The 56,115-nt window shown below is 68.8% G+C and carries 52 protein-coding genes and 1 tRNA gene (1 of these 53 only partly in view); 37 read left to right on the top strand and 16 right to left on the bottom strand.

The genetic code is table 11. From position 1 onward, the window contains the following. Window positions 1–533 carry the 5' portion of a tRNA pseudouridine(38-40) synthase TruA gene (gene truA / locus NM961_RS20730; RefSeq protein ID WP_255916334.1) on the bottom strand. 250 nt of this gene lie to the left of the window's left edge, so only the first 533 of its 783 coding nucleotides appear in the window; the start codon lies at window positions 531–533; the stop codon falls past the left edge of the window. Between the two features lie 167 nt (window positions 534–700). On the opposite strand from truA, the gene NM961_RS20725 reads away from it, so the two are divergent. Beyond that, window positions 701–874 (top strand): hypothetical protein, encoded by a 174-nt coding sequence (locus NM961_RS20725; protein ID WP_255916333.1) that lies wholly within the window; start codon window positions 701–703, stop codon window positions 872–874. A 415-nt stretch (window positions 875–1,289) separates the two neighbouring features. On the opposite strand, the gene NM961_RS24065 is transcribed toward NM961_RS20725, so the two are convergent. From NM961_RS24065 to prmB, 4 genes are all read right to left on the bottom strand, one after another. Further along, window positions 1,290–3,965: a FimV/HubP family polar landmark protein gene (locus NM961_RS24065; RefSeq protein ID WP_305119285.1), complete on the bottom strand. Its 2,676-nt coding sequence runs from the start codon at window positions 3,963–3,965 to the stop codon at window positions 1,290–1,292. A 251-nt stretch (window positions 3,966–4,216) separates the two neighbouring features. Further along, complete coding sequence (locus NM961_RS20710; protein ID WP_255916332.1) at window positions 4,217–5,254, bottom strand: aspartate-semialdehyde dehydrogenase; 1,038 nt, start codon at window positions 5,252–5,254, stop codon at window positions 4,217–4,219. Between the two features lie 63 nt (window positions 5,255–5,317). Continuing rightward, entirely contained in the window at window positions 5,318–6,415 is a 1,098-nt protein-coding gene (aroC, locus tag NM961_RS20705) for a chorismate synthase (protein ID WP_255916331.1), read from the bottom strand. 15 nt (window positions 6,416–6,430) lie between these two features. Further along, on the bottom strand, window positions 6,431–7,351 hold the full coding sequence (gene prmB / locus NM961_RS20700) for a 50S ribosomal protein L3 N(5)-glutamine methyltransferase (protein WP_255916330.1): 921 nt from the start codon (window positions 7,349–7,351) through the stop codon (window positions 6,431–6,433). 72 nt (window positions 7,352–7,423) lie between these two features. Between prmB and NM961_RS20695 the strand changes: the two genes are divergently transcribed. From NM961_RS20695 to NM961_RS20685, 3 genes are all read left to right on the top strand, one after another. Continuing rightward, entirely contained in the window at window positions 7,424–8,068 is a 645-nt protein-coding gene (locus tag NM961_RS20695) for an SCO family protein (protein ID WP_255916329.1), read from the top strand. Continuing rightward, window positions 8,065–8,913: an archaetidylserine decarboxylase gene (asd, locus tag NM961_RS20690; RefSeq protein WP_255916328.1), complete on the top strand. Its 849-nt coding sequence runs from the start codon at window positions 8,065–8,067 to the stop codon at window positions 8,911–8,913. Before NM961_RS20695 ends, asd begins: the two co-directional genes overlap by 4 nt. 232 nt (window positions 8,914–9,145) lie before the next feature. Beyond that, window positions 9,146–9,583: a hypothetical protein gene (locus tag NM961_RS20685; protein WP_255916327.1), complete on the top strand. Its 438-nt coding sequence runs from the start codon at window positions 9,146–9,148 to the stop codon at window positions 9,581–9,583. A gap of 212 nt (window positions 9,584–9,795) precedes the next feature. Here the strand turns inward: NM961_RS20685 and NM961_RS20680 are convergent, their stop codons facing one another. After that, a complete protein-coding gene (locus tag NM961_RS20680; RefSeq protein ID WP_255916326.1) occupies window positions 9,796–11,316 on the bottom strand; it encodes a transglycosylase SLT domain-containing protein in 1,521 nt (506 codons plus the stop codon). A 211-nt stretch (window positions 11,317–11,527) separates the two neighbouring features. On the opposite strand from NM961_RS20680, the gene NM961_RS20675 reads away from it, so the two are divergent. Both NM961_RS20675 and NM961_RS20670 read left to right on the top strand, forming a co-directional pair. Further along, window positions 11,528–13,036: a helicase HerA-like domain-containing protein gene (locus NM961_RS20675; RefSeq protein WP_255916325.1), complete on the top strand. Its 1,509-nt coding sequence runs from the start codon at window positions 11,528–11,530 to the stop codon at window positions 13,034–13,036. Between the two features lie 115 nt (window positions 13,037–13,151). Next, window positions 13,152–14,414, top strand: coding sequence for a tetratricopeptide repeat protein (locus NM961_RS20670; protein ID WP_255916324.1), 1,263 nt, complete (start codon window positions 13,152–13,154; stop codon window positions 14,412–14,414). A 144-nt stretch (window positions 14,415–14,558) separates the two neighbouring features. Here NM961_RS20670 and NM961_RS20665 read toward each other — a convergent pair whose 3' ends face one another. Beyond that, window positions 14,559–14,885, bottom strand: a complete 327-nt coding sequence (locus NM961_RS20665; RefSeq protein WP_255916323.1) for a HesB/IscA family protein — start codon at window positions 14,883–14,885, stop codon at window positions 14,559–14,561. A gap of 169 nt (window positions 14,886–15,054) precedes the next feature. Between NM961_RS20665 and asnS the strand changes: the two genes are divergently transcribed. From asnS to NM961_RS20610, 11 genes are all read left to right on the top strand, one after another. Further along, on the top strand, window positions 15,055–16,455 hold the full coding sequence (gene asnS / locus NM961_RS20660) for an asparagine--tRNA ligase (protein ID WP_255916322.1): 1,401 nt from the start codon (window positions 15,055–15,057) through the stop codon (window positions 16,453–16,455). Window positions 16,456–16,474: 19 nt separating this feature from the next. Further along, window positions 16,475–16,633, top strand: a complete 159-nt coding sequence (locus NM961_RS20655; protein WP_255916321.1) for a hypothetical protein — start codon at window positions 16,475–16,477, stop codon at window positions 16,631–16,633. A 1-nt stretch (window position 16,634) separates the two neighbouring features. Then, window positions 16,635–16,940, top strand: coding sequence for a hypothetical protein (locus tag NM961_RS20650; RefSeq protein WP_255916320.1), 306 nt, complete (start codon window positions 16,635–16,637; stop codon window positions 16,938–16,940). Further along, entirely contained in the window at window positions 16,937–17,287 is a 351-nt protein-coding gene (locus NM961_RS20645) for a hypothetical protein (protein ID WP_255916319.1), read from the top strand. The genes NM961_RS20650 and NM961_RS20645 overlap by 4 nt, the downstream gene beginning before the upstream one ends. A 124-nt stretch (window positions 17,288–17,411) precedes the next feature. Further along, entirely contained in the window at window positions 17,412–18,200 is a 789-nt protein-coding gene (locus NM961_RS20640) for an SDR family oxidoreductase (RefSeq protein ID WP_255916318.1), read from the top strand. 1,271 nt (window positions 18,201–19,471) lie between these two features. Beyond that, window positions 19,472–20,116, top strand: a complete 645-nt coding sequence (locus NM961_RS20635; protein ID WP_255916317.1) for a hypothetical protein — start codon at window positions 19,472–19,474, stop codon at window positions 20,114–20,116. A 40-nt stretch (window positions 20,117–20,156) separates the two neighbouring features. Further along, window positions 20,157–21,611, top strand: coding sequence for an aldehyde dehydrogenase (locus NM961_RS20630; protein ID WP_255916316.1), 1,455 nt, complete (start codon window positions 20,157–20,159; stop codon window positions 21,609–21,611). Between the two features lie 75 nt (window positions 21,612–21,686). Further along, a complete protein-coding gene (gene can / locus NM961_RS20625; RefSeq protein WP_255916315.1) occupies window positions 21,687–22,340 on the top strand; it encodes a carbonate dehydratase in 654 nt (217 codons plus the stop codon). 103 nt (window positions 22,341–22,443) lie between these two features. Further along, a complete protein-coding gene (locus tag NM961_RS20620) occupies window positions 22,444–23,787 on the top strand; it encodes a hypothetical protein (protein WP_255916314.1) in 1,344 nt (447 codons plus the stop codon). Next, a complete protein-coding gene (locus NM961_RS20615) occupies window positions 23,784–24,224 on the top strand; it encodes a RidA family protein (protein ID WP_255916313.1) in 441 nt (146 codons plus the stop codon). The genes NM961_RS20620 and NM961_RS20615 overlap by 4 nt, the downstream gene beginning before the upstream one ends. A 52-nt stretch (window positions 24,225–24,276) precedes the next feature. Beyond that, a complete protein-coding gene (locus tag NM961_RS20610) occupies window positions 24,277–24,699 on the top strand; it encodes a VOC family protein (protein ID WP_255916312.1) in 423 nt (140 codons plus the stop codon). 61 nt (window positions 24,700–24,760) lie between these two features. Here NM961_RS20610 and NM961_RS20605 read toward each other — a convergent pair whose 3' ends face one another. Next, window positions 24,761–27,667 carry a WD40/YVTN/BNR-like repeat-containing protein gene (locus tag NM961_RS20605; protein WP_255916311.1) on the bottom strand — a complete coding sequence of 969 codons (2,907 nt, stop codon included), beginning with the start codon at window positions 27,665–27,667 and terminating at the stop codon, window positions 24,761–24,763. Between the two features lie 405 nt (window positions 27,668–28,072). Continuing rightward, the gene (locus NM961_RS20600; RefSeq protein ID WP_255916310.1) at window positions 28,073–28,765 is read right to left on the bottom strand and encodes a hypothetical protein; all 693 of its coding nucleotides are present in this window, start codon (window positions 28,763–28,765) and stop codon (window positions 28,073–28,075) included. Between the two features lie 168 nt (window positions 28,766–28,933). On the opposite strand from NM961_RS20600, the gene NM961_RS20595 reads away from it, so the two are divergent. The 17 genes from NM961_RS20595 (at window position 28,934) to ccmI (ending at window position 45,116) form a co-directional block, all read left to right on the top strand. After that, the gene (locus NM961_RS20595) at window positions 28,934–29,455 is read left to right on the top strand and encodes a 3-hydroxyanthranilate 3,4-dioxygenase (protein WP_255916309.1); all 522 of its coding nucleotides are present in this window, start codon (window positions 28,934–28,936) and stop codon (window positions 29,453–29,455) included. A gap of 43 nt (window positions 29,456–29,498) precedes the next feature. After that, a complete protein-coding gene (locus NM961_RS20590) occupies window positions 29,499–30,506 on the top strand; it encodes an amidohydrolase family protein (protein WP_255916308.1) in 1,008 nt (335 codons plus the stop codon). A gap of 14 nt (window positions 30,507–30,520) precedes the next feature. After that, a complete protein-coding gene (locus NM961_RS20585) occupies window positions 30,521–31,039 on the top strand; it encodes a hypothetical protein (protein ID WP_255916307.1) in 519 nt (172 codons plus the stop codon). 19 nt (window positions 31,040–31,058) lie between these two features. Continuing rightward, window positions 31,059–32,339: a kynureninase gene (gene kynU, locus NM961_RS20580; RefSeq protein WP_439334234.1), complete on the top strand. Its 1,281-nt coding sequence runs from the start codon at window positions 31,059–31,061 to the stop codon at window positions 32,337–32,339. Window positions 32,340–32,342: 3 nt separating this feature from the next. After that, complete coding sequence (locus NM961_RS20575) at window positions 32,343–33,764, top strand: FAD-dependent oxidoreductase (protein ID WP_255916305.1); 1,422 nt, start codon at window positions 32,343–32,345, stop codon at window positions 33,762–33,764. Further along, window positions 33,761–34,222: a DUF3293 domain-containing protein gene (locus tag NM961_RS20570; RefSeq protein ID WP_255916304.1), complete on the top strand. Its 462-nt coding sequence runs from the start codon at window positions 33,761–33,763 to the stop codon at window positions 34,220–34,222. The genes NM961_RS20575 and NM961_RS20570 overlap by 4 nt, the downstream gene beginning before the upstream one ends. 182 nt (window positions 34,223–34,404) lie before the next feature. Continuing rightward, complete coding sequence (locus NM961_RS20565; protein WP_255916303.1) at window positions 34,405–34,971, top strand: ECF-type sigma factor; 567 nt, start codon at window positions 34,405–34,407, stop codon at window positions 34,969–34,971. Beyond that, window positions 34,968–37,874: a serine/threonine-protein kinase gene (locus NM961_RS20560; RefSeq protein WP_255916302.1), complete on the top strand. Its 2,907-nt coding sequence runs from the start codon at window positions 34,968–34,970 to the stop codon at window positions 37,872–37,874. Before NM961_RS20565 ends, NM961_RS20560 begins: the two co-directional genes overlap by 4 nt. Window positions 37,875–37,952: 78 nt before the next feature. Continuing rightward, entirely contained in the window at window positions 37,953–38,612 is a 660-nt protein-coding gene (gene ccmA / locus NM961_RS20555; RefSeq protein WP_255916301.1) for a cytochrome c biogenesis heme-transporting ATPase CcmA, read from the top strand. Then, on the top strand, window positions 38,609–39,292 hold the full coding sequence (gene ccmB / locus NM961_RS20550) for a heme exporter protein CcmB (protein ID WP_255916300.1): 684 nt from the start codon (window positions 38,609–38,611) through the stop codon (window positions 39,290–39,292). The genes ccmA and ccmB overlap by 4 nt, the downstream gene beginning before the upstream one ends. Window positions 39,293–39,338: 46 nt before the next feature. Continuing rightward, entirely contained in the window at window positions 39,339–40,097 is a 759-nt protein-coding gene (gene ccmC / locus NM961_RS20545) for a heme ABC transporter permease CcmC (RefSeq protein WP_255916299.1), read from the top strand. Next, window positions 40,094–40,270 (top strand): heme exporter protein CcmD, encoded by a 177-nt coding sequence (gene ccmD / locus NM961_RS20540; protein ID WP_255916298.1) that lies wholly within the window; start codon window positions 40,094–40,096, stop codon window positions 40,268–40,270. The genes ccmC and ccmD overlap by 4 nt, the downstream gene beginning before the upstream one ends. Next, entirely contained in the window at window positions 40,267–40,740 is a 474-nt protein-coding gene (gene ccmE / locus NM961_RS20535; RefSeq protein ID WP_255916297.1) for a cytochrome c maturation protein CcmE, read from the top strand. Before ccmD ends, ccmE begins: the two co-directional genes overlap by 4 nt. 77 nt (window positions 40,741–40,817) lie before the next feature. Next, entirely contained in the window at window positions 40,818–42,818 is a 2,001-nt protein-coding gene (locus tag NM961_RS20530) for a heme lyase CcmF/NrfE family subunit (protein WP_255916296.1), read from the top strand. Further along, a complete protein-coding gene (locus NM961_RS20525) occupies window positions 42,818–43,372 on the top strand; it encodes a DsbE family thiol:disulfide interchange protein (protein ID WP_255916295.1) in 555 nt (184 codons plus the stop codon). Before NM961_RS20530 ends, NM961_RS20525 begins: the two co-directional genes overlap by 1 nt. After that, a complete protein-coding gene (locus NM961_RS20520) occupies window positions 43,369–43,818 on the top strand; it encodes a cytochrome c-type biogenesis protein (protein WP_255916294.1) in 450 nt (149 codons plus the stop codon). The genes NM961_RS20525 and NM961_RS20520 overlap by 4 nt, the downstream gene beginning before the upstream one ends. Next, window positions 43,815–45,116, top strand: coding sequence for a c-type cytochrome biogenesis protein CcmI (gene ccmI / locus NM961_RS20515; protein ID WP_255916293.1), 1,302 nt, complete (start codon window positions 43,815–43,817; stop codon window positions 45,114–45,116). Before NM961_RS20520 ends, ccmI begins: the two co-directional genes overlap by 4 nt. A 628-nt stretch (window positions 45,117–45,744) precedes the next feature. Here ccmI and NM961_RS20510 read toward each other — a convergent pair. The 6 genes from NM961_RS20510 to trmB all read right to left on the bottom strand — a co-directional run bounded on the left by NM961_RS20510 (window position 45,745) and on the right by trmB (window position 53,222). Beyond that, a complete protein-coding gene (locus NM961_RS20510; RefSeq protein ID WP_255916292.1) occupies window positions 45,745–46,386 on the bottom strand; it encodes a response regulator in 642 nt (213 codons plus the stop codon). After that, on the bottom strand, window positions 46,383–47,156 hold the full coding sequence (locus NM961_RS20505; RefSeq protein ID WP_255916291.1) for a sensor histidine kinase: 774 nt from the start codon (window positions 47,154–47,156) through the stop codon (window positions 46,383–46,385). Before NM961_RS20505 ends, NM961_RS20510 begins: the two co-directional genes overlap by 4 nt. Further along, window positions 47,140–50,493 (bottom strand): serine/threonine-protein kinase, encoded by a 3,354-nt coding sequence (locus tag NM961_RS20500; protein ID WP_255916290.1) that lies wholly within the window; start codon window positions 50,491–50,493, stop codon window positions 47,140–47,142. The genes NM961_RS20505 and NM961_RS20500 overlap by 17 nt, the downstream gene beginning before the upstream one ends. Before the next feature lie 49 nt (window positions 50,494–50,542). Then, window positions 50,543–51,433 (bottom strand): GAF domain-containing protein, encoded by an 891-nt coding sequence (locus tag NM961_RS20495; RefSeq protein ID WP_255916289.1) that lies wholly within the window; start codon window positions 51,431–51,433, stop codon window positions 50,543–50,545. Window positions 51,434–51,446: 13 nt separating this feature from the next. After that, a complete protein-coding gene (locus NM961_RS20490; RefSeq protein ID WP_255916288.1) occupies window positions 51,447–52,367 on the bottom strand; it encodes a DUF6689 family protein in 921 nt (306 codons plus the stop codon). A gap of 171 nt (window positions 52,368–52,538) precedes the next feature. Continuing rightward, entirely contained in the window at window positions 52,539–53,222 is a 684-nt protein-coding gene (gene trmB, locus NM961_RS20485; RefSeq protein ID WP_255916287.1) for a tRNA (guanine(46)-N(7))-methyltransferase TrmB, read from the bottom strand. A gap of 91 nt (window positions 53,223–53,313) precedes the next feature. Between trmB and metX the strand changes: the two genes are divergently transcribed. The 3 genes from metX to NM961_RS20470 all read left to right on the top strand — a co-directional run bounded on the left by metX (window position 53,314) and on the right by NM961_RS20470 (window position 55,358). Then, window positions 53,314–54,414, top strand: a complete 1,101-nt coding sequence (gene metX, locus NM961_RS20480; RefSeq protein ID WP_255916286.1) for a homoserine O-acetyltransferase MetX — start codon at window positions 53,314–53,316, stop codon at window positions 54,412–54,414. Window positions 54,415–54,444: 30 nt separating this feature from the next. Then, the gene (locus NM961_RS20475; protein ID WP_255916285.1) at window positions 54,445–55,026 is read left to right on the top strand and encodes a cysteine dioxygenase family protein; all 582 of its coding nucleotides are present in this window, start codon (window positions 54,445–54,447) and stop codon (window positions 55,024–55,026) included. A gap of 247 nt (window positions 55,027–55,273) precedes the next feature. Beyond that, a tRNA-Leu gene (locus NM961_RS20470) sits at window positions 55,274–55,358 on the top strand. A gap of 609 nt (window positions 55,359–55,967) precedes the next feature. Here the strand turns inward: NM961_RS20470 and NM961_RS20465 are convergent. Then, entirely contained in the window at window positions 55,968–56,105 is a 138-nt protein-coding gene (locus tag NM961_RS20465; protein WP_255916366.1) for an integrase core domain-containing protein, read from the bottom strand. Window positions 56,106–56,115: the final 10 nt, after the last annotated feature.

Below are 56,115 nucleotides of genomic sequence, written 5' to 3'. Positions count from 1 at the left end.
CCCTCGCGCTGCACGCTCAGGGCATGCACCGTGCGCACCGGGTTCGGCGCCTGGCAGGCGACGGTGCGGAAGGCGCTGAAATCATGCTCGCCGAGCAGATGCCGCGCTGCCGCCTGCATGCGCTGCGCATCCAGCGGCTCGCGCAGCCAGGCGACATAACGCGCATCCAGCGCCGGCCGCACCGGACGGTTGAGCAAGGTATAGCGGTAGCGCCGCGCCCGCGCCGAGAAACGCGCGTGGAAATCCCCCGGCAGCCGCTGGATCCAGCGCACGCAGACATCGTCCGGCAGGCGCGAATTCGTCCCCAGCAGCCAGCTGCGGTCGGCCCGCTCCACCGGCGGCTCGAAATGCACCACGTTGCAGCGACCGTGCACCCCCGCATCCGTACGCCCCGCACACGTCACCGCCACCGGCTGCGCCGCAACGAACGACAGCGCCTGCTCCAGCACACCCTGCACCGTACGCCCCCGGTCCAGCCGCTGCCAGCCCAGAAAATCGGTACCGTCGTATTCGACGCCCAGGACGATGCGCAAGACCGCTCCAGCGGGGGAAAGGGGCGGGATTGTAGCTTGAAGCGGGGATTGGGGATTGGGGATTCGCGGGCTGGGCTGGGCGAAAACCGGAGGCTGTCCCGACGGGAGCGCTGCCCCCTCACCCAACCCTCTCCCCCAAACGAGTTTGGGGGAGAGGGATCGCATGAATGACTGGCGGCGCCAGCTGCGGAAATAACAGTGCCATCACTGTTGCTTTGGCTTTGGCTTTGGCTTTGGCTTTGGCTTTGGCTTTGGCTTTGGCTTTGGCTTTGGCTTTGGCTTTGGCTTTGGCCGTTGCTTCTGCGCACAAGGATGTGCGCCGCCTTACCGGGGCCCCATAAGCCGCGGCGAGGCGGCGTAGGAAAAGCCCGCGCACCGCGCGGGTCGCGCCCAGGGATGGGCGCGAGTCCGCTGCAGGGCCAGGATGGCCCTGCAGCGGACCCCGGAGCCGCCTCGCGCAGCCGGAGGGCAGGATGCCCGCAGGCCGCGGCTTCTGGGGTGTGTTTTCTTTGCCTACTTTCTTTTGCACAAGCAAAAGAAAGTAGGTCGGCCGCCGCAAGGCGGACGAAACCGCCTTAAATCAAACAACTACAAACCACCAGGCGCAGAAACCCGTCTTCCCGGAAAACTAATCACGCACCAACACGCAGCCGCCAACGCACCCGCCCCCAACGCAAAAACTCTCTGCGAAGCCCCAAAAGCAAGAGGCCGGCAATCGCCGGCCCCAAGCAACCCAATCAAGCAACGCGCAATAACTCAGCGAATCTCCGCCAGCAACTTCCGCGCTTCCGACTTCTGCCCCTCGGACCCTTCGATCAGAACCTCTTCCAGCATGGAGCGCGCTCCATCCGGATCGCCCATGTCGAGGTAGGCCTTGGCCAGATCCAGCTTGGTACCGATTGCGTCATCGGCCGCGATCAGATCGTCGTCCACACGCGCTGCCGGCGGCGGTGCCAGGTCCGGGATCGGCGGCAGCGGCTGCACCTGGGTCTGGTAGTTGCTGCTCGGCGGCGGCGGGGTCAGGTCGAACGAGAAATCATCGCGCGCGGCGGACGGCGGCGGCGCGGGCGGCGCGCTGCGGTCGGTCAGGTCGAAGTCGAAGGCTTCCTCTTCGGCCGGCTTGGCCGCAGGCGGCGGCGGCGTGCCGAAACCGTCGTCGAAGCCGTCGAAACGCATGGGCTCGGGCGAGGCCGGACCGCTGCCGAAGCCGCCGAAAGCCGGCGCCACGGCGGTGGCCGCGGGTTCGGCGAACAGCGGATTGCTCGGCACCAGCTCGCGGCCCATGGCCTGCACCTGCTGCCATTCCGGCATGTTGGTGTCGTAGATGTGGGCGTACATGGCCTGGGCCGCGGCTTCGAACTTGTCCGCATCGCCCTGGGAGTAGTACAGGCTGGTCAGTTCCAGATGGGCCGAGGTGTCGTCCGGGTACTGGGCCAGGCGGTCCAGCAGGGCGTCTTCCTCGTCCTGCAGCGGCGAGGTGGCTTCGGCATAACCGCTGTCGACGGCAGCCGGCGCCGCCTTCTTCTTGCCCAGCACGCGGCTCAGCAGGAAGCCCAGCGCACCCAGCACGGCCAGGCCGCCCGCACCGTATATCCAGGTGTTGGGGTTGCTGTACCAGGGCTTCTCGACTTCCAGCGGCTGCACCTTGGCCGGGGTGGCCGGCTTGGCCGGAGCCGTGGTGCTGGTCGCCGGCTTGGCCGGCGTGGTCGTGGCCGGCGGCGTGGCGGCGGCCGGCGCCGGCGTGGCGGGCGCGGTGCTGCTGGCGGCCGGGGTCGTGCTGGCCGGGCTGTCGGTGGTAGCCGGAGCGGCCGGCGTGGTCGTGCCCGTAGTCGCGCTGGAGCCCGGCGTCGCGCTGCTCGCCGCCGCCGGCGTGGTGCCGGCCGGCGTCGTGCTGCTGGCAGCCGGCGTGTTCGCAGTCGACGAAGGCGCAGTGGCGGCGGTCGACGGCGCGGTCGACGCGCTGCTGCCCGGCGCGGCCGTAGTGGACGGCGTGCTGGCGGCAGTGGACGGCGTGCTGGCCGTGCTGCCCGGCGAAGCGCTCTTGTCGCCGGCAGCGGCACCCCAGATTTCTTCCTTGGTCAGCTCGCTGCCCGGCTTGGGCGCGGTCACCGTAGTCGTGGTCGAAGCCGGCGGCGTGGCCGCCGGTGCGCTGGCGGCCGGAGCCGTGCTGGCCGTGGCCGGCGCGCTGCTGGCAGGCGCCGCGGCGGCGGGCGCGGCGCCCGGCTTGGCGGCCTTGTCCTGCAGTTCCTTCAGCTTGGCCTGCAAGGCGGCCAGCTCGGAATCCTTCAGCGACAGCAGCTTGTCGTTCTTGGTCTTGAGATCTTCCAGCTCGCGCACGCGCGATTTCAGCTCGCCGGCTTCCTGATCGCGGCTGGCCAGGGCCTCCTTGGTGCGCGCCAGTTCGGCACGGACGCTGGAATCACCGCTGCCGCCGCTGCCCGGCCGTTCGGCGCTGGCGCTGGATTCCTTGGCCACCTTCGGCGGCACCAGTTCCAGGCGGTCGCTTTCGGTGCGGCTGGGCTTGGACGCGGCGGCGCTGGCCGGCGCGCTGGCGGCGGGCTTGCTGCCGGTGTCGGCAACCAGGGTGGGCGCAGCGCCGCCGCCGCGGGCGGCGTCGTTCTGGCTGCGCACTTCGGCCGCGGCCGCGGCGGCGGTGCCGGCGGCGCGGATCTCATCCGCGCTGGGCACGCGCAGGATGGCGCCGCGCTTGAGCGAATTGATGTTGTCCTTGAAGAAGGCGTTCGGGTTGCTGCGCAGCAGCGCGATCATGACCTGGTTCAGCGAGACGCTGTCGTCCGGCCGGGTGGCGGCGGCGACTTCCCACAAGGTCTCGCCCTGGGCAACCGGACCGTATTCGCCGGCGGCGGCGCTGCGCGGCGCGGCGGGCGCGGAAGGCTCGGCGGCCGGTGCGGCGGCGGTTTCGCGGGCCGGCTTGGGTGCCTTGCCCGGCTTGCTCGCCGGCAGCTGGGTCGAACTGGCCGGGGCGGAGCTGTCCTTGACCGGCGTGGTACTCGCGCGCGATCCCTTGATCGCCGGCGCCATGGTGGGCGGATCCAGCAGCACGGTGTATTCGCGCAGCAGCTTGCCCTTGGCCCAGTTCACTTCGATGAGGAAATCCAGGAACGGATCGCGCACCGGTTCCTTGGTTGTCACCTTGATCACCGCGTTGCCCTTGGCCCCGGTGGCGACGGTGAATTCCAGCGGTACCACGATGCGGGAGCGGGACAGTCCCACGCGCTCGAAATCGGCGGCCGCCGCGAGCGCGACATTGAGGCCGGCGGTTTCGTCCAGGCTGCCGTTGACCGGAATCTCGGCGACCAGGGGTTCGTTCAAGCCCGATTTGACCTGGATCATGCCCAGGCCCAACGCCAACGCATTGGTACTGCCCAGTGCGAGGGCAACGGCCAGCGTTAGTTTCAGCGATCCATTCATGAGGTCAGCCCCCTGGGTGGCAGTGGCCTACGGCCTGGTACTTCGTGTCTAAACAGCCCCGCGAACCACCGGCAGATGCGCGGACATCGGCCGATCCCCTTTCGCAGCATTTGTCCTGCGCGTTTCCTTTGCCGATCAGCGACTTGCCAGCCGATCGACGCGGCCGCGCCTCCTTGCGCAGCCGTATCCGGCCCCCAAAAAACCTGCCGGACAATCTCGAAAATGCCTTATAACACAATCGTAACTATAGATCACAGATACGATTTCACCAATAGCTCGGCGACCTGGACCGCATTGAGGGCCGCGCCCTTGCGGATGTTGTCGGAAACGACCCAGAGGTTGAGCCCGCGCGGATGCGAGATGTCCTCGCGGATGCGGCCGACAAACACCCCGTCCTGCCCCGCCGCATGCGAAACCGGGGTGGGATAGCCCCCGGGCGCGCGTTCATCCACGACTACGACGCCGGGCGCGCTTTCTAGCAGTTCGCGCGCCTGCTGCGCTGTGATCTTGTCGCGAGTTTCGATATGCACGGCCTCGGAATGGCCGTAGAACACCGGCACGCGCACCGCGGTCGGGTTCACTTCGATGCTGGCGTCGGCGAGGATCTTGCGCGTCTCCCAGACCATCTTCATTTCTTCCTTGGTATAGCCGTTGGGCTGGAAGTCGTCGATCTGGGGGATCAGGTTGAAGGCGATCTGGGCCTGGAACTTCTGCGGCCTGGCTTCCTGGAAGTTGAGGATGGCCGCGGTCTGGCGGCCCAGTTCCTCCAGGCCCGAACGGCCGGCGCCGGACACCGACTGATAGGTCGCCACATTGATGCGGGTGATGCCCACGGCGCGATGGATCGGCGCCAGCGCGACCAGCATCTGCATGGTCGAACAATTCGGATTGGCGATGATGCCGCGCGTGGTATAGCCGGCGATGGCATCCGGGTTCACTTCGGAGACGACCAGCGGAATGTCGTCCTGGTAGCGGAACTCCGAGGTGTTGTCGATGACCACGGCGCCGGCCGCGGCCGCGCGCGGCGCATGTACCCGGCTGACGCTGCCGCCGGCGGAGAAGAACGCAATGTCGACGCCGTCGAAATCGTACGCGGCCAGATCCTGCACCGTGACCTTCTGGTTGCCGAAGGCGACCTGACCGCCGGCGGAGCGCTCGCTGGCCAGCGGCACGAACTCACCGATCGGGAATTTGCGCTCTTTCAGAATGCCGATCAGGGTTTCGCCGACCGCGCCGGTCGCGCCAACCATGGCCACCTTGAACTTGCGTTCCGCAGAGCTTGCAGACATTTGTATTTCTCCAGTTTGATACTTCGAGGATGCGGACGGCCGGCCGCGCGCCCGCGCGGACGATCAGGGTTTGGCCGGAATTCGCGGAGTGACGGCAGCCACGTCGCCGCACTGGGCGCGGTGGCGCAGGGCCTGGTCCATCAGCACCAGGGCGACCATGGCTTCGGCGATGGGCGTGGCGCGGATGCCGACACAGGGGTCGTGGCGGCCCTTGGTGACGACGTCGACGGGCTCGCCGCGCACATTCACGCTGCGGCCCGGAATGAGAATGCTGGAGGTGGGCTTGAGCGCGATCGAGGCGAGCACGTCCTGGCCGGTGGAAATGCCGCCGAGCACGCCGCCGGCATGGTTGGACAGGAAGCCCTGCGGCGTGATCTCGTCGCGGTGTTCGCTGCCGCGCTGGCTCACCGCGGCGAAGCCGTCGCCGATCTCCACGCCCTTGACCGCATTGATGCTCATGAGGGCCGCGGCCAGTTCGCCGTCGAGCTTGCCGTAGATGGGTTCGCCCCAGCCCGGCGGCACATTCTCGGCCAGCACATTCACCCGCGCGCCGACCGAATCGCCGGACTTGCGCAGCTTGTCCATCCAGCTTTCCAGCTCCGCCACCATCGCGGCGTCGGGCCAGAAGAACGGGTTCTGCTCCACTGCATCCCAGTCGAACGCGGCCGGGGTCAGCGGTCCCAGCTGGGCCAGCCAGCCGCGTACACGCACGCCGTGACGCTGCTGCAGCCAGCGCTTGGCGATCACGCCGGCGGCCACGCGCATCGTGGTCTCGCGCGCCGAGGAACGCCCGCCGCCGCGCGGATCGCGCAGGCCGTACTTGTGCCAGTAGCTGTAGTCCGCATGGCCGGGGCGGAAGCGCTCGGCGATGTCGGCATAGTCTTTGGAACGCTGATCGGTATTGCGGATCAGCAGCGCGATCGGCGTGCCGGTGGTGAGGCCTTCGTACACGCCGGAAAGGATTTCCACCTCATCGGTTTCGCGCCGCTGCGAGGTGTGCCGGCTGCGCCCGGTGGCGCGCCGCTCCAGGTCGTTGCGGAAATCCTCCGGCGCCAGCGCCAGCCCGGGCGGGCAGCCGTCGACGACACAGCCTATGGCCGGGCCATGGCTTTCGCCGAAGGTGGTGACGCTCAACAGCTTGCCGAAGGAATTGCTGGACACGCGAGGGGTTTCCGCTCAGCTTCTCGATTGCAGCGCAGCGCGGATCTCGTCCGCATGTGCGACCAGATCGCGCCGGTCCAGCGCGAAAATGCCCATCTGGCCGACATTGAATTCGATCCAGGTGAACGGCACGCGCGGCAGCAGCTCGACCAGGGCGCGTTCGCTCTCGCCGACCTCGACGATGAGCAGCCCCTGCTCCGACAGATGCACCGGCGCCTCGGCCAGGATGCGCAGGGCGAAATCCAGACCGTCGTGACCGGCCTTCAAACCTAGTGCCGGTTCATGGCTGTATTCGGGCGGAAGATCGGCAAATTCCTGTTCCGTGACGTACGGCGGGTTGGACACGATCAGGTCGTAGACTTCGCCTTGCAGCGCGGCGAACAGGTCGGACTTGATCACGCGCACGCGGTCCTGCACGTCCTGGAAGCGCACGTTGACGTTGGCCAGCGCCAAAGCATCGTCGCTGATGTCGACCACGTCGACCTGCCAGTTGGGATTGTGCGAGGCCATGGCGATGCCGATGCAGCCCGAACCGGTGCACAGGTCCAGCGCGCGTTCGACCTCGATGTCTTCCAGCCACGGCGAGAAGCCGCTCTGGATCAGTTCCGCGATCGGCGAGCGCGGCACCAGCACGCGCTCGTCGACCTTGAACAGCAGGCCGGCGAACCAGGCCTCGCCGGTGAGATAGGCGACCGGCTTGCGTTCGCGCACGCGGCGCTCGAACAGGGCCAGCACGCGCTGCTTTTCCTCTTCCACCAGCTTGGCCTGGCCATAGTTGGGCGACAGGTCGTGCGGCAGGTGCAGGGCGTGCAGCACCAGGTGGGTCGCCTCGTCCAGCGCGTTGTCGTAGCTGTGGCCGAAGGTCAGCCCGGCGCCGGCGAAGCGGCTGGCGCCGTAGCGGATGAAGTCGACGATGGTGGAAAGTTCGGCGGTCATGAGGCATGCAGCGACAAAGGGCCGCAGAGTATAGGCCGCTGGAGCCGCCCCGTCCGCGTCTATACTGGCGCAATGACTACACTTCATAACCCCGGCCGCACCCTGCCGACCTATCTGATCCTGATTGCCGCGTTCGCCGCGGGACTGGGCCTGTGGCTGGGCAGCCGCTATTTCGGCGTCGACACCGCCCAGCCGCTGCAGGCCATCACCCGCTTCCCGGCACCGCGCGCGGTGGTCGATTTCCAGCTCACCCGCAGCGACGGCAAACCGCTGACGCGCAACGACTTCAAGGGCCGCTGGAACCTGGTGTTCTTCGGCTTCACCAACTGCCCGGACATCTGCCCCAACACCCTGGGCGTGCTCAAGCAGGTGCGCGCGGAACTGGCCAAGGCCGGCGCCGCCGACCAGGTACAGGTGCTTTTCATCTCGGTGGACCCGCAGCGCGACCAGCCCGAAACCCTGGGCCGCTACGCCGCCTTCTACGACCCGGGCTTCGTCGCCGCCACCGGCAGCGACGAGGAACTTACCCGCCTCACCCGCTCGCTGGGCCTGGTCTATGCGCGCACACCGGCCGAAGGCGGCAATTATTCGGTGGACCACAGCGCAGCCGTGGTACTGATCGATCCGCAGGCCCAGCAGACCGGCCTGATCCGCCCGCCGCTGAACCCGGCCGCGATCGGCGCCGACCTGCTCACCCTGCTGGCGACGCGCCGATGAAGCCGGCCATCGCCTTGCAATACGCGCTGCCGCACCGGCTGCTGTCGCGCCTGGTGTACTGGGCCACGCGCTGGACCTGGAAGCCGTGGAAGAATTTCCTGATCGGCCAGATCGTGCGCCGCTTCAATGTCGATCTGAGCGAGGCGCAGACGCCGGACCTGGCCGCATTCGAGCACTTCAACGCCTTCTTCACGCGCTTGCTCAAGCCCGGCGCGCGCAGCGCCGACCCGGCCGCCGACGCCCTGCTCTGCCCGGCCGACGGCAAGGTCAGCCAGGCCGGCCCCATCCGCGCCGGCCGCATCCTGCAGGCCAAGGGACAGGACTATACGGTGGCCGAGCTGCTCGCCTCCGAGGCCGATGCGGCCGTCTATGCCGACGGCAGCTTCGTTACCGTCTATCTGTCGCCGCGCGACTACCACCGCGCCCATATGCCGTTGAGCGGCACCCTGGTCAGCACGGTGCACGTGCCCGGCCGCCTGTTCAGCGTGGCGCCGGCACCGGTCGCGGCCATCCCCCGGCTGTTCGCGCGCAACGAGCGCCTGGTCTGCCATTTCGAGGGCGAGCACGGCCCCTTCGTGGTGGTGATGGTCGGCGCCATGCTGGTTTCCAGCGTGTCCACGGTGTGGTCCGGACTGGAGATCCCGCCCTATGCCAGCCGCGTGACCCGGCGCGAATGGCGCGACCAGAACATCCGCCTGGAGCGTTTCGCCGAGATGGCCCGCTTCAACATGGGCTCGACCGTGATCGTGCTGCTGCCGCCCGGCGTGGGCCAGATTGCGGCGGAGCTGGCGGCCGAGCAGGCGGTCAAGGTCGGCCAGCGCATAGGCACGCTGCGCGGCGCCTGAGCGCCCGGGCCGGCGCGGCGTGCCGGCCGATGGGCGGGTTCCCTAGAGCCGCGCCGACTGCACGGCGCCGGCTCACAGTCGCGCCGTGCCCGCTTCCGGCGCAGCGATTCTGTAAACAATTCTTGGGCGGCCTGACAGCCATTGTCAGTTTGTGACCCGTTCCGCTAATCTCCACCGCCTGTCGGATTACCATTGCCGGCGATCGCCGCGAACGAAACCAAGGGGAATTTCCATGCAGCAACTGATCTGGCGCCTAGTGGCGACCAAACGCGCATATCAGCTGCAGCGCGAATTCAAGGAAATCGACAAGCTGATGAGCGGCCTGAACAACGCCGCCCGCCTGCAGCTGGCGACCCTGACCCAGAAAGAATTTTCCGCCGCCGCCAAGAGCGAGTTCCCGCACCTCTACGGCACTCCGCCCGAGCAGCGCTACAGCGCCTGGGGCAGCGGCACCGACATAGGCCTGTCCCGCGCCCGCTCGGAAAACCTGCCGGTGCGCCTGCGCGGCATCGCCCTGTGGCTGACGGTGGCCTATCACGAAACCCGCGGCACCACCCTGCCGTCGCTGGACGGCGTACACCGCTCGCTGCTGCGCTCGCTGCGCTGGCTGCGCGAGACGGTGCCGGCGGCGACCTCCGACAGCTGGTTTTCCAGCGAACAGGCGGCCTGAGCACTAGATCGGGACAGCAAGACGGGTTTTTCGGGCTGGTATAGACCGGCGCGCCAGGGATGGCGCGCCTTTTCTTTTTCCGGGATTGGCACAGGCGGCCGGCGGCGCGCTGCTTTTCCGGTCGGCGAAACCTGTCCAGCCGGCGGCATTCTCATCCGCGGCGAACAGGCCGCGCCACGACAGGCACGGCCCGGATCCCGCCGGGCACCCGCTCAGCTGCCGCGCGGACAGGCTGGAATCTGCAAGGTCTGGCCCGGCTTGATCGCATAGCTGGGGCCGCGCAGGCGGTTCAGGCTGGCGATCTCGCGCACTTCGGTACAGGAATGGCGCCGCGCAATCGCGGCCAGAGTGTCGCCCTTGCGCACGGTATAGCTGCGGCGGCCGGCCGCCGCGCGCGAACGGGCGGCGGGGCTGGGTGCCGAGGCCACCAGCGGGACATTGGCCGCATGCAGCTCCGCCGCCAGCGCCTGCCACTGGCCCTGGGCACAGGTGCGCGGAAAGGCCGCTTCCAGCACGGCCGGCACTTGCAGGCGGGTGCCCGGAGCCAGCGCGGCCTGGTGGTCGTAGGCCGGATTCAGATTGCGCAGGGCGCGGAACCAGCCGTCATGGCTGCCGCCTTCCTGGCCGAAGCAGATCGACAGCTCGGCCAGCGACATGCTGCGCGGCAGGACTACGCTGCCCAGCTTGGTGTCGATCTTGGGAAAGGTCAGGTTGTAGCGTTCCGGGTGCATGAACAGCCATGCCGCCGCCAGCACCATGGGCACGTATTCGCGGGTTTCCGGCGCCAGCGCGGCATAGACCGAGGAATCCCAGAAGCGCCCGCGGCCGCCGCCGGCCAGGCGGCCGACGCGGCCCTCGCCGCCGTTGTAGGCGGCCAGGACCAGTTCCAGGTCGTTATTGAAGATGCGCAGTTGCTCGTTGAGATAGGCCGCGTTGGCCCGCGCCGACAGCGCCGGGTCGAAGCGCTGGTCGAAGCCGTTCTCGGTGCTCAGGCCGAAACGCAGGCCGGTCGCGTACATGAACTGCAGCGGGCCGCTGGCGCCCGAGCGCGACACCGCATGCACCTTGCCACCGGATTCCTTGGCGATGAAGCCGAACAGCAGCGCCTCGGGCAGGCCGGCCTTCTGATATTCCGGCCACATCAGCTGGCGCATGTACTGATAGTTGACGTAGGACTGGATCAGGTTGGGCCGGTACTGGGTCAGCCATTCCTCCAGCGCCGCCTTCACCGGCTCGTTCACCGCGATCATGTCGGCCAGCGGCCGGCCCTTGAGCAAAGTGATGGAGCGCGCCGTCTCCGGCAGGTCGGCCACCAGCGGCGAGCCTTCGCCGGCGGCTTCCGGCACGTCATCGCCGCGGATCTGCTCCGCCTCGCCGCCGGCGGTGACCGGGGCATCGCGCCGCAGCAGGCCGTCGAAGGCGGAAAGGAAGCGCTCTTCCTCGCAGCCGGGCAATTGCTGGCAGCGCAGGGCGGCGGCGCGCAGATCGTCCAACGCCGCATTGCCCTCGCGCGCGGCGCGTTCGCGCTCGCCGGCGGCAGCCAGATCGGCACTGCCCTCGTAGCGTTTCACCGCCTCGCCCAGGCGGGTGTACAAGGTGCCGATCTCGGTTTCGTCCACGGCGGCCGTCGCGGCGGCGGCCTTGTCGGCCTTGGTGGTCTTGGCGGGGGAGCCGGCGCAGGCGGCCAGCAGCAGCGGAGCGGCCAGGGCGGCGGCGAGGCGATAGGAAAACATGAGCAAATTCCAGCAGTACCCAAACAGTCCGCACGTTACACAGCAGCTAGGCCTGATACAACTCTGAAAGGCCGGGATTTGGGATGGAGGGATTCGGGATTCGCAAAAAACGGACAGGCTGGCGTTTTGTGAATCCCGGATCCCGAATATCCAGTCCCGTCGCTACAATCCCCCTTCACGCCGAATTTGCACGACTACAGAGGGAACGACCGTGACCGATATCCTGGTGGGCAAGAGCGACATCGATGTCCTGCTGCGGGCCAAGTACGCCAACCGCCATGGTCTGATCGCCGGCGCCACCGGCACCGGCAAGTCGGTCACCCTGATGCGCCTGGCCGAGGGCTTTTCCCAGCTCGGCGTGCCGGTATTCCTGGCCGACGTGAAGGGCGACCTGGCCGGCCTGTGCCAGGCCGGCGGCGGCAACGCCAAGATCGACGAGCGCGTCGCCCAGTTGCAGGTGGAATGGAAGGCCGCGGCCAACCCGGTGGTGTTCTGGGATATCTACGGCCAGCTCGGCCATCCGGTGCGCAGCACCGTATCGGAGATGGGCCCCAACCTGCTGGGCCGCCTGCTCGAACTCAACGACACCCAGGAAGGCGTGCTCGAAGTCGTGTTCAAGCTGGCCGACGACGAAGGCCTGCTGCTGCTGGATCTGAAAGACCTGCGCGCCCTGCTCACCTTCGCCGCGGAAAACGCCAAGGCCATTTCCCAGCGCTACGGCCTGATTTCCTCGCAGTCGATCGCCGCCATCCAGCGCGCCCTGCTGTCGCTGGAACAGGCCGGCGGCGACCAGTTCTTCGGCGAGCCGGCGCTGGACCTGGCCGACTTCCTGCGCCAGGACATGGGCGGCCGCGGCATCATCAATGTGCTGGCCGCGGACAAGCTGATACTCAAGCCCAAGCTGTATTCCACTTTCCTGCTCTGGCTGCTGTCGGAGCTGTTCGAGCGCCTGCCCGAAGTCGGCGACCTGGCCCAGCCCAAGCTGGTGTTCTTTTTCGACGAAGCCCACCTGCTGTTCGACGACGCGCCGCCGGCGCTGGTGCAGCGCGTGGAGCAGGTGGTGCGCCTGATCCGCTCCAAGGGCGTCGGCGTGTACTTCTGCTCGCAGAATCCCGACGACGTGCCGCAGACCATCCTCGGCCAGATGGGCAACCGCGTGCAGCACGCGCTGCGCGCCTTCACCCCGCGCGATCAGAAAGCGGTCAAGGCGGCGGCGGAAACATTTCCGCCCAATCCCAAAATCAAGAAAGTCGCCGAAGTCATCACCCAGCTCGGCGTTGGCGAAGCGCTGGCCACCACCTTGCAGGACGGCGGCGTACCGCTGCCGGTGGAACGCCTGTTCGTGGTGCCGCCGGGCTGCCGCATCGGCGCGATCAGCGACGAAGAACGCGCCGCGATCCGCGCACGCTCGCCCGTAGGCGGCAAGTACGACACTGCGGTGGACCGCGAATCGGCCTATGAAAAACTGGCCGCGCGCGCAGCCGAAACGGCCGCGGCGGAAGAGGAAGAAGCGGAAGCCGCGCCGAAGAAGAAGGGCAAGGCCGCCGCCGAGGAAAGCAACGGCTGGGGCGACATGATCAAGGGCGCGCTGTTCGGCACCGGCCGGCGCCAGGGCGTGATCGAGGCCGCGGCCAAGTCCACCATGCGTTCCGTGGGCAACCAGCTCGGCCGGCAGATCCTGCGCGGCGTGCTCGGCTCCATCATGGGCGGCAAGCGCTGAAGCGCCGCGGCTGCCCGCATCCGCCGACGCTCAGGAACGGCCTCGGCGGCCGGACGCAACCGGCCGGCAGCGCCGGCCGCAAATAACGACAGGGATCATCGGGGAAATCATCGACATGAACGACCAGGCCATAACGCCGTTCTGGCAGCGGCTGCGCGAAATCTCGCTTTATCCGGCCCAGACCAGCGCCCTTATCACCATAGGCGTGCTGGCAGTGGCCCGCTTGCTCGGGCTGCTGCCCGGGCTGGCCGGCTGGTTCCTCGACCTGCTGGTCACGGTGGCGCTGTACCGGTTCGCCTTTGAAGTGCTGCGCGCCACGGCCAATGGCCGCATGGAGCCGCCCGAGGGCATGACCGAGGTCGACAGCTCCGTCGGCTGGATGGGCATTTGGCTGCAGGTGATCTTCATTGTCGTCGGCGTGCTGCTGATCCTGCTGCTGGGCTGGATCGGCATTGCCCTGTGCGTAGTCATGATGTTCGGCTACCCCGGCGCAGTGATGTCCCTGGCCATAGACCAGAACCTCGGCCACGCCCTCAATCCGGGCACCTGGTTCCAGATCATGACCCGGCTGGGCTGGCCGTATTTCCTCGCCTTCGGCCTGATGCTGGTCATCTTCATCAGCGCCGGCAATGCCCAGGCCTGGCTGGGCAGCCTGCTGCCGCTGGTGATCGGCCTGCCGCTGTTCCATTTCATTTCCGGCTACGCCCTGATCGCGACCTTCCACCTGATGGGCTATCTGATCTGGCAGTACCACGAGGAACTGGGCTACGAGCCCGAGGCGCAGGTACGCCTGTCGCGCGCGACCGATGACCCGGACCAGTTCATCCTCGACGAGGTCGCGCAGATGGTCCAGGACGGCGAAACCGACATGGCCACCGAGGCCCTGCGCAACCACCTGCGCGAGCGCGGCGGCACCGAAGCGGTGCATACCCAGTACCGCAAGCTGCTGCGCCTGAAGGGCGATACCGCCGAGCTGCTGCGCCACGGCAAGGAATACCTGCCCATGCTGCTGGCCCAGGACAAGGAAAAGGCCGCGGTCGAGCTGTACCGCGAACTGTCCGAACTGGAACCGGCCTTCCTGCCGGCGGATGCGGAAGGCAACGTGCGCCTGGCCAAGCGCGCCCACGCCCTGGGCCATGCGCAGATCGCGCTGCGCCTGATCAACGGCTTTCACCGGCGTCATCCGCGCAGCGCCGACATTCCGGCCATGTACCTGATGGCGGCGCGCCTGCTCAGCGAACGCATGGGCAAGGACGCCGAGGCCGCCGCCCTGCTCAACCAGATCCGCAGCGCCTATCCCAACCACGAGCTGCTGCCGCAGGTCGACGCCCTGCTGGCCCTGATCGAGAACATCGCCAAGAAACCCAAGCCGGCCTGAGAAAAGCGCGCGAGAACGAAAACGCGCCGGCCCGCCTGAAAGCGGGCCGGCGCAGGGAAGCGGACTCAAGCCGGGGTGAAACCATGGCTGCGGCGGTAACGGCCCAGTCCCGGGCGAAGCTCCGGCAGCCGGCGCGAGACGGGCTCAGCCTACGGTGAAGCTCTCGCCGCAGCCGCATTCGCCGGTGGTGTTCGGATTGTGGAACACGAACTCGGCATTCAGGCCTTTCTTCTGGAAGTCGATGGCCGTGCCGTCGACCAGGGGAAGGCTCTTGGCATCCACCACCAGGCGTACGCCGGCGTCCTCGATCCAGTGGTCGTCGTCGCGGATGCTGTCGGCCAGGTCGACCACATAGCTGTAGCCAGAACAGCCGGTGCGCTTGACGCCGAAACGCACGGCCTTGGCATTGCTGTCGCGGGCCAGGAAATCGAGCATGCGCTGGCGCGCGGCGGGAGTCAGGGATATGGACATGCGGCGGATTCTAGCAGTCTGCAGGGAAAGGCCGGATCGTCCCGGCCACCCCGACCGCATGGGGTCGCCCGCGCGGATTGCAAGGCCGGCGTCGGCCCGGCCGCAGTTCCGCTATCATTCCAGGCTTTCCCGGCGCCTGGCTGCGCCCTGTTTCGTGGAGTAGAAGTTCATGGCGGTAGTCAGCATCAAGTCCGCTCTGGCCGGCGCGCACGCGATCGGCAGCGAAGTCACCGTGCGCGGCTGGGTGCGCACCCGGCGCGATTCCAAGGCCGGGCTGTCCTTCGTCAATCTCAGCGACGGCTCCTGCTTCGACCCCATCCAGATCGTCGCTCCCAATACCCTGCCCAACTACGACAGCGAAGTGCTGCGCCTGAGCGCCGGCTGCGGCGTGATCGCTACAGGCACCGTGGTCGAATCCCAGGGTAAGGGCCAGAGCTTCGAGATCCAGGCCAGCACCATCGAGGTCACCGGCTTCGTCGACGATCCGGAAACCTATCCGATCCAGCCCAAGCCGCATTCCATGGAATTCCTGCGCGAGGTCGCCCACCTGCGCCCGCGCACCAACATCTTCGGCGCCATCACCCGCGTGCGCCACTGCCTGGCCCAGGCCGTACACCGTTTCTTCCATGAGAACGGCTATTACTGGATCAACACGCCCATCATCACCACCAGCGACGCCGAAGGCGCCGGGCAGATGTTCCGCGTGTCCACGCTGGACCTGGCCAACCTGCCGCGCACCGACAAGGGCGCCATCGACCACAGCAAGGATTTCTTCGGCAAGGAAGCATTCCTCACCGTTTCCGGCCAGCTCAATGTCGAGGCCTACTGCCTGGCCCTGAGCAAGGTCTACACCTTCGGCCCGACCTTCCGCGCCGAGAACTCGCAGACCTCGCGCCACCTGGCCGAATTCTGGATGATTGAGCCCGAGATCGCCTTCGCCGACCTCGCCGCCGACGCCGACCTGGCCGAAGCCCTGCTCAAATACGTGTTCAAGGCCGTGCTGGAAGAGCGCGGCGACGACATGGCCTTCTTCGCCGAGCGCGTGGAAAAGACCGCGATCACGCGCCTGGAAAGCTTCATCAATGCGCCGTTCGCCCGCATCGACTACAGCGAGGCGGTGAAGATCCTGCAGAACTCGGGCAAGTCCTTCGAATTTCCCGTCGAATGGGGCATGGACCTGCAGACCGAGCACGAGCGCTACCTGGTCGAACAGCACGTCGGCCGCCCGGCCGTGGTGATGAACTACCCGGAGCACATCAAGGCCTTCTACATGCGCCTCAACGACGACGGCAAGACCGTCGCGGCCATGGATATCCTCGCGCCGGGCATCGGCGAGATCGTCGGCGGCTCGCAGCGCGAGGAACGCCTGGACCTGCTCGACGCGCGCATGGCCAAGATGGGCATAGATCCGGTCCACTACCAGTGGTACCGCGATCTGCGCCGCTACGGCACCGTGCCGCATGCGGGCTTCGGGCTGGGCTTCGAGCGCCTGGTGGTCTATACCTGCGGCCTGGCCAATATCCGCGACGCGATTCCGTATCCGCGCGTCCCTGGCCACGCGGAATTCTGACGGCGCCGGGGCGCAGCGCATGAATCGCGCGAACCGCGCCGGAACCTTGCAAGGCCGTGTGCCCGCCGCGGCGTACGGCCTGCCGAAGGCCTGCGGCGCGCTGTCGCATGCACTTGCACGGATGCCGCTGCGGCCGGGCATGATCGCGCCGTATCCTGTCCACGACGAGGTTGCCTGACGTGCTATTCCTGCTGCTGCTCGCCCTGGGCATTGCCATCTTCGGCCTCACCGCCTACGTAATGAGCTGGCCGCTGGTGGCGACCCAATTGCGCGACCGCCACCCGCAGGAGCGCCCGCGCATGGGCGCGACGCCGTTCTCGCCCAGCGCCTTCGTCTGGTTCCTGCGCTGGACCTGGCGTTCCTCGCCCGACCGCGACCTGCGCTTCCTGGCCATGCCGGGCAGCGTCGCGGCCTGGTCCATCGCCCTGGGCGGCGCGGTCGCCGCGGTATTGTTCGTATTGCGCGCCAGCGGAGTGCTGCTATGAACGACGAAAACGACGATATCGTCATCGACGAGAACGCGCCGCAGCGCGTGCACAGCTACTGGTGGTGCGCCGGCTTCGGCGACACCCTGATCTGGTCGCGCCTGGACGTCTACGACAGCGGCCTGGCCGAAGTCTTCGGCGCCACCGGCGAATACCTGCGCTACGACGACGAGACCGCCGCGCGCATGGCCCTGCTCGACGCCGAATTCCGCGAATTCGACGGCCTGGACGAGGAAGACGCCGCCGTCATGGGTTTCGACCTGGACAGCATGCACGAGCCCAGCGGCGACAGCGACGAGGAACTGCTGCCGCGCATGGTGCACAAGATCGCGCGCGGGCTGGGCTGAGGCAACGCAGGCGCAGCGGCCGCATCGGCAAGGATCGCCGGCGGACCGCGCAGCATCCCGCACAATCACCCGCACCACATTTTCCGTTTTCCCGATTTCCCCGGACAAACAACAGGAGCCGCGCATGCAGCTGCAACTCAACGGCAGGCACGCCCTGGTCTGCGGCGCCTCCCAGGGCATAGGCCGCGCCGCGGCCCACGAACTGGCCCTGCTCGGCGCCGACGTCACCGTGCTCGCGCGCAACGCGGAGACCCTGGCCGAAGTGGTCGAGGCCCTGCCGCGCACCCACGCCGCCCAGACCCATGCCTTCATCGCCGCTGACGTGGCCGAGCACGACACCTTGCGGCGCAAGGTCGAAGGCACCGCCTCGGCCGCGCCCATCCATATCCTCATCAACAACACCGGCGGCCCGCCCGGCGGCCCCGCCCGCAGCGCCGCCATCGACGCCTTCACCGACGCATTCCAGCGCCATCTGCTGGCCAACCACGTATTGCTGCAGGCCGTGCTGCCGGGCATGCGCGATGCGGGCTTCGGCCGGGTGGTCAATGTGATCTCGACCTCCGTGAAGGAACCGATCCGCAACCTCGGCGTGTCGAACACGATACGCGGGGCGGTGGCGAGCTGGGCCAAGACGCTGTCGGCCGAACTCGGGCCGTTCGGCATCACCGTGAACAACGTGCTGCCCGGGTATACGCGCACACAGCGGCTGGAGCAGATCATTGCCGACCGCGTTGCCGCAACCGGCAAGACGGCGCAGGAGATCGAGCAGACCATGCTGGCGAGCGTGCCTGTCGGACGGTTTGCTTCGGCGGAAGAAGTCGCGGCGGCGATCGCGTTTCTGGCTTCGCCCGCGGCGGGATATGTGAATGGGGTTAGTTTGGCGGTGGATGGGGGCAGAATGCAGTCGATTTGACGCTGGGGCGGTTTTTTGTTCGCCCGGGTTGGTGGCGGGTTGGTTCTTCCGTTTTCTGTGGGGCGTATCTGGGGTGCCGGCCTCCTGGATTTTTCGGGCGGCGCGTCTGTGATTTTGTTTTGTTCGGCTTTTTTGTTTGTAGGGTGGAGTGGTTGAAATAAGGCGTTTTGTGCGCCTTCGGCGCGATGCTTGTTTTAAAGCGGTTTCGTCCGCCTGCGGCGGCCGACCTACTTTCTTTTGCTTGTGCAAAAGAAAGTAGGCAAAGAAAGCACACCCCAGAAGCCGCGGCCTACGGGCATCCTGCCCTTCGGCTTCGCGAGGCGGCTACGGGGTCGTGCGAAGGGCCATCCTGGCTCTGCGCACGACTCGCGCCCATCCCTGGGCGCGACCCGCGCTGCGCGCGGGCTGATCCTGCGCCGCCTCGCCGCGGCTTATGGGGCCCCGGTGGAGCGGCGCACATCCCTGTGCGCAGAAGCAACAGCCGAGCTGAGCACAAGCACGAGCAGCAGCAACGGCAATGGCAACAGCAACAGCAACAGCAAAACGACGGCACAGACATCAGCACCGGCTCCTCTGCTCCGGCGGTAACGGCAACGTCGCCAGCGCCAGCGCTAGCACCGGCGTCGGCGTCGGTGTCGGTGTCGGCAACAACACCAGCATCGACGAAAGCTGCGCAAAAAACCGCGGCTGAAGCCATGACTACGGCAGCGCGAGGCTGCTGTCGAAATTCGGGCAGAAGCAAGATCGCAAACGGCATTTCGGGTGATCGCTCGGACAACAGCGATACCCACCGACCTGCCTGCCCGAAAATCCCGAACGCACCAAACTCTATAAATCCAGGCGCAAAAAACCCTCTCCCCCAAGCGCGTTTACGCGCTTGGGGGAGAGGGTTGGGTGAGGGGGCGGCGCCGCAATCGCGACAGCGCAGGATTTTCGCCGTCACGCAAGATATGCCCCCGCTTCCGCGAAACCCGCCGAGAAGCAGTCAGCACGCCCCGCCATCGTTGAAATTCCATTTGTTTTCGCAACAAAGATCCGGCCGCCATCCAATCGACAACAGCAGCCACACGCCTGCCTTGCACAACCAAATACCAATCCGCTCGCCCGCTCAAGACCCGTTCCTCGCCGCCCCAACCTGAACCCTTCCCCATTCCCACCTGAACGCTTTACCCAGGAAAAACCACCAATCCGCCCCTGAGCCCGCATCGCGCAATTGCCAACACCTCAAATACGGACTATTGCAACAGGCAAGGCAACCGCGGCGCGCGGCGGTGCGCACACTGTGGTTGCGTGGTGTGGCAGCGGATGAGGTCTGCGGCGTGCGAGCGCGTAGTGTACAGATCGGTGTGTTGTCGGCGATCGTGCTGATGCAGGCGCTGCTGATCGGCCTGGACGCGCGGCGCGTGCTGCAGGCATTCCGGCACGCGGCGGCGTGTTTCAGCCTGGCGGAAAGTCTGCAGGAGTGGCTGAGTCTGGGGCCGGCGGGGTTGGCGTCCTGGGTCGCCGGAATGCTGCCGTTCGCGATCGCGCTGGCGCTCGGCGCTGCGGCGGTGTGGGGGGTGCGCGCAGTTTCCGGGACGGCAGTGGATCGCAGCGGGTTGGGACGGGCGGCAGCAGTATTGTTGCTGGCGCAGTCGCTGCTGCTCGCGCTGTGGTTCTGGCTGCTGCCGGCGCCGGCGCCGATCGGCGACTGGGAGAACGACGGGCTGGCTTATGCGGTCCTGCTGTTGCTCACCGCAGCGGGCTGGGTGTTCTGCAATGCCATGCTGCTGTGGTGGGCGGTGAGCGGCGAGCTGGCGCGTACGGATCCGCGCGAATTGCAGCGTGCCTATGCGCTGGCGCGGGCACATGCCCGGGCGCGCGCGCGGCGCGAGGCGCTGCGCGCGCAGCCGCCTTCGCCGCCGCCGGAGGCCTGAACACGATCCCGGCCGCCACGGCTTGGCTTAAAGTAGCGGGATGAACAATCAACCGCTGAGCAATCTCATCGACGGCCGCCTGCAGGCGCCGGTCAACGGCCGTTATCTGGACGTAATCGAGCCAGCCACGGGCGAGGTATATACGCGCTGCCCGGATTCGGACGCCGCCGACGTGGCCCTGGCTGCAGCCGCAGCGCAGCGGGCGTTTCCGGCCTGGTCGCAGACGCCGGCGGCGGAGCGGGCACGGCTGCTGGAGCGGCTGGCCGAGCGCATAGAACAGCATCTGGAAGAGTTCGCCCTGGCCGAGTCGCGCGACAGCGGCAAGCCGCTGCAGCTGGCGCGCAATGTCGACATCCCGCGCGCGGTCAGCAACCTGCGCTTCTTCGCGGCGGCAATCACGCAGTGGGCGAGCGAGGCGCATGCGATGGAAGATCGCGCACTCAACTACACCTTGCGCCAGCCGCTGGGCGTGGTCGCCTGCATCAGCCCGTGGAACCTGCCGCTGTACCTGTTCACCTGGAAGATTGCGCCGGCCCTGGCCGCGGGCAATACGGTGCTGGCCAAGCCATCGGAAGTGACGCCGCTGACCGCGCACATGCTGGCCCAGGCCAGCATCGACGCCGGCTTTCCGCCCGGCGTGCTCAACATTCTCCAGGGCAGCGGCCAGCACACCGGCCAATCCCTGGTCGATTCGACCGCAGTCAAGGCCATTTCCTTCACCGGATCCACCCGCGTCGGCGCGCAGATCGCGCAGAGCGCCGCGGCGCAGTTCAAGAAGGCATCGCTGGAGCTGGGCGGCAAGAACGCCAGCCTGATCTTCGCCGACTGGGAAGGCAGCGAGGCGCAGCTGGATACGCTGGTGCGCTCGGCTTTCGCCAACCAGGGCCAGATCTGCCTGTGCGGTTCGCGCATCCTGGTCGAACGGCGCATCTATGCCGAATTCCGCGACCGCTTCGTGGCCCGCGCCAGGGCCCTGCGCGTGGGCGATCCGGAGACGCCGGGCAGCGACCTGGGCGCCCTGGTATCGCAGGCGCATTTCGACAAAGTCATGGCCTGCATAGACCTGGCCCGGCGCGAAGGCGGCCAGATCCTCTGCGGCGGCGAGGCGGTGAATCCTGGCGGACGCTGCGCCGGCGGCTGGTTCATCGCGCCTACGGTGATCGACAACCTGGGACCGGACTGCCGCACCAACCAGGAAGAGATCTTCGGACCGGTCGTGACCCTGCAGGCCTTCGATGACGAAGCCGAAGCGCTGCGCATCGCTAACGGCACGCCATACGGCCTGGCCGCGACGGTATGGACGCGGGATCTGAACCGGGCTCACCGCGTCGCCGCCCAGTTGCAGAGTGGCATCGTCTGGGTCAACTGCTGGATGCTGCGCGACTTGCGCACGCCCTTCGGCGGCGTCAAGCACTCCGGCATAGGACGTGAAGGCGGCGTGGAGGCGCTGCGCTTCTTCACCGAGGCCAAGAACGTCTGCATCGCGCTGGGCTGAGGCCGCGGGCGGAATCATTTTTGCCCGGGCCGCCACCCGGGCTATGCTTGCGCACTTTTTTTCGGGAGCAGCCCCATGAACGACCTGTCCGACCTGCTCAAGCGCAACAAGGCCTGGGCCGAGGCCATGCGCGCGCAGGACCCGGCTTTCTTCAAGCGCCTGTCCAACCAGCAGGCGCCGAAATTCCTCTGGATTGGCTGCTCCGACAGCCGCGTGCCCGCCAACCAGATCACCGACATGCAGCCCGGCGAAGTGTTCGTGCATCGCAACGTGGCCAATGTCGTTGTCCATACCGACCTCAACTGCCTCAGTACCATCCAGTTCGCCGTCGACCTGCTCAAGGTCGAGCACATCATGGTGGTAGGCCATTACGGCTGCAGCGGCGTGCACGCCAGCCTGACCGGGGTGCGCGTGGGCCTGGCCGACAACTGGCTGCGCCATGTCGGCGACGTGGCGCAGAAGCACGCCGCCATGCTCGACGCGCTGGAACTGGACTCACTGCGCCACGCGCGCCTGTGCGAACTCAACGTGATCGAACAGGTGTTTAACGTCTGCCAGACCACCATCGTCGAGGATGCCTGGTCGCGCGGCCAGCAGCTCAGCGTGCACGGCTGGATCTACAGCCTGTTCGACGGCCGCATCACCGACCTGGGCATGACCGTCAACAACCGCGACGCCCTGGCCGATGTATACAAAAGCTCGCTGCAGCGGCTGGCCACGCGCGACTGAAACCGCCGCCGCGGCAAGCGCGCAGGCGGCGTAACGCACACGCGCTGCAAAACCCACCACGCCGGCGCTGTTCTATGCTGCGCCAAACCGGAGGGAATCACCCATGCGAACACGCCTGCCTGTACTGACCACCGCCGCCGTCCTGCTGCTGGCTGCCGCCGGCGCAGGGGCGGCCAGCTGGAAGGAACAGCAGATCGCCGCGGCGGAAAAATCCGAATCCATACTGCGCCAGGCGGAGAAAGTGCGCGGGCTGCTGGCCCAGTACCAGATCCTGCGCGCCGCCTATGTGGCGGACGAGGGCAAGGCTTTCCGCCTGATCTTCGGCCAGTACCTGAGCTGGCACCAGACCTACCTCGGCCTGCACGACGAGGCGCAGCGCTCCTTCTCCATCCAGCAGATCCCGGAGAAGCAGGACGCCCCCTCGCCGCTGGAAGGCGATGCCTGGACGCTGCAGCCCGCGGCCGATGTGGTCGCGCGCCTGGCTGCGAATGAGCGCGCGGTGTTTTTCAACGAAGCGCACAATGCGGCGATCACGCGCTCCTTCACCGTGGCCATGCTGCCGCGCCTGCGCGAACTGGGCTATACCCATTTCGCCGCGGAAACCCTGTACGAAACCGACAAGGACCTGGCCAGGCGCGGCTACGTCAACGAGGAAAGCGGCTTCTACACGCGCGAGCCGGTCTATGCGGAGATGGTGCGCACGGCGCTGAAGCTGGGCTTCACCGTGGTCGCCTACGAAGCCGACTCCGAAGCGGTGGGCGATGCGCGCGAGCGCGAACAGGCACGCAATCTCTACACCCGCGTATTCAAGAACAATCCGCAGGCCCGCGTCGTGGTCAACGCCGGCTATGCACACATCGTCGAAAGCGGCAAATACCTCGGCGGCGCGAGCATGGCGCAGCATTTCCGCAAGATCGCCCACATCGATCCGCTGACCCTGGAACAGACCATGATGATGCCGCACGACGAAGCCGTGCAGGATCATCCCTACTACCGCGCCCTGCTCGCCCGCGGCCCGCTGACCCAGCCGTCGATCCTCGTGGACCGGGATGGCAAGCCCTGGTCCCTGCGCGAAGGCCAGTACGACGCCAGCGTGATCCTGCCGCCGTATGCGCGGGAGAAAAGCGGCCGCCAGAGCTGGCTCAGCCTGGGCGGCGCGCGCGTGCCGTACAACGTGGACGGCGAGATCTGCCGCTCGCGCATGCCCTGCCTGCTGGAGGCACGCTACGCCGGCGACGGCGACGACGCCGTGCCGGCCGACCGCATCGTCATCGGCCTGCCCGATGCAAAGATCAGCGACCTGGAAAACCGCCTGCGCACCACCGACGACATCCAGACCGACCTGTACCTGCGCCCCGGCCGCTACCGCCTGCGCGCCATCAGCGCGGAAAACCAGGTCATCAGCACCCAGAACATCAATGTAAGCAACCGGGAACGCCAACCGTGAGCGACGCCGTACACGCCAGCAACGCCCCCGCGCCCGTAGGCGCCTATCCGCACGCCCGCCGCGTCGGCAACCTGCTGTTCCTTTCCGGCGTAGGCCCGCGCCGCCCCGGCAGCAACGAAATACCCGGCAATGTATACGATGCGCAAAACCGCCTGACCGGCTACGACATCGAAGCCCAGTGCCGCCAGGTCTTCGCCAACGTGCGTGCCGTGCTCGAAGCCAGCGGCGCGCGCTGGGAAGACCTGGTCGACGTCACCGTCTACCTCACCAACATGGCGCGCGACTTCCCCGCCTACAACCGCCTCTACGCCGAACACTTCACCACCGCCCAGCCTTGCCGCACCACGCTGGGCATCACCGCGCTGCCTACGCCGATTGCGATCGAGTTGAAGTGTGTGGCGGTGCTGGGGCAGGACGCGGCAACGCAACGGACGTAAACAGCCAGGCGGCGCGCATTCCCGCCTGCGGCAGCAACAAACGGAGCACCCGATGAACCAATCCCTCGGCCTGGTATCCCTGGTCGTACGCGACTACGACGAAGCTATCGCCTTCTTCGTCGGCACGCTGGGTTTCCGCCTGGTCGAGGACAGTCCGGTGCCCGAGCAGGGCAAGCGCTGGGTGGTCGTTTCGCCGCCGGGTGCGGCGGAGAGCCAGTTGCTGCTGGCGCGGGCGTCCACGCCGGAGCAGGAATCGCGCATCGGCGCGCAGACGGGCGGACGGGTGTTCCTGTTTCTGTATACGGATGATTTCTGGCGCGACTACACGGCCTATCGCGCACGCGGCGTGGTGTTCGTGCGCGAGCCGGTGGAGCAGCCCTATGGCACCGTGGCGGTGTTCCAGGATCTGTACGGCAACCAATGGGATCTGCTGCAGCCGTCCGCTGCGCATAGCCGGATGCGCAGCGGCGGCTGAGTCCTGCGGCGAGCGGGATGGTCTGCAAATCGGCGAAAACCGTACCGCGACACGCGCGCGGCTACTGGAATCCGCTTGCGAAGATCCGGTCCGATCCCAGCCTGGCCACGAAGCGCAGCCGCTGCGCCGTAGTGTCGGCGTCGCCGACGGCGCCGTCCTCGACGCTGAAGCTGTAGCCGTCCGCGTGCAGTTGTGCGTCTTCGGCGCTGCCCCAGACGGCGCTGTCGGCGATGGCGCTGTCGGTGGGGCCGTAGATGCGTACCACGTCGCCGCGGCCGGCATCCGGCGCCAGCGCGGGGCCCCGCACGGTGATGCGTGCACGGGTGCAGTCGGGCAGGCCGAAGGCGATGGCGTCGGAGCGCACCGCGCCGCGGTCCGCGGCCAGTTCCTGGGCTGACTTGCGCGCGACGTCTTCCAGTACGGCGCAGGTACCGGACAGCGGCGTCACCACGACGGTGAGATAGCCGCCGTCGGCGCCGCGCAGCGCTTGCGCATCCGGCGGCGCGGCGAGCCGGCCGGCTTCGGCTCCCTGCCCGCCTTGCGCCGCTGCCGCGGGCGCAGCCAGGGGCGCGACCGAGGCAACGTGTGCCTGCTGGCTGTCGGCAACCGCATCGAAATTGCCGTCGCCGCCGTTGGGCGCCGCGGCTTCCATCGCGCTGGGCACGCCGTCGAGGTCGTTGTCGGCGGCGCGGGTCACAGTGAACAGGCCGGTAATGCCGCCCAGCAGCAGGCGCGGCTGCGGCGCCAGCGTGTCCAGGGTCAGGGTCGCGTTCGAGCCGGCGTAAAGCCCGGCGGAGAGCGAGCCCCAGGTCGCGCCGCCGTCCTCGCTGGCGTAGACGCGGCGGTAGAAATAGTCCTGGTAATACAGGCGCGCGGTATTGGTCGGATCGATCAGCAGATCGCGCGGTTCGCCCTGCAGCGCCGTACTGACCGCGGTCCAGCTGTTGCCGCCGTCGTTGCTGCGGTACAGCGCGCCGGGCTGGCCCGGTGTTCCGATGATGGCACTGACCGCGGCGAAAACGATCTGGTCGTTGCCCGGCATCACGGCGATCGCAGTGACGTCGCGGTGCGAGGTGGCGCCGTCGCCCGGTGTGCGATGCGGCAGGCCGTTGCTGGCATGGGTCCACACCGTGCCGCCGTTGGTGGAGCGGAAAACGCCGTTGGCGATGCCGGGTACCGGATCGTTGCTGTTGATGTAGGACACCTCCAGCACCGTGCCGGCGTAGAGAGTGCCATTGCTGGCGCGGGCCAGTACGACCGGGCGCGGCGCCGGACCGCGGTAGCTGCGCCCGGGCACGCAGGTCGGCTGCGGCAGGCCATCGGCAGAAGACCAGCTATCCGCACCGTTGCTGCTCTTCCACAGGCGCGCTGCGCTCAGCACCACACCGGGCGTGCCGCTGGCGCAGTTGTCGGTGAAGCGTCCGTCCAGGGCCAGCCATAGCGTGCGCGTCGCGGCCGAGGCGGAACTGGGATCAAGCAGCAGATGGCGTGTGTTGGTGATGCCCTGAGTGGCGACGATGCCGGTATCGGCTCGGGTCCAGGTGGCGCCGCCGTCGGTGCTGCGGGCGAACTGCGCGCCGGTGCTGGGGTTGATCGGATTATCCGAGGCATACAGCGTGGCATTGGTGATGTCGCTGCCGGCGGCCGGGTCTATGCGCAGCTCGGCGCTCTGCTGGGTGCCGAAGGGATACTGGCTGCTGACCTGCGTCCAGGACGCACCGCCGTCCAGCGAACGCACCAGCATGCGCGACAGGCCGGTGGCGCTGCTGGAATACGCGCCCAGGCGCATCAGCACCGCCAGCATCTGGCCAGGCTGGGTGGGATGCAGGACCAGTTCGTTGACGCGGGCACCGCCGGAAAACAGCGGCTGCTCGACCAGCGCAGCGATGCCGTCGCTGCTCTTGAAGATGCCGGCGCGGCTGTTGGCCACCCAGATCGCGCCGTTGCCGGCGACCTGGATGCCGTCGGCACCCAGCGGAAGGTTGGGCGTATCCAGCAACAGGCCGGCGTTGGCGCTGGTCCAGGTCACGCCGTCGGTCGTGGTGTTCAGGCCCAGGCCGCTGGCGATCAGGCGCGGGGTGGCTTCGCTGGTCCAGGACAGCTGGCCGCTGCCGCCCTGTATGGTGCTGGGTACGGTGGTGCCGCTGGCGAAGGTGAGGCCGTTGTCCTGGCTCACCAGCAGGCGCCGCGGCGTGGCCTGGAGATAGGCCGCCATGCGGCCGCCGGGGCCGAAGGCGATCGCCCGCACCGAAGAGCCGGATGCCATCACCGAGGCAAGGCCGGTGACGCTGGGCGTCCACGAGGCGCCGCCGTCGCCGGAGCGGTAGAGCGTGCCTGGGGCGGCGGAAAGATTGGTCGACTGGTTGTACAGCGCGAACACCAGGCCCGGCGTGTCAGGACGGCAGCCGACTGCCGCGACATAGGGCTCGTTGGCGGCTACGCCGCTGTTGGCCGGCGCGAAGCTGGCGCCGTTGTTGGTCGAACGGAACAGGCCGCCGGTGGTGCCGACGTAGATGGAACTGCCGCACCAGTCCAGATCGCGGATCAGCTTGTAGGTGGCGACGATGGGCGGCTCGGCCAGCAGCTGCCAGCTCGCGCCGTTGTCGCGGGTTTCCCACAGGCGGTTGGCGACGGCGGTAATCCAGCGGTCGGGGTTGGCCGGGTCGGCGGCGATATCCTGCGGGAAAGTGTCCGGCGGCAAGCCCTGCGAAGCGCGGCTCCAGCTGGCGCCGCCGTCGCTGCTGCGCAGCAGGAACACGCCGCCACGCACCATGATGCGGTTGGGATCGGCCGGCGAGACGGTGACCCGGTCCACGCCATAGGGCACGTCCAGCCGGGTCCACGCATTGCCGGCTGCCCGGGCAGCGCCGGCGCCGGCAAGCAGCGCCAGCGCCGCACCGCCGAGCAGGAAGGCCGCCGCGGCCGGCCGGCGGCGACGGTACCGCCGTTCCGATTCGCTGAACATCATGATTTCCCCCTGTGATCCCTGCATGCCGATTGTGCACCCGGACGACAGTCCAGGCTGCTTGCATTCATGCCATCGGTGTTGCAGCAGCGACGATTCTCCCAGGCCGGGAGGGACGGCTGCGGCCGGTCGCCTGCGCGCAATCCTCGCAACATTGCTGTTGGTCGGCCCGGGCGGCGCGAAGCAGTGGCCGCAGGCGGAGCGCAACCGCAGCGACGGGCGGGCCGGGCAGAACCGTTCGCGACGCCCCAGCTGAACGCGCATCCCCTCGGCGCGGCCGGGCCGCGCGCCCGGCTGGCCGGATTTCGCGCAAAAAAAAGCGGCAGTAAGAACTGCCGCCGTAAGACTCAATGTTGTTGCGTGAAGGTGCCGACACGAATTAATACAAATTCGTTGCTGTGATGCAAGTCACTCTTTGACGTTTGAATATTCCTTTGCGTACTTTTCCTGTCCGGCGGCCCCCTCAGGACGATTTTGCTGCGGCGCAGTGCAGGTCAGGCTGGTGCTGACCGCCGTCAATACGGCCTCGGCAGTACGCGGGCGCTTGCCGCCTTGCTTGAGGTAGTCGAACAGCAGCAGGCGCGAGCTGCCATCCGCCAGGGGCAGGTCGAAGGCCAGGTATTCGTGGCTGTCGCCGAAGAAGGTCATGCCCATGCGCAGGGCCGTGACCTCGCGCCCGCACCACTGCACGGTCTGGGCCGTTTCCACCGCCTCGGCCGGAGCCGCGCGCTCGCTGTGCAGCGTGCCCTGCAGCAGTTCCAGCAGGGTACGGGCAAAGGCCGGGTCATAGCTGTCGCGGACCTGCACCTGCAGCTCGAAGTCGCCGCGCCACAGCCGCCACTCACGCTGCTGCGCGTCGTAGCTGCCGCGCAGCACCGCCGGATAGTCGAAACGGATGCCGGCCTCTTCCTCGAAGCGCGCCAGCGGCTTGAGCGCCTCGGCGCCGGGCTCGCCGCTCAGCTCGTCGAAGAAGGCGCCCCAGAACGTGCTCCAGGCGCTGTCGGCGGCATAACCCGGCTGCTCCGCCGGGGCCTGGCCGCAGCCGGCCAGCAGCGCCGGCACGGCGATCCACTCCAGCCACCTCGTCCGCATTCTGCTCATCCCTTGCTCGCTCCCTGTCCTGCCGGCCACATCCCCGGATCCCGCCGCCCGGATACCCGATTCCGCATCATGCGTGCGCCGGCGCAAGCCGGTCCAGCACCGCCGCCGGATGCGCCGCCGGATAGCGCCAGCGGCTACACTGTCGCGTCCCGTGAACGGAAAGCCTCCATGTCGCTTGCGCCGCCTCTGAACTTCCAGCGCTGGATCGAGGAGCACCGCCATCTGCTCAAGCCACCGGTGGCGAACAAATGCATCTACGACGGCGATTTCATCGTCATGGTGGTGGGCGGGCCCAACCAGCGCACCGACTACCACTACGACGAAGGCCCGGAATTCTTCTACCAGCTCGAAGGCGAGATGGTGCTGCGCATCCAGGAAGACGGCCAGCCGCGCGACATCCCCATCCGCGCCGGCGAAGTGTTCTACCTGCCGCCGCGGGTGCCGCATTCGCCCCAGCGCATGGCCGGCTCCATCGGCCTGGTGGTGGAGCGCAAGCGCCTGGCGCACGAGCGCGACGGCCTGCTCTGGTTCTGCGAGCGCTGCAACAACAAGCTGTACGAGGAATTCTTCCACCTGCACAACGTGGAGACGGATTTCCCGCCGGTGTTCGACCGCTTCTACGGTTCCGCCGAAGCCCGCACCTGCAAGGGCTGCGGCCTGCTCAACCCGGCGCCCGCGCGCTACGGCTGAAGCCGGCCGCATCCGCCGCATTCCCGTTCCGGACCGCAGACTCATGCTCAAGATCGACACCCACGCCCATATCCTGCCGCGCGACTGGCCCAACCTGGCCGAGAAATACGGCGACGACCGCTTCCCGGTAATCGTCCACACCGACGGCCGCCACCGCATCTACAAGGACGGCAAGTTCTTCCGCGAGATCTGGGAGAACACCTGGGACCCGCAGATCCGCGTCGCCGACTACGCCAAGTTCGACGTGCAGGTGCAGGTGATCTCCACCGTGCCGGTGCTGTTCTCCTACTGGGCCAAGGCCAACCAGGCGCTGGAACTGCACCGGCATCTGAACGACCACACCGCGGAAATCTGCCGCGACCACCCGCGCCACTACGCCGGCATAGGCACGGTGCCGCTGCAGTCGCCCACCCTGGCGATACAGGAACTGCAGCGCTGCGTGGAGCAACTGGGCCTGTGCGGCGTGCAGATAGGCTCGCATGTGGAAAACTGGAATCTGGATGCGCCGGAACTGTTCCCGTTCTTCGAGGCCGCCGCCGACCTCGGCGCCGCCATCCTGGTACACCCCTGGGACATGATGGGCCGCGAGACCATGCCCAAGTACTGGCTGCCCTGGCTGGTCGGCATGCCGGCGGAACAGTCGCGCGCCGCCTGCTGCCTGATCCTCGGCGGCGTGCTGGAGCGCCTGCCGGAACTGCGCGTCTGCCTGGCCCACGGCGGCGGCTCCTTCCCCTACACCATAGGCCGCATCGAGCACGGCTTCCGCATGCGGCCGGACCTCGTCGCCACCGACAACGCGCGCAGCCCGCGCGAATATTTCGACCGCCTGTTCTTCGATTCCTGCGTGCACGATCCGCAGGCGCTGCGCTACCTCATCGACGTGGCCGGCGCCGACCGCGTGATGCTGGGCACCGACTACCCCTTCCCGCTGGGCGAGCAGCAGCCCGGCAGCGGCATCGCCGCACTGAACCTGGATCCCGCCGACTCCGCGCGCCTGTACCACGGCACGGCGCTGCAATGGCTGGGACTTTCCGCCGCGCGTTTTTCCTGACCTACGGAGGCCGCATGCCCGTCAAGACCATCCCCGCCCTGCTCGGCGCCCTGCTCGCACTGGCGGGCACGGCGGCCGGCGCCGCCGATTTCAAGCTCAACGACGGCGCCATCGCCTTCAGCGCGCCGGACGACTGGCCGGTCATCATGCAGATGACCGAAGGCAATCCGCAGGTGATTGCGTTCCAGGTGAAAGATCCGGCCGACAGCGGCACCGACGATGCGAGCCGGGTCAGCGTGACCACGCGCAAGCTTGACGACGCCCAGGGCTTCCAGAGCTTCGTCGACGCCGGCCTGGACAAGGCCAAGCAGACCCCGGGCTACGAAAGCGAGACCGGCGCCGACAGCGCCAACCTGCGCTACACCGGCCTCAACGGCAAGACCCGCTACCGCTACCGCGAAACCTATTTCTTCCGCAACGGCGTCGGCGTGCAGCTGCGCTGCGTGCATCCGCTGCTCAAGGGCACCAGCGCCGCCTGGACCGCCGCGTTCGACAAGGGCTGCGACCAGATCGCCGCCACCCTGCAGAAGTGACGAGGACACGATGAGTTCCATGCAGGAATTCCAGCCCGGGCTGGAGTGGGCGCGCGCGCAGGACGCGGCTGATGAACTGGCGGGTTTCCGCAGCGAGTTCTGCATTCCGCCGCACGGTACGGACGAGCAGGTCTATCTCTGCGGCAATTCCCTGGGCCTGCTGCCGCGCGCGACGCGCCAGGCCGTGCTGGACGAACTGGACGACTGGAGCACCCACGCCGTGGAGGCGCATTTCCGCGGCCGCCATCCGTGGATGCCGTACCACTCCTTCGTGCGCGAGCACCTGGCCGCGCTGGTCGGCGCCGAACCGGCCGAAGTGGTGGCGATGAATTCGCTGACCGCCAACCTGCACCTGATGCTGGTGAGCTTCTACCGCCCCACGCCGGAACGCCATGCCATCCTGCTGGAAAAGCGCGCGTTTCCCTCCGACCAGTACGCCCTGCAGTCGCAGGTGCGCCTGCACGGCTACGACCCGGCCACGGCACTGATCGAACTCGAAGGCGACGAAGCCGAGGGCACCATCTCGCTGGACGCCGTCGCCCGCGTGCTGGAACAGCACGGCGAGCGCATCGCCGTGGTCGTGCTGCCCGGCGTGCAATACCTCACGGGGCAGGTGTTCGATCTGAAGACCATCACCGCGCTCGCGCACGCCAAGGGCTGCATCGTCGGCTTCGACCTGGCCCACGCCGTCGGCAACGTGCCGGTGAACCTGCACGACAGCGGCTGCGATTTCGCCGTGTGGTGCCATTACAAGTACTGCAACTCCGGCCCCGGCGCGGTCGCCGGCTGCTTCGTGCACGCACGCCACGCGCACAGCGAACGGCCGCGCCTGGCCGGCTGGTGGGGCCATGACCAGTCCACGCGCTTCCAGATGGGGCCGGACTTCGTGCCCACGCCCGGCGCCGACGGCTGGCAGCTGTCCAATCCGCCCATACTCGCGCTGGCGCCGCTGCGCGTGTCGCTGCAAATCTTCGCCCGCGCCGGCATCGACCGGCTGCGCGCGAAATCGCTGCGCCTGACCGGCTACCTGGCCCAGCTGATCGCCCATGAAGTGCCGCAGGTGCTGGATGTGCTCACGCCGACCGAACCGCAGCGCCGCGGCTGCCAGCTCAGCCTGCGCGTGAAGGGGCCGCGGGACAGCGGCCGTGCGCTGTACGAATACCTGGGCAGCCGCGGCGTGGTCGGCGACTGGCGCGAACCGGACGTGATCCGCGTGGCGCCGACGGCGCTGTACAACCGCTTCGAGGATGCCTGGCGCTTCGTCGATACGGTCAAGCACTGGCACGCCGGACGGAACTGAAGCATGAGCGCACAGCGCGAAATCACCCTGGTCGGCGCCGGCCTGGTCGGCGCCCTGCTTGCCACCTTGCTGGCCCAGCGCGGCTTCCGCGTGAACGTGTTCGAGCGCCGGCCGGATCCGCGCCTCCACGGCTTCATCGGCGGGCGCTCGATCAATCTGGCCCTGGCCGAACGCGGCTGGCACGGCCTGCGCGTGGCGGGGCTGAGCGACGTCATCGCGCCGATCGCGGTGATGATGCGCGGACGCCTGGTGCACGACGCCGCCGGCAATACCAACCTGCAGCGCTACGGCCGCGACGATTCGGAAGTGATCTGGTCGGTCAGCCGCGGCCAGCTCAACTGCGTCCTGCTCGACGCGGCGGAACAGGCTGGCGCGCGCATCCATTTCGACCAGCGCCTGGATACGGTGGACTGGGACGCCCGCCGCCTGCATCTGCGCAGCGAAGCGGACAACGTCAGCCGCACGCACGACGCCGGGCTGCTGCTCGGCGCCGACGGCGCGGGCTCGGCCCTGCGCCAGGCCATGGCCAGGCTGGCCGATCTCGGCGAGCGGCTGGAACCGCTGGGCCACGGCTACAAGGAGTTGGAGATTCCGCCGCTGCCGCAACTGCCCGAGGCGGCGCTGACGCCGGCCCTGCGCGAAGCCCGCGCCCGCGGCGAGCTGTTCGCGATGGAACCGCATGCACTGCATATCTGGCCCCGCGGCAGCTACATGTGCATCGCCCTGCCCAATGCGGAAGGCAGCTTCACCGTCACCCTGTTCCTGCCCGGCGAAGCGAAGAACGGCGTGCCCGGCTTCGACGCGCTGACTTCGCGCGAAGCCGTGGAAACATTCTTCCGCCGCGACTTCGCCGATGCCGTGCCGCTGATGCCGGAATATCTCGACGACTTCATGCGCAATCCCACCGGCCTGCTGGCCACGCTGTACCTCGAACGCTGGCATGTCGACGGCCAGGCCCTGCTGCTGGGCGATGCGGCGCACGCCATCGTGCCCTTCCACGGCCAGGGCATGAACTGCGGGTTCGAAGACGCGGTGGAACTGGCCGGCCTGCTCGCCGCCGACAGCCGCGACCCAGCCGGCGTGTTCGCCGAATTCCAGCGCCGGCGCAAGCCCAACAGCGATGCGATCGCGGCGATGGCGCTGGACAACTACATCGAGATGCGCGACCGCGTGGACGATCCGGACTACCTGCTGATGCGCGAACTGGAACGCACGCTCGCCGCGCGCCATCCGGACCGCTACCAGCCGCGCTACGCCCTGGTCACCTTCACCCGCCTGCCGTATGCATTCGCGCGCGAGCGCGGCGCACAACAGACCGCACTGCTGCGCGAGCTGGTGCGCGGCAAGGCGTCGCTGGCGCAGATCGACCTCGCCGCCGCCGACGCCGCCGTGCTCGCGTGCCTGCCGCCGCTGCCGGCCGCATGAGCCGGCCCACGCTGCTGCAGCTGTACCTGGTCAGCCAGTACGAAGTGCGCCTGCCGGCCACGCCGATGCGCAGCGTGCTGCGCATCGCCCAGCCGCTGCCGCCGGCGCTGCGCGCGTGGCTGGGCGACGCCGCCGGCTGCGCCTTCATCACCGCCTACAACCCGTATTCCCAGCTGCGCGACGCCGCGGACAACCGCCGCGCCCAGCGCCGCCTGGTCGAACAGGTACAGGCCGCCGGCGCGCGCTGCCTGCCCGGCGCCGGCCGCGTACCCGGCCAGCCCTGGCGCGAGCCTTCGCTGCTGGTCGCCGGCCTGGACCTGCCCGCGCTGGACCGCCTCGCCGACGAACACGGCCAGAACGCCGTCGTCACCGCCGGGGCAAGCGGGCCGGTACGGCTGCGCCTGTACGGCGACGGCTGGGGCGCCGAGCATGCGGAGTTCATCGAACTGGCGGGTTGAAGAGCCGGGATTGGGGATTCGGGACGGGAGATTGGACAACAGCGCCCGCTTCGCACCGCGAATCCCAATCCCGGCTCCAAATCACAGTCCGCGCTGCAAGCGGCTCACAATCCCGCGAACCGTGCATTGACGCGCCGGGCGCCTTCGCTGAAAGTGCAGCCGTCATTCCCCGGCGGCCTTCCATGCACGATGACGTAACCGCCCTGCTCGCCGCTTCCAGCCAGGGCGAGGGCGCGGCGCGGGACAAGCTGTTCGCGCTGCTGTACGAGGAACTGCGCCAGTGCGCGCGGCGCCAGCTGCGCGGCAACGCGGTGCTGACCCTGTCCACCACCGCCCTGGTCAACGAGACCTACGTCAAGCTGGCCGCGGCCAGCCAGCTCAATCCGACCACGCGCCAGCACTTCATGGCCCTGGCCGCGCGCGCCATGCGCCAGGTCATGGTCGATCACGCACGCCGCCTGCAGGCGGACAAGCGCGGCGGCGGCGCGATCATGGTGACGCTGGACGAACGCCTGCCCGACCAGCCCGACGACGCCGTCGACGTGCTCGCGCTGGACCAGGCCCTGCTCACGCTGGAACAGATCGACGAACGCGCCGCGCGCGTGGTGCAGCTGCATTTCTTCGGCGGCCTGGCCTTTCCCGAAGTGGCCGAACTCGAAGGCCTCACCGTACGCACCGTGATGCGCGACTGGCAGGCGGCGCGGGCCTTGCTTGCGGCGGAAATGGCCACGCCGCCGCCGGCCGCATGAGTACGGACGACCTCGCGCGCAAGCGCCGCGCCTACGCCCTGCTGCGCGAGGCGCTGGAACTGGCGCCGGAGCAGCGCGCCGCCTTCGTGGATACCCGCTGCGCCGGCGATGCGGCGCTGCACGCCCTGCTGCGGCAGCTGCTCGCCGCCGAAAGCGCACCGCACCTGCTCGACGACGGCGCCACGGCGCTGGCCGGCCGCCTCGCCGGCGACAGCGACGACGAACTCGCACCCGGCACGCGCATCGGCGCCTGGGCCATACAGCGCCGCCTCGGCCGCGGCGGCATGGGCACGGTGTTCCTGGCCGTGCGCGACGGCGACGGCTTCGTGCAGCAGGGCGCGCTGAAATGGATCAAGCGCGGCATGGATTCGGGCGAGATCCTGCAGCGCTTCCGGCGCGAGCGGCGCATCCTGGCCCAGTTGCAGCATGCGCAGATTGCGCGCCTGCTCGACGGCGGCGTGAGCGAATCCGGCCAGCCCTGGTTCGTCATGGAATACGTCGCCGGCCTGCCGCTGAACGAATGGGCGGCAGGCACGCGCGCCAGCCTGGCGCAGCGCCTGGACCTGTTCGTACAGCTGGCCGAGGCGGTGGCCTACGCCCACGGCCAGTTGGTCGTGCACCGCGACCTGAAGCCCGGCAACGTGCTGGTCGATGCGGCCGGCAAGCCGCACCTGCTGGATTTCGGCGTGGCCAAGGTGCTGGAGGAAGACAGCGGCGAGCAGCACACCGTCACCGGCGCGCGCTTCCTCAGCCGCGCCTACGCCGCGCCGGAACAGGTGCGCGGCGAACACGTGGGCACGGCGGTGGATGTCTACGCGCTGGGCGTGCTGCTGTTTGAACTCCTGACCCAGGCGCGCTTCCACGACAACCCCGCGGCGCAGACCGGCGCGCCCAGCGAGCGCCTGGAAAAGGCCGCTGCGGCCACGCCCGGCGGCCTCGCACCGCGCCAGCTGCGCGGCGACCTGGGCATCATCGTCGCGCGCGCTACCGACACCGATCCGGCGCGGCGCTACAACACCGCCCAGGCCCTGGCCGACGACGTGCGCCGCTTCCTGCGCGGCGCGCCCATCCTGGCCCGGCGCGACTCGGGCTGGTACCGCCTGCGCCGCTTCGTCGCGCGCCACAAGCTGGCCTCGGCCGCGCTGCTGTTCGGCCTGGCCGCCATCGTCGCCGGCAGCGCCCTGGCCCTGTGGCAGGCGCGCCGGGCCGAACGCGAGGCCGAACTCGCCCGCGCGGCCCAGCGTTTCCTCACCGGCGTGTTCGACGCTTCCGCGCCCGACGCCGCCGCCGGCGCCCGCGTCACCGCGCGCGAGCTGCTGGACCAGGGCGCCGCCCGCATCGGCCAGGAGCTGGCCGGCCAACCGGCGCTGCAGGCCGAGATGCGCCAGACCCTGGGCCGGCTGTACCGCCAGCTCGGCCAGTTCGACCAGGCCGCGGCCCTGCTCCAGCAGGCGCGCAGCGCCTTCCTCGCCGCCGGCGACAGGAATCTACTTGTGGAAAACGCACTGCAGCTGGCGGAAGTGCAGCGCGAGCAGGCGCAGTACGATCCGGCCCTGGCGCTGCTGGCCGAGGCCGAGACGCAGACCGCCGATCCGCGCCAGCGCAGCGCGCTGCTGGCCGAGCGCACCCAGGTGCTGGACCGTCAGGGCCGTTTCGCCGAAGGGCTGACGGCGATCCGCGCCGCCGCGGCGCTGAGCCAGCAGCTCGGTGCGGACGGCCTGGTCGAACAGGCCCGCGACCGCCATCTGGAAGCACTGATGCTGACCCGGCTGGCCCGCTACGACGAGGCTGCGGCCGCCTTCCGCGACGCCGTCGCGCGCGCCGAGGCGGCCTACGGCCGGGAACACTCGGAACTGGCCGTCGTGCACAACGACTACGCCATCGCCCTGCTCGACCGCCAGGCCAGCGCCGAGGGCGAACGCGAGGCCCGCATCGCCGTGGACATGCGGCGCAAGCGGCTGGGGCCGCAGCATGCCGCGGTCGGCGAAAGCCTCAAGATCCTCGGCATCGCGCTGCGCCAGCAGGGCAAGCTGGAGGAGTGCGCCGCCGTACTGGATGAGGCGCTGGCGATACAGCGTGCCGCGCTGGGGCCGCGTCATCCGGATGTGGGCTCCACGCTGAACTCCCTGGCCACCCTGGCCATGGGCCGGCAGGATTTCGAGGGCATGGTAAAGCTGCTGCTGGAGGCCAAGGCGATCTACCGCGAGAGCAACCTCGCCGATTCGCCCCAGGGCCAGACCATCGACAGCAACCTCGGCATAGGCCTGACCCGGCTGGAACGCCTGGACGAGGCCGAGCCGCTGCTGCGCGCGGCGCTGGCGCGCAACCGCGCGGCGGTCGGCGACGTGCACCCGCTGGTGATGGCCAGCCTCAACGGCCTGAGCCAGCTGGAACGGCGCCGCAACAACGGCGCGGCGGCAGAACAACTGGCGGCCGAAGCCGCCGCCATCGCCGACAAGCTGCTGGCCGAGAGCCGCGACAACGCCGCCGTGCGCCAGACCCTGGCCGCGGCCCAGCTGATCAACGGCCACGCCGCGGCGGCGCGGGACAATTTCGCCGCCAGCCGCGCGCTGCTGGAGAAACTCGGCGCGCAGAACGAGGTGCGTTATGCCGGCGCCCTGCTCGGCCTGGCCCGGGCCGAGCTGGCGCTGGGCCAGGCCGGCGCGGCACAGGAACTGGCGCGGCAGCTGCTGCCGGCGGCCGCGCCGCCGCCGGCACTGGCTTCGCCGGCGGTCCAGGCCATGGCCTGGGCGATCTGCGCCGAGGCCGCGCGGCGGCAGCGGCAACCCGCGCAGGCGGCCGCGGCACAGAAGGAGGCCGAACGCCTGCTGCCGCTATGGACCAATCCCGATCCGGAAAACCTGCGCCAGTTCCGCGCCCACCTGGGGCTGCCGCCGGGCTGAGCGCAGGCCGGCCGCGCCTGCGGCGCAATGCCACGGTGCATGGCAAGCGCCGCCCCGCGCAGGTAGGATTGCGCCCGCATGAATTCCCCCGCCCCCCTGGAGGCGCCCGCCCTGCTGCAGGCGCGCGGCCTCGCTTACCTGCGCAACGACGAGCCCATCTTCGGGCCGCTGGACTTCGCGCTGTATCCCGGCGAAGTGGTACTGATCGAAGGCGACAACGGCAGCGGCAAGACCACCCTGCTCAAGGTGCTGTCCGGCCTGCTCGCGCCCTCAGCCGGCTCAGTGTTGCTCAACGGCGAGCCGCTGACCCTGGCGCGGCTGTCGCACCAGGTCGCCCTGCTCGGCCATCTGCTCGGTATAAAAGCGGAATTGTCGCCTTTGCAGAACCTGCGCTTCGCCATCGGCCTGGGCGGGCTGCGGCCGGGCATCACGCCGCACCACGCGCTCAAGAGCGTGGGCCTGGACGGCTACGAGGACGTACCGCTGCGCCAGCTCTCGGCCGGGCAGAAGAAGCGCGTCGCGCTGGCCCGCCTGCTGCTGGTGCCGGCGGCGCTGTGGCTGCTGGACGAGCCCTACGCCAATCTCGACCGCGAAGGCATGGCCCTGGTCAATCGGCTGCTCGAAGTACACGCGCTGCGCGGCGGCGCGGCGCTGATTACTTCCCACGGTGCCTATGCTTATACCTCGGGCACGCCGCGGCGCCTGCAGCTGCATGCGCCGGCGGAGAAGGCCGCATGAGCCACGGCACCGCCCTGGGCGCCTGCCGCGCCCTGATCGTGCGCGATCTCGCCCTGCTCTGGCGCCGCCGCGGCGATGCGCTGAATCCGGCCCTGTTCGCGGTCATGGTCATCATGCTGTTCCCGTTCGCGCTGGGGCCGGAACCGCAGATGCTGGGCCGCATCGCCGCCGGCACCGTACTGGTCGCGCTGCTGCTGGCGGGACTGCTGTCGCTGGACGCGCTGTTCCGCTCCGATCTGGAAGACGGCTCGCTGGAACAGCTGGTGCTGTCGCCGCATCCGCTGCCGCTGCTGCTGGCCTGCAAGATCGCCGTGCACTGGCTGACCACGGCCCTGCCGCTGCTGCTGGCCGCGCCGCTGCTGGGCGAGCTGCTGTTCCTGCCGCCCCAGGTACTGGGCACGCTGATGGCGGCGCTGGCCCTGTCCACACCGCTGCTGAGTCTGATCGGTGCGGTCTGCGTCGCCCTCACGGTCGGCATGCGCCGCTCTGGTATGCTCCTGGCGCTGCTGGTGCTGCCTTTGTATGTGCCGGTGCTGATCTTCGCCGCCGGCGCCTGCGATGCGGCGCAGCAGGGTTTGCCGGTCGCCGCGCCGCTGCTGTGGCTGGGCGCGGCGCTGGTGCTGGCGCTGGTGCTGGCGCCGCTGGCCTGCGCCGCGGCGCTGCGGATTTCGCTGAGCTGACGGCGAGGACGCTGCGGCGACGGCATAACTCCATGTGCACGAATCCATGAATCCACTCGTACTCTGGTTCCACAAGCTCGGCTCGCCGCCGTATTTCTACCGGCTGGCCGGCCGCCTGCTGCCGTGGCTGTGGGGCCTGGCCGCCATCGGCATCGCGGCGGGACTGTACGGCGGCCTGGTGCTGGCGCCGCCGGATTACCAGCAGAGCGACGCCTTCCGCATCATCTACATCCACGTGCCCAGCGCCTGGATGAGCCTCTTCATCTATTTCTTCATGGCGGTGAACGGCTTCATCGCCCTGGTCTGGCGCATCAAGCTGTCGGAAATACTGGCCATGGCCGCCGCGCCGGTCGGCGCCGCCTTCACCTTCATCTGCCTGGCCACCGGCTCGCTCTGGGGCAAGCCCATGTGGGGCACCTGGTGGACCTGGGACGCGCGCCTGACCTCCGAACTGGTACTGCTGTTCCTGTACCTGGGCGTGATCGGCCTGTACCACGCCATCGAGGACCGCCGCCAGGCCGCGCGCGCCGCCGCCTTCCTCGCCCTCATCGGCATCGTCAACCTGCCCATCGTGCATTTCTCGGTGAAGTGGTGGAACACCCTGCACCAGGGCTCGACGGTGAAACTGTTCGGTCCTTCGCTGATCGACAGCCGCATGCTCTGGCCGCTGCTGATCATGGCGGTGGCGACCAAGTTCGCGTTCGCCGCCAGCCTGCTGTCGCGCGCCCGCGTCGATCTGCTGGAGCTGGAATCGGGCAAGGACTGGGCGCGCCAGATCGCCCTGGCCGAGGAGACCTCCGCATGAGCGAGTTCTTCGCCATGGGCGGCTACGGCGCCTACGTGTGGGGCTCCCTGGCCGTGTTCTTCGTCGTGCTGGGCATCGACGCGGCTGCCCCGCTGGTCAAGCGCCGCCGTGTGCTGCGCGAACTGCGCGGCCGCCTGAAGCGGGCGCAGAAACGCAACGAGGAATCCGCATGAACCCCACGCGCAAACGCCGCCTGATCGTGATTTCGCTGATCCTGGGCGCGGTCGGCATCGCCGCGGCGCTGACCGTGCTCGCGCTGCAGCAGAACATGACCTATCTCTACACGCCGGTCGAAGTGCTCGGCGGCAAGGTGCCGGCGGAGGCGCGCTTCCGCCTCGGCGGCATGGTCAAGGGCGGCTCCATCCAGCGCTCCAGCGATTCGCTAAAGGTCAGCTTCACCGTCACCGACGGCGACGCCGAACTGCCGGTGGAATACAACGGCATCCTGCCCGACCTGTTCCGCGAGAAGCAGTCGGTGATCGCCACCGGCACCCTGCAGGGCAAGCATTTCGTCGCGACCGAAGTACTGGCCAAGCACGACGAGAACTACGTGCCGCGGGATGTGAAGGAGGCGATGGCCAAGGCGCACGAGAAACATTCGGTGCCGGAAGCGGCGGGCAAGGCCAAGTCCGAGGCGAAATGATCCACGGCCGCCCGCGCGGGCGGCACGCTACCCAACCCGCGCCGCATCGGCGGTGCTGACAGAGGCAAACGCAAACCATGCTGCCTGAACTCGGCCAATTCGCCCTGATCCTGGCCCTGCTGCTGGCCATCGCTCAGACCGTGCTGCCGCTGCTCGGCGCCTGGCGCGGCAATGCGGCCCTGCTGGCGACGGCGCGGCCGGCGGCGGCGGGCCAGGCGGTGTTCGTCGCCATCGCGTTTGCGCTGCTGACGGTGGCGTTCCTGGAACAGGACTTCTCGGTCGCCTACGTGGCGCAGAATTCCAATTCGGCCCTGCCCTGGTATTACCGCTTCTCCGCAGTCTGGGGCGCGCACGAGGGCTCGCTGCTGCTGTGGATACTGATACTCAATTTCTGGACCGTTGCCGTCGCCGCATTCAGCCGGCGCCTGCCCGAGGTGTTCATGGCGCGCGTGATCGGCGTGCTGGGTTTCGTCAGCGTGGGCTTCCTGCTGTTCACCCTGCTCACCTCCAATCCCTTCCTGCGCCATGTGCCGGCGCTGGCCGAGGGCAACGACCTCAATCCGCTGCTGCAGGACTTCGGCCTGATCGTGCATCCGCCCATGCTGTACATGGGCTACGTGGGCTTCTCCGTCGCCTTCGCCTTCGCCATCGCCGCGCTGCTGGGCGGTGCGCTGGATGTGGCCTGGGTGCGCTGGGCGCGGCCGTGGACCAATATCGCCTGGGCCTTCCTCACCCTGGGCATAGCCCTGGGTTCCTGGTGGGCGTACTACGAACTGGGCTGGGGCGGCTGGTGGTTCTGGGATCCGGTGGAGAACGCCTCCTTCATGCCCTGGCTGGTCGGCACCGCGCTGATCCACTCCCAGGCAGTGACCGAGAAACGCGGCTCCTTCCGTGCCTGGACCCTGCTGCTGGCCATCGCCGCGTTCTCGCTGTCGCTGCTGGGCACTTTCCTGGTGCGCTCAGGCGTGCTGACCTCGGTGCATGCCTTCGCCAGCGATCCGCAGCGCGGTCTGTTCGTGCTGATCTTCCTGGTAGTGGTGGTCGGCGGCTCGCTGGCGATCTACGCCGTGCGCGCGCCCAAGGTCGCCGGCGGCGAGCCCTTCGCCGGAGTCAGCCGCGACACTTTGCTGCTGATCAATAACCTGCTGTTTTCCATCGCCGCGATGATGGTGCTGCTGGGCACCTTGTATCCGCTGCTGGGCGAGGCGCTGGACGCCGGCCGCATCTCGGTGGGGCCGCCCTACTTCGGCTTCATGTTCACCCTGCTGATGGCGCCGGTGGTGGTGCTGCTGCCGTTCGGACCGTTCCTGAAATGGCGCCAGGGCAACCTGGGCGCGGCACTGCGTTCGCTGCGGCCGGCGCTGGGCCTGGCTGTGGTCGCCGCGGTTGCGGCGCTGCTGCTGGCCGGCGAGCTGCCGTTCAAGGCGGTGATCGGTGTGGCGCTGGCGCTGTGGGTCGGCATCGGCATCGCGCTGTATGCCCTGTCGCGCTGGCGCCATGCGCCGCCGGGACGGCGCTATACGCCGGAAATGCTGGGCATGATCTGCGCGCATTTCGGCGTGGCCGTGTTCGTCGCCGGCGTGCTGGTGACCGAGTCCACCGGCATCGAGCGCGACCTGCGCTTCGCCCCCGGCGAAAGCGTGCGCATAGGCACGCTGGATTTCCGCTTTGAAGGCGCCCGGCACGCCCAGGGCCCGAATTACGAGGCCGACGCCGGCACCGTCGTGGTGAGCAAGGACGGCACGACCGTCGCCACCCTGCATCCGCAGAAGCGCCGCTACCTGCGCGGCCAGGTGCAGACCGAATCGGCCATCGACCCGGGCTTCAGCCGCGACATCTACGTCGCCCTGGGCGAGCCGGTGGGCAATGACGGTGCCTGGTCCGTCCGCGTCTATGTCAAACCCTTCGTGCGCTGGATCTGGCTGGGGGCGCTGCTGATGATGCTGGGCGGATTCATCGCCGCCGGCGACCGCCGCTTCCGCAGCCTGGCCCTGGCGCGCGACGCCCAGCCGGCTGCGCCCGCGGCGGCGCAGCCTGCGCCGCTGGCCGCCGCCGCAACCGCGCAGGAGCCCGTCTGATGGCCCGGCTGATCCCGCTGATCGCCTTCCTGCTGCTGGCCGGCCTGCTCGGCTTCGGCCTGACCTGGAACATGTACCACGACCAGCGCGAAGTGCCCTCGCCGCTGATCGACAAGCCGGCCCCCGCTTTCAGCCTGCCGCTGCTGAACGATCCCGCGCGCAACTTCGGCAGCGCCGATCTCAAGGGCAAGCCCTACCTGCTCAACGTATTCGGCAGCTGGTGTCCCAGCTGCGTGGACGAGCATCCGGTGCTGGTCCGCTACGCCAAGGAGCTGGACCTGCCCCTGGTCGGCTACAACTGGAAGGACGATCCCGCCGACGCCAACGCCTGGCTGGCCCGCTTCGGCAATCCCTACGATGTGATCGTGGCCGACGCCCAGGGCCGCACCGCGATCGACTTCGGCGTGTACGGCGCGCCGGAGACCTTCCTGGTCGACGCCGCCGGCGTGATCCGGCTCAAACGCATCGGCGCGCTGACGCCGGACTATGTGGAAAAGACGCTGAAGCCGGCGATTGCGCAATTGCGCGGCGGCAAGCCGGGGGCCGCGCCATGAGTCGCCGCTTCCTGCTGCGGGCCTTGCTGTTCTGCCTGTTGCTGCCGCTGGCCGCCCACGCCGTGCAGCCGCTGGAATTCAAGGATGCGGCCGAGGAAAAACGCTTCCAGCACCTGACCCGCCAGCTGCGCTGCCTGGTCTGCCAGAACCAGAACCTGGCCGATTCCGATGCCGGCCTGGCCGGCGACCTGCGCCGCGAGGTGTTTGAGCAACTGCGCGCCGGCAAGACCGATGCGCAGATCAAGGATTACCTGGTCGAACGCTATTCGCGCTACGTGCTGTACGACCCGCCGCTGAGCGGCTCTACCTGGCTGCTCTGGTTCGGCCCGCTGCTGCTGCTGGGCGCCGGCGCCGGCGTGGTGTTCGCGCTGGTGCGGCGGCGTGCCCGCGCGGCCGCGGCCCAGGCCGCAAGCCCCACCGCCGCGCGCGAGGAGGAAGACTGGTGAACACCGCATTCGTACTGCTGGCCGGCCTGATGCTGCTGGCCGCCCTGGCCTGCGTGCTGCTGCCGCTGCTGCGGCATGACCGCGGCGGCGCACAGGCGCGCCAGCTGCAGCGCCGCCGCGCGCTGGACGAGGCCCTGGCCGCCGGCGTCATTAACGCCGAGGAACATGCCGCCAAGCGCGCCGCCCTCGACGCCGAAACCACGTCCGCCGACGCCGCGCCGCCGCGCACCCGCGGCGCCTTCGTCAGCGCGCTGCTCACCCTGTTGCTGCTGCCGGCCGGGGCGATCGCGCTGTACCTGTCGCTGGGCAATGTGCACGCCATGGATCCGGTGCGCATGGCCGCCGCCGCGGCGGCGGAAGGCCAGGCCGGCCCGGACATGCAGGCCGCGGTCGAGGGCCTGCTCACCAAGCTCAAGGCCAGCCCGGACGACGTCGAGGGCTGGATGCTGCTGGGCCGCAGCTACAAGGCCATGGAACGCTTCGCCGATGCGCGCGATGCGCTGAAGAACGCCTACGACCGCGCGCCGGACAATGCCGACGTGCAGGTCGACTACGCCGAAGCACTGGCCCTGGCCGGCGAGAACCGCCGCATCCAGGGCCAGGCACGCGAACTGCTGGAGCGCGCGCTCAAGAGCACGCCCGATCACCAGCGCGCGCTGTGGCTGCTCGGCATCGCCGAATACCAGCAGCAGAACTACGCCGCCGCGGTGGATTTCTGGGAACGCCTGCGCACGCTGCTGCCGCCCCAGGCCGAGGCGCGCGCCTCGCTGGAGAATCAGATCGCCGATGCGCGCCAGCGCGGCGGGCTGGTTGCCGGCGCCGGCACGACGCCGGCGACCGGCGCGGCCCAAACCGGTGCAGAAACTGCAGCCGCCGGCGCAGCGCCCGCCGCCAAGGAAAAGCCTGCGAGCCAGGACGCAAGTGCGCCGGCCGGCAGCGAAGCCGCGGACGCTATCCGCATCGCCGTGGAAGTCTCGCTGGATCCCAAACTGCGCGAGCAGGCACCGGCCGGCGCCAGCCTGTTCGTGTTCGCCCGCGCCGCCAGCGGCCCGCCCATGCCGCTGGCGGTGCAGCGCCTGAGTGTGTCCGATCTGCCGGCCAAGGTCGTGCTGACCGAGGAAATGGGCATGCTGCCCAACATGAAGCTCTCGCAGTTTCCCCAGGTCGTGGTCGGCGCGCGCATTTCCGCCAGCGGCAATCCCCGGGCGCAGAGCGGCGACCTGCAGACGCTGTCGGCGCCGGTCGACGTCAAGACGCGCGCACCGGTGCGGCTGGTGATAGATCAGGTCGTGCCCTGATTGCGGAGTCGCTGCGGCGCGCCGGATTGTTTTCGTGTTGACAACAGGATCATTTTTGCAACAGAAGCAAGAGTGGTCCGGCAGGAGCAAGAGCGATACAGCAGCGGGCGAAGCGATCCTGATTGTCGGCAGGACTGGCTGCAAGGCTGCGGGCGGCGGTTCCTTGACGGCGGAAATCCAGGCGCTGCCGCGGTTTTTGGCGCTTCCCCCTCACCCCAACCCTCTCCCCCGACGGAGTCGGGGGAGAGGGAGCCAAAGGCTTCGAGTCTCTTCCGGGACAGAGTCAGTCAGAGGCAACCAAAGGCTTTGAGCCCTCTTCCCCAAGCTCCGCTGGGGGTCGGGAGGGAGCAACGCTCCAGCCCACCGACCAGCCCTGGTTTTCGCGGCAGCCCGCAAACGATCCACACCGCGGAATTCCTGCACTATCGCCATTGTGAACATCCGCGACGCCCTCTTCCCTCACGGGAGCCAGGGAGCCCTACGGCGACTTTTCCCCCATCGAACCGAGCGCCGGTTCTTCACGCCACGCGGAACCGCCATCGATGGCAGCCCCATCATCGCCGCAACGCAAAACCACCGGACTCGACGCCCCTCCGCAACAGCGGAGCCGCCCCGAACGGCAACGCCATCAATCGATCAGATGATGCCGCGCCGCATAGCGCACCAGTTCCGCGGCATTGCGCACGTCGAGCTTGGCGAACACGCGCTGGCGGTGGTTCTCCGCGGTCTTGATGCCTATGTCCAGGCGCAGGGCGATTTCCTTGGTGGTCAGGCCGTCGACGATAAGGTGGAACACCTCGCGCTCGCGCGGGCTGAGGTCGCGGTAGGGATCGGTGGGAATCGGCCGCGCCTGCTGTACCTGCAGGGCCATGGCGCGGGTCGCGTGGGCGCCGAAATGCAGGCCGCCGCTGCCCAGGCTGCGCACCGCCTCGATCAGCTCGGCCATGGCGGCGTCCTTGCGCAGGTAGCCCGCGGCGCCGGCGCGCAGCATGTGCAGCACGTATTCCTCTTCCTGATGCATGGTCAGCACCAGAATGCGCATCTGCGGCAGTTCCGCGCGCAGGCGGCGCACGACCTCGATGCCGTTCAGGCGCGGCATCGAAATGTCGACTATTGCAATATCGGGATGCAGGCGCAGGCACTGTTCCACGGCGTCTATGCCGTCGGCGGCCTGCCCCACCACCAGACATTCGCCGCTGGCGTCCAGCGCGGCGACCAGGGTTTCCCGCACTATCGTATGGTCATCGGCAACCAGCACGCGGATCATCATTCGCCCCTTGCGACGCCGCGCAGCGGCAGCTCGATGCAGATGTTGAAACCCTTACCCGGGCTCGATTGTAAATCTAACTTGCCTTCGAACAAGTCGACTCTGTCGCGCATACTGCCCAAACCGCTGCTTTGACCATCGCTGCCGCGCGCCAGTGCCCGCGCCAGATCGCAGCCGCGGCCGTCGTCGCAGATTTCCAGACGTAGCCAATGCGGCGTCTGCAGCCCCAGGGCCACGCGCACGCGGCGCGCCTGGGAATGCCGCGCGGCGTTGGACAGCGCTTCCTGCACCACGCGGAACAGCAATGTGGAAACTTCCTCGTCCAGCGCCGGCAGGGTGTCCAGCGCCAGCTCCACCGCCAGCCCCTCGACGCTGCGGGCGAGCCAGCGCAGGGCCGGCTCCAGGCCCAGGTCGTCGAGGATCTGCGGCCGCAGCAGGCGCGAGAGCGAGCGCGTGTCGTCCAGGGTGAGCTGGGCCAGCTCGCGCAGGCGCTGCAGGCCGGCACGGCCTTCGGCGGCGCTGTCCGGCAGGGCCGCGGCAATGGTGTCGACCTGGCGCATCAGCGCGACCAGATTCTGGCCGACGCCGTCGTGCAGCTCGCGCGCGATGCGGCGGCGCGCTTCCTCCTCGATGCGCCAGACCGAACGCCCCAGATGACGGCTGCGGCGCTGGTCCTGCTGCAGGCGGCTGAGCAGGCCGGCGTGCTGGCGCATGAGTTCGTCGATGCGCTGGTTCAGCACGTGGATGCTGTCCGCATCAGGAGCCGTCGTCATGCAGTCCGCTCTCCAGGCCGCGCTGCGCCAGCACCTGCCTGAACTGGCCGCGCAGCGGCTCCGGCGCGGCGGCAAGCAGCTGCTCGCGCGCCCGCGCCGCGGCATTGGCCGCATCGGCGGCTTCGGCGCGTTCGCCCGCCCTGGCCAGCACGCGCGCGCCCAGCGCGTGCAGGCGGGCCTCGCCGCTCCAGCGGCCGAGCTGGCGCAGCAGGTTCTGCGCCTCGCGGTAGCGCGTCAGCGGCGGCTTGCCGGCGCTGACGCCGCGCAGCAGTTCCAGTTCGATCACGCTGAGCCGCAGCGGCGCCTGGCCGCGCCGCTCGGCTTCCTGCACCAGCCCGGCGAGCTGGGCATCCACCGCCGCGCCCTGGCCGGATTCCAGCGCCCGGCGCAGCTTGTCCACGCGCGCCTCCAGCACCAGGGCGGTGTTGTGCGCGGCGCCGGCGATGCGCTCGGCTTCAGCCAGCGCGGCGGTCGCGCCGGCGGCATCGCCCTTGAGACCGGCCAGGCGCGCGCGCGCCAGTTGCAGGCCGGCCTGCTGCTCGGGACTGAGCTGGTCCGGATCGATGCTCTGCAACGCCGCTTCGGTGCCGGCGGCATCGCCGAGGAAGACATGGCCGCGCGCCAGCAGCAGGCGCGCCTCGTTCAAGCCGCGCTGGTCGGCGCGGCGCTCGAAGCCGGCCGCCGCCGCCGACGCCGCACCGAGCGCATCGGCGCTGCGGCCTTCGGCCAGGGCCAGCTCGCCGCGATAGACCTGGGCCACGTCGATCTCTTCCGGCAGCTGCAGGTCCTGTGCCTGCTGCAGCGAGGCATCGAGGCGCTGGCCGGCTTCGGCGTAATGGCCGCGGCTGAGTTCGAGCAGGCCCATGCTCTGGATCACGTGCAAGGCTCCTTCGCGGTCGTCGATCTGCTGGTAGGAGGCCAGCGCCTGCTGCCAGTAGACCGCGGCATTGTCGGTCTCGCCGAGCTGGAAATAGCAAAAAGCGACATTGTTGAGACTTTGCGCCAACAGGGTCGGCGTCTTCAACTGCTGGCGCAGCGCCAGCGCCTCGCGGTAGGCGGCCAGCGCGGCGCGGAAATCGCCGCGCTCCTCGGCCACCACGCCGCGGTCGTTGTGCAGGTCGGCGATGCTGGCGCGGTCGCCCAGCGATTCGAGCAGGCCGCGGGCCTGTTCCAGGCTGGCCTCGGCCTGGTCGCGCTGGCCGCGTATGGCCTGGACTATGGCGAGGTTGCGCAGGCTGGTGGCCTGGCCCTGGACATCGTGCAGACGTTCGCGCATGGCGCCGGCGCGGGTGTACTGCTCCGCCGCCGCATCGAGCTGGCCCAGGCGTTCGTAGCCCACGCCCAGGGCGTTGCGCGTCTCCGCCTCGGCGCGGGCATCGGCCGCGCGCGTGCTCAGCACCAGGGCGCGCAGCAGATAGTCGTCCACGGCGCGGTGGGCCTGGCCCTGCTGGATCGCGATGCGGCCCAGCATCAGCCAGACGCGCTGGTCCTGGCTGTCCTCGGCAGCCAGGGCTTCGAGCTGGCCCAAGGCGGCTTCGCCCTGGCCGTCATCGGCGCGGGCCTGGGCCTGCAGCTGGATCAGCTCCGGATCGTGCGGATGTGCGGCCACAGCGCGTTCCAGCTGTTGCAGGCGGGCCTTGCCGTCGCCGTCCAGGGCCAGGGCCAGCGCGGTCTGCGCGGCAAGTTCGGCCGGGTTTGCCTGGGCGCGGCGGATGCGCTCGCGCGTGGCCTCGGCCGAGACTTCCTGCCGCGCCGCGGCCTGGGCGCGCAGCAGATCCAGCTGCAGCAGTGCGCTCGCGTCCCGCTGCGCCGCCGGCAAGGCTTCCAGCGCCTGCGCCGCCGCGGCCGGCTGCTGCGCATCGAGCTGGCGCAGCGCGCCGCCGTAGGCCACGGCCGCGGCATCGGGCAGCTGTGGCGCCGCGGCCGGCGCGAACGCGGCGAACTGGCGCCGGTAGTCGGCAAACAGTGCCGCAGCGTCCGCGCCCGCGGCACGCAGGCTGCGCGGCGGGCCGCCGGGCTGGTCCAGCTCCAGCGCCAGCACGAGCTGGCCGTTGTCGCGCCGCAGGCCGCCGCGCAGCAGGCGTTCGGCACCGGCGGCACGCGCGACCTCGGGCAGGCGCCGCTGCAGCGCGTCCTGGTCCAGGTCGGGCGCGGTGCGCGCCAGCGCCGCGAGCGTGCGTGCCCGCGTCGCAACGGCCTGGCCCGGCTCGGCACGCAGCCAGTAGCGCGCATGTTCCTCGATGGCGCGGGCCAGGTCGGCCAGCTCCGCGTCCTCGGCCGCCGCGGCCAGCGGCAGCACGGCCAGCCGCGGCACGGCGGCGGCGACCGCGGCCGGCGGCGCCAGCAGATCGGGCAGATGGCGCCGGCCCAGCTCGAACAGCCCCAGCACCGCGGCCAGGGCCAGCCCGCCGGCCAGCAGCGCACGGCGGTTCAGCGGCGCACGCGGCACGCGCTGCTGCTCCAGCGCGCGCAGCGCTTCATCGGCGCTGGCGAAGCGCTGCGCCGGATTGAGCTTGAGCAGGCGCTCGCAGAAGGCATGCAGCCAGGGCGGCAGATCCGGCCGCAGACGCGCCAGCGACGGCGGCGGCCGCACCAGGCGGCGCATCACGGTCTCCGCCGGCGTGCCGCCGGCGAACGGCAGCGCGCCGCTCAGCGCCTCGTACAGGATCAGGCCGACGGTATACAGGTCGCTGCGCCCGTCCAGCGTCTCGCCGCGGGCCTGTTCGGGCGAGAGGTATTCGGGCGTGCCTATGATCAGGCCGGTCTGGGTCAGGCCGGTCGCGCCCAGGCTGCGGGCGACGCCGAAATCGGTGATGCAGGCGCGGCCGTCGCGGTCGAACAGGATATTGGCCGGCTTGAGATCGCGGTGGATCACGCCGCGCAGATGCGCCGCCGAGAGACCGGCAAGCAGGCCGCGCACCAGCGCAACGGCCTCATCCGGCGCCAGCGGGCCGTCGCGCTCCAGGCGGCGCTCCAGCGAATCGCCGGCGATGTAGTCCATGCTGATGAGCCAGCGCTCGCCGTGCTGGGCGATGTCGTGGATGCGCACCACGTGCGGGCTGGACACCTGGCGCGCCAGCAGCAGTTCGTTGCGGAAGCGCTCGAAGGCCTCGGGCCGGCGCGCCAGCTCCGGGCGCAGCAGCTTGATCGCGACGTCAATGTCCAGCGACAGGTCGCGCGCACGGTAGACCACGCCCATGCCGCCCAGGCCGAGCAGGTCTTCGATACGGAAACGTCCGGCGACGATCTCGCCCAGTTTCAGTTCATGCGCAACGATCAGGCCAGTGACCGTGGCCTGGGCATCGATGCCGGGCAATGCCGCAGGGGTATCGCTCATGCGCGCACGATAGCGCAGAACTCCGCCGCCGCAGCAGAGCCGGACCGCATCAGAGCGGGCGCAGATCCTTCCAGCGCGGCGCGGCCACGCCGGCATCGCGCGCCGCTTCCAGCAGATCGTCCACCGCGCCGCGCAGGCGCGCCGCCGCCAGTGCGGCCGCGGCCTGCTGCGCCAGGCCTTCGATCAGTTCCAGGTCGAATTCGGTCAGCAGCGGGCCGGCGCTGCGGCTGTCGGCGTAGATCGCGCCCAGCAGTTCCCCGCCCAGCAGCAGCGGCACGCAGACCAGCGAACGGATGCCGCCCAGCACCACGCTGGGCCGCGCGCCCAGCCAGGGCGAATCGGAGGTGTCGCAGCAGATCACGCTGCGCCGCCCGGACAGGCAGCGCTCGACCGAACCGGCGCTGCCGGCGAAGCCGCGCCGGCCCAGTTCCTCGTGGCGCAGGCCCTGCACCGCGCGCACGCGCAGGTCGCCGGCCTGGCCGTAGAGCACGAATCCGCGCTCCAATTGGGACATTTCCAGAACCGCACTCAACGTCTGCTGCAGCAACGGTTCCACGCCCGGCAGGTACTGCAATTGCTGCGACAGCGCGCGCGAGGTCGAACGCCGCACTTCGGCGAAGGCGGCCGCATCGCGCGCCGTCTGCGCGCTCAGCGGCTCCAGCCAGCAATACACATCGCCGATGGCGAACCAGGTCGGCGAGCTGAGGCTGGCCTCGGATACCAGGCGGCCGTCCACGCGCAGGCCGTTCTTGCTGCCCAGGTCGAGCAGGCGCCAGCCCTCGCCGTCGTGGGCGATCTCCGCGTGCATGCGCGAGACCGAGGCATGATCCAGCTGCAGCTCGCAGGCCGGCGCGCGGCCTACGCAGTAGCGCTCGCCCTCGGCCAGCACACGGACGACGGCGGCGCGGTCGGGCGGATAGGCGCTGAAGCGTGCCGGCATGGATCCGGCAGCCTCAGGGGCCGCCGTTGAGGCGCTGGATGCTGTAGCGCAGCGAGCGCGCCAGGCCGTCCAGGTCGCCGGCATCGTTGACCAGATCGCGCTGCGCGCGCCAGACGTTGGGAATGCCGGTGCCGGCCTCCTGTTCTATGCGCAGGATCATCTGATCCAGCTGGGCGATGGCGGTGCCGTAGTCCAGCACGATCAGGGCCAGCTGCACATTGGTCAGCAGCGCGCCCAGTTCCAGCCGCAACACGTTGTCCAGCAGCGCGGCGACGATGCGCAGCTCCAGCTCGGTCACCTTGAGCAGCGCGATCACCGGCACGCCCAGGCCGGGCAGGCCGACCAGCTCGGGCCGGGTGTCCTTCACCAGCAGGAACTGGGAGAAACCGCCGCTGCGCCCGCGCCCGCGCACGCTGCCATTGTTCACATCGGCGGTGATGTCGTAGAACGCCCCGCCCACCGGCGCCTTGAACACGCGGTACGGCGTACCGGGCGTGTACACCAGCTCGTGGGTATGGATTTCCATGTGGTAGGCGTTGAGGAAGCGCAGATTGCCGTCGGGCGTCTCGTGCAGCTGCATGCCCGAGGCGAAGATGCGCTCCACCGTGATGGGCTCAATCGTGATCAGCACCGGAAAGGCCGGATCCACCGCCACGCCCAGCGGCAGGCGCGCGGCCAGGGCCGGGTCGGAAGAATTGACCAGCTGGGCCTGGAAATTCAGGTTGGGCACGGTGAGGTTGGCCGGCGAGTCGAACTCGATGGTGACTTCGCCTTCGTAGGTGTTCAGCCCGCTGACCAGGGAAATATCCGCGTGGGCCACGTTGCCGTTCACAGTGACTGTGACCTGGGCCTGCGCCGTCCCGCAGAGCAAGGCCAGGACCAGCAGCAGCCCGGCCAGCCCGAACCCTGAGTGTCCACGCCACGTCGCGTTCATCGTCACTTCCCCTGCCACGCAGCCGCGCGCAGGCGCTGCGGTCTGGCTGGCAATCTAGCCGGCCTAGACAACAATGAACAGCGTAATGCTGTGAGGAATGTTTGCGGTACAGGCACTTGGGCGCAATTTCTGAGGCGGTTTGGGGGTTTTCCCGGTGGCCGGTGAAAAAAGCTACCGCGCGGCAGCCTCTGCCCGGACCCGCCACAGCCGGTGACCCGAATCGCGGTATTTGGCCTCGAACGGCGACAGGGCCGCGGCGTCGGCCGTTTCGTCGAAGCAATCGATATGCCAGCGGCGCCCGGCCAGTTGCAGCGCTTCGCCCCATTCGCGCGCGTAGATCTCCCAGTTGCTGCGCAGTTCCAGTGCGCCGCCGCAGGCCAGCAGCGCCGGCAGCACCGGATGGGCGGCCCAGCGCCGCTGCACGTGCTCCGGTTTGGGCCAGGGATTGGGATAGAGCAGGTACTGGTGCTGGAAACACCAGCCGGCGCGCGCGGCGAGCAACCAGAAGTCCACTAGGTCCAGGCGCAGCAGGCATACGTTCTGCGGTGCGCCGGCGCGGGCCAGCAGGCGCTGCCCCGTGGCCAGGCGCGCGGCGGACTTGTCCACGCCCACCACCAGCGCCTGCGCATGCCGCCGCGCCAGGATCAGGCTGCTGGCACCGGTGCCGCAGCCGGCGTCCAGCACCAGCGGGCGCGGATCGCCGCGCAGCTGCTGCGCCAGCTGGTCGAAACGCGCCTGCGCATCCGTGCTCACCGGCCGGCGGTACGGATGGCGCAGGTGACGCTGCACCATTTCCGCCAGACGCGGATGCGGCCCGGGCTGGGCGCTGCTGACGGGACGGGAATTGGCGTACATGGATATGCGCAGGCGGCGTATGCCAAGCCTTGGATTGACCAGGGCATGAGTTTACATTCGCGCCTCCGCGCAGCCGCAGGATGACCGCACCATGGGCGATGCCCGCCGTTATTTCGCATTGCCTTCGCCGTTCGCCATGAAGCGCGGCGGCGCGCTGGAGCAGGCCAGCCTCGCCTACGAAACCTGGGGCGAACTCAGCCCCGCCCGCGACAATGCACTGCTGATCTTCACCGGCCTCTCGCCCAGCGCGCACGCCGCGTCGAACGCGGAGGATCCCAGCCCGGGCTGGTGGGAAGACATGCTCGGCCCGGGCAAGTACATCGACACCAATCGCTGGTACGTCATCTGCGTCAACACCCTGGGCAGCTGCAAGGGCTCCACCGGCGCAGCTTCGACCAACCCGGCCAGCGGCGAACCGTACCGCCTGGATTTCCCCGACCTGACCCTGGAAGACGCCGCCAACGCGGCCAAGGCCCTGATCGACGGCCTGGGCATAGAACGCCTGGCCTGCCTGCTGGGCAATTCCATGGGCGGCATGACCGCGCTGGCCTATCTGGCCCAGCATCCGGGCAGCGTGCGCGCGCATATCAGCATCTCCACCGCGCCCCAGGCGCAGCCGTTCGCCATCGCGATCCGCTCGCTGCAGCGCGAGGCCATACGCCTGGATCCACAATGGAACAATGGCCGCTATTCCGATGAAAGCTATCCCGAGGCCGGCATGTCCATCGCGCGCAAGCTCGGCGTGATCACCTACCGCTCGGCCATGGAATGGGTGGGCCGCTTCGCGCGCATACGGCTGGATTCCGACCAGCGCGAGGAAGACCCCTTCGGCGCCGAATTCCAGGTCGAGTCCTACCTCGCCGGCCATGCGCGCCGCTTCGTGCGCAATTTCGATCCGAACAGCTATCTGTACCTGTCGCGCGCCAGCGACTGGTTCGACGTGGGCGAATACGGCCAGGGCGGCGTGGCCGCCGCGCTCGCCCGCACGGCGCTGGAACAGGCCCTGGTCATCGGCGTGGAGACCGACATCCTGTTCCCGCTGAGCCAGCAGCAGGAAATCGCCGACGGCCTGCGCGGCGGCGGCGCCCAGGTCGAGTTCGTCGCGCTGGACAGCCCGCAGGGCCATGACGCCTTCCTGGTCGACATCCCGCGCTTCGGTGCCGCCATCGCACACTTCCTGGCGCGGCTGTAAAATCGCCCGGCACCCGAACCGGACCCCGCCATGCTCACCCTGCAATTCCCCGGCGCCGAGCGCCTGGTCGCCGCGCTGGACCAGGCGATCTGCCGCGACTGCCCCACCGAGATCACCGACCAGCTGCGCCACACCCTCTGCCGCCTGATCCGCGATCCGGAAGTGAAGCTGCCCGACTGCGTATTCGAACCCGTGGGCGACCACTACGCCCGGCGCGAGCTGTACCGCAGCGAGGATCACGGCTATACGGTCATCGCCATGACCTGGGGCCCCGGCCAGGGCACGCCCATCCACGATCACGCCGGCATGTGGTGCGTCGAGGGCGTCTGGCACGGCCTGCTGGAAATCACCCCGTACGAACTCACCGCGCAGCAGGACGAGGAACGCTTCCGCTTCGAGTCCCGCGGCACCATGATCGCCGGTGCCGGCTCGGCCGGCAGCCTGATCCCGCCGCACGAGTACCACACCATCATGAACCCCAGCGACAACGACGTCGCTGTCTCGCTGCACATCTACCGTGGCCCCATGACCAGCTGCAGCGTGTTCCGCCCGCTGCAGGACAGCTGGTATCAGCGCGACCAGCGGCAGTTGTCGCTGGATCAGACGCACTGAAGCGCCCGCGCCGGCGGCTGGGCCGCCGCGCGCGATTCCCGCCGTATCGTCCGTACCGCCGTAGCCATGCCGTCGCGTACGACGGCAGCGGCCGCAGACGTATTCTTGACAGGCCCAAGGCCGCACCAGTAGCCTTGCCGGCTTAGCGTCGAGCACTGGTGTTCCGGAAGAAATCCCAGGCCTCGCGAACAGTTAGCCAGGACTGTTCAGGTTTGCCGTAGCAGCTGTAGCGACCGGCACGCAACACGCCCGAGTGGTGGAATTGGTAGACGCAGTGGACTCAAAATCCACCGCCGCAAGGCTTGTCGGTTCGAGTCCGACCTCGGGCACCATCTCTCAGAAAGCCATCCCTGCAAGGGGGTGGCTTTTTTGTGGTCGATAGTTGCCCTTTCTTGGGCCTGCCAGCGCCCCGCCACTTTCTCGCCATCTCGCCCAGAGGTACCACGCGCCAAGACCTATAACCCAAACGCGCGCTTGCCAGGTGAGAGTTGGCCTAGCAAGCTACGCAGCGCCAACCACTTCAATTTGATCAGGCGTAACCAGTTTCCTATCGATAAGCTCCTGTCGGGCCGCGTCGGGGCTAGCCGTAAAGAAAAGGACGCGCAAATCTTCAAGGGCTCGGGAAAATGACACATAGGCAAGCCGTCGCCCTCTACCATTCTGACCCTCTGTAGGCACACCCGGCGTGCCAGGAGTCAGTGTCTTGTTGAAGTTGTAAAGGTTCCAAGCCGCCTCGGTATCGTCATAAACGATCAGTACGCCAAGTCGCCGTTGATGGGCAGCACTAGATTTGGCCTGGCGAGGGCACCCGCATCCAGACGTACAAAGCACTATCTGAGCCGTCGGCTCGATCCTCGACAAGACGAAGCAGTCGGGACGTACCTTGCTCGGGGGAATCGGCGCATGCGCGAACTGTAATGACCCAGCGGTTTCTGCACAGGTCACGCCGCTAATCGATACGCCTCAGCGGGTGTCTTCATGCCCAGCGCCTGATGCGGTCGCCGGGTGTTATAGAACTGGATCCAATCGCTGATCACGCGGCTGGCGTGCTGCTGGCTTTCGAAGCGGTGGCGGTGGATGCATTGCTCC

Source organism: Tahibacter harae, from assembly GCF_024437735.1.
In the GTDB taxonomy this organism is placed as follows: Bacteria; Pseudomonadota; Gammaproteobacteria; order Xanthomonadales; family Rhodanobacteraceae; genus Tahibacter; species Tahibacter harae.
The sequence above is the reverse complement of the archived record's forward strand: the minus strand, read 5'-3'. Positions and strand labels throughout refer to the sequence as shown.

Bases quoted from the DNA above. Each gene is read 5' to 3' on its own strand.
- NM961_RS20685 (WP_255916327.1), top strand. From the start codon at position 9,146: ATGCAGCAACTGATCTGGCGCCTAGTGGCGACCAAACGCGCATATCAG.
- NM961_RS20575 (WP_255916305.1), top strand. From the start codon at position 32,343: ATGAGCGCACAGCGCGAAATCACCCTGGTCGGCGCCGGCCTGGTCGGC.
- NM961_RS20605 (WP_255916311.1), bottom strand. From the start codon at position 27,667: ATGATGTTCAGCGAATCGGAACGGCGGTACCGTCGCCGCCGGCCGGCC.
- NM961_RS20560 (WP_255916302.1), top strand. From the start codon at position 34,968: ATGAGTACGGACGACCTCGCGCGCAAGCGCCGCGCCTACGCCCTGCTG.
- NM961_RS20665 (WP_255916323.1), bottom strand. From the start codon at position 14,885: ATGTCCATATCCCTGACTCCCGCCGCGCGCCAGCGCATGCTCGATTTC.
- NM961_RS20520 (WP_255916294.1), top strand. From the start codon at position 43,369: ATGAGTCGCCGCTTCCTGCTGCGGGCCTTGCTGTTCTGCCTGTTGCTG.
- ccmC (WP_255916299.1), top strand. From the start codon at position 39,339: ATGAATCCACTCGTACTCTGGTTCCACAAGCTCGGCTCGCCGCCGTAT.
- NM961_RS20695 (WP_255916329.1), top strand. From the start codon at position 7,424: ATGACTACACTTCATAACCCCGGCCGCACCCTGCCGACCTATCTGATC.
- NM961_RS20680 (WP_255916326.1), bottom strand. From the start codon at position 11,316: ATGTTTTCCTATCGCCTCGCCGCCGCCCTGGCCGCTCCGCTGCTGCTG.
- NM961_RS20500 (WP_255916290.1), bottom strand. From the start codon at position 50,493: ATGAGCGATACCCCTGCGGCATTGCCCGGCATCGATGCCCAGGCCACG.
- NM961_RS20655 (WP_255916321.1), top strand. From the start codon at position 16,475: ATGAATCGCGCGAACCGCGCCGGAACCTTGCAAGGCCGTGTGCCCGCC.
- NM961_RS20505 (WP_255916291.1), bottom strand. From the start codon at position 47,156: ATGACGACGGCTCCTGATGCGGACAGCATCCACGTGCTGAACCAGCGC.
- NM961_RS20475 (WP_255916285.1), top strand. From the start codon at position 54,445: ATGCTCACCCTGCAATTCCCCGGCGCCGAGCGCCTGGTCGCCGCGCTG.
- NM961_RS20570 (WP_255916304.1), top strand. From the start codon at position 33,761: ATGAGCCGGCCCACGCTGCTGCAGCTGTACCTGGTCAGCCAGTACGAA.
- asnS (WP_255916322.1), top strand. From the start codon at position 15,055: ATGGCGGTAGTCAGCATCAAGTCCGCTCTGGCCGGCGCGCACGCGATC.
- ccmE (WP_255916297.1), top strand. From the start codon at position 40,267: ATGAACCCCACGCGCAAACGCCGCCTGATCGTGATTTCGCTGATCCTG.
- NM961_RS20495 (WP_255916289.1), bottom strand. From the start codon at position 51,433: ATGCCGGCACGCTTCAGCGCCTATCCGCCCGACCGCGCCGCCGTCGTC.
- ccmB (WP_255916300.1), top strand. From the start codon at position 38,609: ATGAGCCACGGCACCGCCCTGGGCGCCTGCCGCGCCCTGATCGTGCGC.
- NM961_RS20640 (WP_255916318.1), top strand. From the start codon at position 17,412: ATGCAGCTGCAACTCAACGGCAGGCACGCCCTGGTCTGCGGCGCCTCC.
- can (WP_255916315.1), top strand. From the start codon at position 21,687: ATGAACGACCTGTCCGACCTGCTCAAGCGCAACAAGGCCTGGGCCGAG.
- trmB (WP_255916287.1), bottom strand. From the start codon at position 53,222: ATGTACGCCAATTCCCGTCCCGTCAGCAGCGCCCAGCCCGGGCCGCAT.
- NM961_RS20670 (WP_255916324.1), top strand. From the start codon at position 13,152: ATGAACGACCAGGCCATAACGCCGTTCTGGCAGCGGCTGCGCGAAATC.
- NM961_RS20595 (WP_255916309.1), top strand. From the start codon at position 28,934: ATGTCGCTTGCGCCGCCTCTGAACTTCCAGCGCTGGATCGAGGAGCAC.
- kynU (WP_439334234.1), top strand. From the start codon at position 31,059: ATGCAGGAATTCCAGCCCGGGCTGGAGTGGGCGCGCGCGCAGGACGCG.
- NM961_RS20530 (WP_255916296.1), top strand. From the start codon at position 40,818: ATGCTGCCTGAACTCGGCCAATTCGCCCTGATCCTGGCCCTGCTGCTG.
- NM961_RS20525 (WP_255916295.1), top strand. From the start codon at position 42,818: ATGGCCCGGCTGATCCCGCTGATCGCCTTCCTGCTGCTGGCCGGCCTG.
- asd (WP_255916328.1), top strand. From the start codon at position 8,065: ATGAAGCCGGCCATCGCCTTGCAATACGCGCTGCCGCACCGGCTGCTG.
- NM961_RS20610 (WP_255916312.1), top strand. From the start codon at position 24,277: ATGAACCAATCCCTCGGCCTGGTATCCCTGGTCGTACGCGACTACGAC.
- NM961_RS20645 (WP_255916319.1), top strand. From the start codon at position 16,937: ATGAACGACGAAAACGACGATATCGTCATCGACGAGAACGCGCCGCAG.
- NM961_RS20600 (WP_255916310.1), bottom strand. From the start codon at position 28,765: ATGAGCAGAATGCGGACGAGGTGGCTGGAGTGGATCGCCGTGCCGGCG.
- metX (WP_255916286.1), top strand. From the start codon at position 53,314: ATGGGCGATGCCCGCCGTTATTTCGCATTGCCTTCGCCGTTCGCCATG.
- ccmD (WP_255916298.1), top strand. From the start codon at position 40,094: ATGAGCGAGTTCTTCGCCATGGGCGGCTACGGCGCCTACGTGTGGGGC.
- NM961_RS20630 (WP_255916316.1), top strand. From the start codon at position 20,157: ATGAACAATCAACCGCTGAGCAATCTCATCGACGGCCGCCTGCAGGCG.
- NM961_RS20725 (WP_255916333.1), top strand. From the start codon at position 701: ATGACTGGCGGCGCCAGCTGCGGAAATAACAGTGCCATCACTGTTGCT.
- NM961_RS20510 (WP_255916292.1), bottom strand. From the start codon at position 46,386: ATGATGATCCGCGTGCTGGTTGCCGATGACCATACGATAGTGCGGGAA.
- NM961_RS20590 (WP_255916308.1), top strand. From the start codon at position 29,499: ATGCTCAAGATCGACACCCACGCCCATATCCTGCCGCGCGACTGGCCC.
- NM961_RS24065 (WP_305119285.1), bottom strand. From the start codon at position 3,965: ATGAATGGATCGCTGAAACTAACGCTGGCCGTTGCCCTCGCACTGGGC.
- NM961_RS20620 (WP_255916314.1), top strand. From the start codon at position 22,444: ATGCGAACACGCCTGCCTGTACTGACCACCGCCGCCGTCCTGCTGCTG.
- prmB (WP_255916330.1), bottom strand. From the start codon at position 7,351: ATGACCGCCGAACTTTCCACCATCGTCGACTTCATCCGCTACGGCGCC.
- NM961_RS20565 (WP_255916303.1), top strand. From the start codon at position 34,405: ATGCACGATGACGTAACCGCCCTGCTCGCCGCTTCCAGCCAGGGCGAG.
- NM961_RS20490 (WP_255916288.1), bottom strand. From the start codon at position 52,367: ATGAACGCGACGTGGCGTGGACACTCAGGGTTCGGGCTGGCCGGGCTG.
- NM961_RS20585 (WP_255916307.1), top strand. From the start codon at position 30,521: ATGCCCGTCAAGACCATCCCCGCCCTGCTCGGCGCCCTGCTCGCACTG.
- ccmA (WP_255916301.1), top strand. From the start codon at position 37,953: ATGAATTCCCCCGCCCCCCTGGAGGCGCCCGCCCTGCTGCAGGCGCGC.
- NM961_RS20710 (WP_255916332.1), bottom strand. From the start codon at position 5,254: ATGTCTGCAAGCTCTGCGGAACGCAAGTTCAAGGTGGCCATGGTTGGC.